This window comes from Micromonospora tarapacensis (assembly GCF_019697375.1).
Lineage (GTDB): Bacteria > Actinomycetota > Actinomycetes > Mycobacteriales > Micromonosporaceae > Micromonospora > Micromonospora tarapacensis.
The window spans coordinates 1,576,481-1,633,235 of sequence record NZ_JAHCDI010000004.1; the positions used below are offsets into that span (position 1 = coordinate 1,576,481).

53 protein-coding genes and 6 pseudogenes (2 of these 59 cut by a window edge) are annotated in these 56,755 nt (G+C 73.2%); 32 read left to right on the forward strand and 27 right to left on the reverse strand.

Annotated elements, in window-relative coordinates; genetic code table 11:
* Positions 1-216: the start of an SAM-dependent methyltransferase gene (locus KIF24_RS13040; protein WP_221084266.1), read on the reverse strand. Its footprint begins 618 nt before the window's first position; the window shows 216 of its 834 coding nt (coding positions 1-216); its start codon is at positions 214-216; its stop codon lies beyond the left edge, outside the window.
* A 184-nt stretch (positions 217-400) separates the two neighbouring features.
* Here KIF24_RS13040 and KIF24_RS13045 point away from each other — a divergent pair, with 184 nt between their 5' ends.
* Complete coding sequence (locus tag KIF24_RS13045) at positions 401-1,405, forward strand: acyl-CoA dehydrogenase family protein (protein WP_221084267.1); 1,005 nt, start codon at positions 401-403, stop codon at positions 1,403-1,405.
* Between the two features lie 55 nt (positions 1,406-1,460).
* Here the strand turns inward: KIF24_RS13045 and KIF24_RS32745 are convergent, their stop codons facing one another.
* The 6 genes and pseudogenes from KIF24_RS32745 to KIF24_RS34470 form a co-directional block, all read right to left on the reverse strand.
* Positions 1,461-2,201 carry a thioesterase domain-containing protein gene (locus KIF24_RS32745; RefSeq protein ID WP_331461364.1) on the reverse strand — a complete coding sequence of 247 codons (741 nt, stop codon included), beginning with the start codon at positions 2,199-2,201 and terminating at the stop codon, positions 1,461-1,463.
* Positions 2,096-5,422, reverse strand: a complete 3,327-nt coding sequence (locus KIF24_RS13050; RefSeq protein WP_230415544.1) for a non-ribosomal peptide synthetase — start codon at positions 5,420-5,422, stop codon at positions 2,096-2,098. The genes KIF24_RS32745 and KIF24_RS13050 overlap by 106 nt, the downstream gene beginning before the upstream one ends.
* A 27-nt stretch (positions 5,423-5,449) precedes the next feature.
* Positions 5,450-5,680 (reverse strand): acyl carrier protein, encoded by a 231-nt coding sequence (locus tag KIF24_RS13055; protein ID WP_221084268.1) that lies wholly within the window; start codon positions 5,678-5,680, stop codon positions 5,450-5,452.
* 27 nt (positions 5,681-5,707) lie between these two features.
* Positions 5,708-7,099, reverse strand: a complete 1,392-nt coding sequence (locus KIF24_RS13060) for an NAD(P)/FAD-dependent oxidoreductase (protein WP_221084269.1) — start codon at positions 7,097-7,099, stop codon at positions 5,708-5,710.
* Between the two features lie 76 nt (positions 7,100-7,175).
* Positions 7,176-7,568, reverse strand: coding sequence for an AMP-binding enzyme (locus tag KIF24_RS34460; protein WP_331461108.1), 393 nt, complete (start codon positions 7,566-7,568; stop codon positions 7,176-7,178).
* A gap of 196 nt (positions 7,569-7,764) precedes the next feature.
* A pseudogene (locus tag KIF24_RS34470) lies at positions 7,765-8,766 on the reverse strand (AMP-binding protein); the annotation flags it as partial.
* Positions 8,767-8,942: 176 nt separating this feature from the next.
* On the opposite strand from KIF24_RS34470, the gene KIF24_RS13070 reads away from it, so the two are divergent.
* The 17 genes and pseudogenes from KIF24_RS13070 to KIF24_RS13155 all read left to right on the forward strand — a co-directional run bounded on the left by KIF24_RS13070 (position 8,943) and on the right by KIF24_RS13155 (position 24,894).
* Positions 8,943-9,137: a ferredoxin gene (locus tag KIF24_RS13070; RefSeq protein ID WP_221084270.1), complete on the forward strand. Its 195-nt coding sequence runs from the start codon at positions 8,943-8,945 to the stop codon at positions 9,135-9,137.
* A 5-nt stretch (positions 9,138-9,142) separates the two neighbouring features.
* Positions 9,143-10,294, forward strand: coding sequence for a steroid 3-ketoacyl-CoA thiolase (locus KIF24_RS13075; RefSeq protein WP_221084271.1), 1,152 nt, complete (start codon positions 9,143-9,145; stop codon positions 10,292-10,294).
* Between the two features lie 5 nt (positions 10,295-10,299).
* Positions 10,300-11,541 carry a CaiB/BaiF CoA transferase family protein gene (locus KIF24_RS13080; protein ID WP_221084272.1) on the forward strand — a complete coding sequence of 414 codons (1,242 nt, stop codon included), beginning with the start codon at positions 10,300-10,302 and terminating at the stop codon, positions 11,539-11,541.
* Between the two features lie 107 nt (positions 11,542-11,648).
* Positions 11,649-12,389, forward strand: a complete 741-nt coding sequence (fabG, locus tag KIF24_RS13085; protein WP_221084273.1) for a 3-oxoacyl-[acyl-carrier-protein] reductase — start codon at positions 11,649-11,651, stop codon at positions 12,387-12,389.
* A complete protein-coding gene (locus KIF24_RS32750; protein ID WP_331461109.1) occupies positions 12,386-13,456 on the forward strand; it encodes a 3-hydroxyacyl-ACP dehydratase FabZ family protein in 1,071 nt (356 codons plus the stop codon). Before fabG ends, KIF24_RS32750 begins: the two co-directional genes overlap by 4 nt.
* Before the next feature lie 6 nt (positions 13,457-13,462).
* Positions 13,463-13,717: an acyl carrier protein gene (locus tag KIF24_RS13100; protein ID WP_221084274.1), complete on the forward strand. Its 255-nt coding sequence runs from the start codon at positions 13,463-13,465 to the stop codon at positions 13,715-13,717.
* A gap of 3 nt (positions 13,718-13,720) precedes the next feature.
* Positions 13,721-14,926, forward strand: coding sequence for a beta-ketoacyl-[acyl-carrier-protein] synthase family protein (locus tag KIF24_RS13105; protein ID WP_221084275.1), 1,206 nt, complete (start codon positions 13,721-13,723; stop codon positions 14,924-14,926).
* A pseudogene (locus tag KIF24_RS32755) lies at positions 14,923-15,495 on the forward strand (beta-ketoacyl synthase N-terminal-like domain-containing protein); the annotation flags it as partial. The gene KIF24_RS13105 and the pseudogene KIF24_RS32755, both read left to right, overlap by 4 nt.
* Positions 15,496-16,044: 549 nt before the next feature.
* Positions 16,045-17,159 (forward strand): annotated as a pseudogene (locus KIF24_RS13115) (beta-ketoacyl synthase N-terminal-like domain-containing protein).
* Positions 17,156-18,220, forward strand: coding sequence for a beta-ketoacyl synthase N-terminal-like domain-containing protein (locus KIF24_RS13120; RefSeq protein WP_331461110.1), 1,065 nt, complete (start codon positions 17,156-17,158; stop codon positions 18,218-18,220). The pseudogene KIF24_RS13115 and the gene KIF24_RS13120 overlap by 4 nt, the downstream one beginning before the upstream one ends.
* Positions 18,217-19,002, forward strand: coding sequence for an alpha/beta fold hydrolase (locus KIF24_RS13125; protein ID WP_331461111.1), 786 nt, complete (start codon positions 18,217-18,219; stop codon positions 19,000-19,002). Before KIF24_RS13120 ends, KIF24_RS13125 begins: the two co-directional genes overlap by 4 nt.
* Before the next feature lie 16 nt (positions 19,003-19,018).
* Complete coding sequence (locus tag KIF24_RS13130) at positions 19,019-19,957, forward strand: thioesterase family protein (RefSeq protein ID WP_221084276.1); 939 nt, start codon at positions 19,019-19,021, stop codon at positions 19,955-19,957.
* Positions 19,954-20,654 (forward strand): annotated as a pseudogene (locus tag KIF24_RS13135) (DsbA family protein). The gene KIF24_RS13130 and the pseudogene KIF24_RS13135 overlap by 4 nt, the downstream one beginning before the upstream one ends.
* Positions 20,651-21,385, forward strand: a complete 735-nt coding sequence (locus KIF24_RS13140; RefSeq protein ID WP_221084277.1) for a class II aldolase/adducin family protein — start codon at positions 20,651-20,653, stop codon at positions 21,383-21,385. The pseudogene KIF24_RS13135 and the gene KIF24_RS13140 overlap by 4 nt, the downstream one beginning before the upstream one ends.
* A 16-nt stretch (positions 21,386-21,401) precedes the next feature.
* On the forward strand, positions 21,402-22,955 hold the full coding sequence (locus KIF24_RS13145; protein WP_221084278.1) for an AMP-binding protein: 1,554 nt from the start codon (positions 21,402-21,404) through the stop codon (positions 22,953-22,955).
* Positions 22,952-24,214 (forward strand): cytochrome P450, encoded by a 1,263-nt coding sequence (locus KIF24_RS34475; RefSeq protein ID WP_221084279.1) that lies wholly within the window; start codon positions 22,952-22,954, stop codon positions 24,212-24,214. The genes KIF24_RS13145 and KIF24_RS34475 overlap by 4 nt, the downstream gene beginning before the upstream one ends.
* A gap of 164 nt (positions 24,215-24,378) precedes the next feature.
* Positions 24,379-24,894, forward strand: a complete 516-nt coding sequence (locus KIF24_RS13155) for a hypothetical protein (protein WP_221084280.1) — start codon at positions 24,379-24,381, stop codon at positions 24,892-24,894.
* Positions 24,895-25,140: 246 nt separating this feature from the next.
* Here KIF24_RS13155 and KIF24_RS35055 read toward each other — a convergent pair.
* The 3 genes and pseudogenes from KIF24_RS35055 to KIF24_RS13170 all read right to left on the reverse strand — a co-directional run.
* Positions 25,141-25,648: pseudogene (locus KIF24_RS35055) on the reverse strand (STAS domain-containing protein); the annotation flags it as partial.
* Between the two features lie 86 nt (positions 25,649-25,734).
* On the reverse strand, positions 25,735-26,004 hold the full coding sequence (locus tag KIF24_RS13165) for a GlsB/YeaQ/YmgE family stress response membrane protein (RefSeq protein WP_221084281.1): 270 nt from the start codon (positions 26,002-26,004) through the stop codon (positions 25,735-25,737).
* Positions 26,001-26,492 (reverse strand): STAS domain-containing protein, encoded by a 492-nt coding sequence (locus KIF24_RS13170; protein ID WP_221084282.1) that lies wholly within the window; start codon positions 26,490-26,492, stop codon positions 26,001-26,003. The genes KIF24_RS13165 and KIF24_RS13170 overlap by 4 nt, the downstream gene beginning before the upstream one ends.
* 154 nt (positions 26,493-26,646) lie before the next feature.
* Here KIF24_RS13170 and KIF24_RS13175 point away from each other — a divergent pair, with 154 nt between their 5' ends.
* The 4 genes from KIF24_RS13175 to htpG all read left to right on the forward strand — a co-directional run bounded on the left by KIF24_RS13175 (position 26,647) and on the right by htpG (position 31,277).
* Positions 26,647-27,336, forward strand: a complete 690-nt coding sequence (locus KIF24_RS13175) for a response regulator transcription factor (protein WP_221084283.1) — start codon at positions 26,647-26,649, stop codon at positions 27,334-27,336.
* Positions 27,333-28,688 carry a sensor histidine kinase gene (locus tag KIF24_RS13180; protein WP_221084284.1) on the forward strand — a complete coding sequence of 452 codons (1,356 nt, stop codon included), beginning with the start codon at positions 27,333-27,335 and terminating at the stop codon, positions 28,686-28,688. The genes KIF24_RS13175 and KIF24_RS13180 overlap by 4 nt, the downstream gene beginning before the upstream one ends.
* On the forward strand, positions 28,685-29,257 hold the full coding sequence (locus tag KIF24_RS13185; RefSeq protein ID WP_407939918.1) for a GerMN domain-containing protein: 573 nt from the start codon (positions 28,685-28,687) through the stop codon (positions 29,255-29,257). The genes KIF24_RS13180 and KIF24_RS13185 overlap by 4 nt, the downstream gene beginning before the upstream one ends.
* A 103-nt stretch (positions 29,258-29,360) precedes the next feature.
* Entirely contained in the window at positions 29,361-31,277 is a 1,917-nt protein-coding gene (htpG, locus tag KIF24_RS13190) for a molecular chaperone HtpG (RefSeq protein WP_221084285.1), read from the forward strand.
* A gap of 38 nt (positions 31,278-31,315) precedes the next feature.
* Here the strand turns inward: htpG and KIF24_RS13195 are convergent, their stop codons facing one another.
* A complete protein-coding gene (locus KIF24_RS13195) occupies positions 31,316-31,849 on the reverse strand; it encodes a hypothetical protein (RefSeq protein WP_221084286.1) in 534 nt (177 codons plus the stop codon).
* 281 nt (positions 31,850-32,130) lie between these two features.
* On the opposite strand from KIF24_RS13195, the gene KIF24_RS13200 reads away from it, so the two are divergent.
* Entirely contained in the window at positions 32,131-33,081 is a 951-nt protein-coding gene (locus KIF24_RS13200) for a diacylglycerol/lipid kinase family protein (RefSeq protein WP_221084287.1), read from the forward strand.
* Here KIF24_RS13200 and KIF24_RS13205 read toward each other — a convergent pair.
* From KIF24_RS13205 to KIF24_RS13245, 9 genes and pseudogenes are all read right to left on the reverse strand, one after another.
* Positions 33,038-33,838 (reverse strand): hypothetical protein, encoded by an 801-nt coding sequence (locus KIF24_RS13205; RefSeq protein ID WP_221084288.1) that lies wholly within the window; start codon positions 33,836-33,838, stop codon positions 33,038-33,040. The genes KIF24_RS13200 and KIF24_RS13205 overlap by 44 nt on opposite strands.
* Complete coding sequence (locus tag KIF24_RS13210) at positions 33,835-35,037, reverse strand: amidohydrolase family protein (protein WP_221084289.1); 1,203 nt, start codon at positions 35,035-35,037, stop codon at positions 33,835-33,837. The genes KIF24_RS13205 and KIF24_RS13210 overlap by 4 nt, the downstream gene beginning before the upstream one ends.
* A complete protein-coding gene (locus KIF24_RS13215) occupies positions 35,031-35,405 on the reverse strand; it encodes a PLP-dependent aminotransferase family protein (protein ID WP_230415549.1) in 375 nt (124 codons plus the stop codon). Before KIF24_RS13215 ends, KIF24_RS13210 begins: the two co-directional genes overlap by 7 nt.
* A gap of 134 nt (positions 35,406-35,539) precedes the next feature.
* Positions 35,540-35,725, reverse strand: a pseudogene (locus KIF24_RS35060) (aminotransferase class III-fold pyridoxal phosphate-dependent enzyme); the annotation flags it as partial.
* Positions 35,713-36,309, reverse strand: coding sequence for an aminotransferase class III-fold pyridoxal phosphate-dependent enzyme (locus tag KIF24_RS13225; RefSeq protein WP_221084292.1), 597 nt, complete (start codon positions 36,307-36,309; stop codon positions 35,713-35,715). The pseudogene KIF24_RS35060 and the gene KIF24_RS13225, both read right to left, overlap by 13 nt.
* Positions 36,306-37,652, reverse strand: coding sequence for an RtcB family protein (locus KIF24_RS13230; protein WP_221084293.1), 1,347 nt, complete (start codon positions 37,650-37,652; stop codon positions 36,306-36,308). The genes KIF24_RS13225 and KIF24_RS13230 overlap by 4 nt, the downstream gene beginning before the upstream one ends.
* The gene (locus KIF24_RS13235; protein WP_221084294.1) at positions 37,652-39,277 is read right to left on the reverse strand and encodes a PEP/pyruvate-binding domain-containing protein; all 1,626 of its coding nucleotides are present in this window, start codon (positions 39,275-39,277) and stop codon (positions 37,652-37,654) included. Before KIF24_RS13235 ends, KIF24_RS13230 begins: the two co-directional genes overlap by 1 nt.
* Positions 39,262-40,275: a hypothetical protein gene (locus KIF24_RS13240; RefSeq protein WP_221084295.1), complete on the reverse strand. Its 1,014-nt coding sequence runs from the start codon at positions 40,273-40,275 to the stop codon at positions 39,262-39,264. The genes KIF24_RS13235 and KIF24_RS13240 overlap by 16 nt, the downstream gene beginning before the upstream one ends.
* 7 nt (positions 40,276-40,282) lie before the next feature.
* On the reverse strand, positions 40,283-40,447 hold the full coding sequence (locus KIF24_RS13245; protein WP_221084296.1) for a hypothetical protein: 165 nt from the start codon (positions 40,445-40,447) through the stop codon (positions 40,283-40,285).
* 197 nt (positions 40,448-40,644) lie between these two features.
* Between KIF24_RS13245 and KIF24_RS13250 the strand changes: the two genes are divergently transcribed.
* Positions 40,645-41,202 (forward strand): RipA family octameric membrane protein, encoded by a 558-nt coding sequence (locus KIF24_RS13250; RefSeq protein WP_221084297.1) that lies wholly within the window; start codon positions 40,645-40,647, stop codon positions 41,200-41,202.
* Positions 41,203-41,224: 22 nt separating this feature from the next.
* Here the strand turns inward: KIF24_RS13250 and KIF24_RS13255 are convergent, their stop codons facing one another.
* The 5 genes from KIF24_RS13255 to KIF24_RS13275 all read right to left on the reverse strand — a co-directional run bounded on the left by KIF24_RS13255 (position 41,225) and on the right by KIF24_RS13275 (position 46,108).
* Complete coding sequence (locus KIF24_RS13255) at positions 41,225-41,857, reverse strand: HAD family hydrolase (protein ID WP_221084298.1); 633 nt, start codon at positions 41,855-41,857, stop codon at positions 41,225-41,227.
* 78 nt (positions 41,858-41,935) lie between these two features.
* Complete coding sequence (locus tag KIF24_RS13260; RefSeq protein ID WP_221084299.1) at positions 41,936-43,918, reverse strand: HD domain-containing protein; 1,983 nt, start codon at positions 43,916-43,918, stop codon at positions 41,936-41,938.
* A 67-nt stretch (positions 43,919-43,985) separates the two neighbouring features.
* Positions 43,986-45,182: an MFS transporter gene (locus KIF24_RS13265; RefSeq protein WP_221084300.1), complete on the reverse strand. Its 1,197-nt coding sequence runs from the start codon at positions 45,180-45,182 to the stop codon at positions 43,986-43,988.
* 77 nt (positions 45,183-45,259) lie between these two features.
* Positions 45,260-45,739, reverse strand: coding sequence for a hypothetical protein (locus KIF24_RS13270; protein WP_221084301.1), 480 nt, complete (start codon positions 45,737-45,739; stop codon positions 45,260-45,262).
* 42 nt (positions 45,740-45,781) lie between these two features.
* A complete protein-coding gene (locus tag KIF24_RS13275; RefSeq protein WP_221084302.1) occupies positions 45,782-46,108 on the reverse strand; it encodes a hypothetical protein in 327 nt (108 codons plus the stop codon).
* 328 nt (positions 46,109-46,436) lie between these two features.
* Here KIF24_RS13275 and KIF24_RS13280 point away from each other — a divergent pair, with 328 nt between their 5' ends.
* From KIF24_RS13280 to KIF24_RS13290, 3 genes are all read left to right on the forward strand, one after another.
* Positions 46,437-48,884, forward strand: a complete 2,448-nt coding sequence (locus KIF24_RS13280; protein WP_221084303.1) for a M14 family metallopeptidase — start codon at positions 46,437-46,439, stop codon at positions 48,882-48,884.
* Between the two features lie 257 nt (positions 48,885-49,141).
* Entirely contained in the window at positions 49,142-49,810 is a 669-nt protein-coding gene (locus KIF24_RS13285; RefSeq protein ID WP_230415551.1) for a HEAT repeat domain-containing protein, read from the forward strand.
* Between the two features lie 6 nt (positions 49,811-49,816).
* Positions 49,817-50,821, forward strand: coding sequence for a MerR family transcriptional regulator (locus KIF24_RS13290; protein ID WP_221084304.1), 1,005 nt, complete (start codon positions 49,817-49,819; stop codon positions 50,819-50,821).
* Between the two features lie 136 nt (positions 50,822-50,957).
* Here the strand turns inward: KIF24_RS13290 and KIF24_RS13295 are convergent, their stop codons facing one another.
* The gene (locus KIF24_RS13295) at positions 50,958-51,806 is read right to left on the reverse strand and encodes an IclR family transcriptional regulator domain-containing protein (RefSeq protein WP_221084305.1); all 849 of its coding nucleotides are present in this window, start codon (positions 51,804-51,806) and stop codon (positions 50,958-50,960) included.
* Positions 51,807-51,837: 31 nt separating this feature from the next.
* Positions 51,838-53,295: an amidohydrolase family protein gene (locus KIF24_RS13300; protein WP_221084306.1), complete on the reverse strand. Its 1,458-nt coding sequence runs from the start codon at positions 53,293-53,295 to the stop codon at positions 51,838-51,840.
* A gap of 188 nt (positions 53,296-53,483) precedes the next feature.
* On the opposite strand from KIF24_RS13300, the gene KIF24_RS13305 reads away from it, so the two are divergent.
* The 5 genes in view from KIF24_RS13305 to KIF24_RS13325 are tightly spaced (at most 12 nt apart) and all read left to right on the forward strand, a layout consistent with a single transcriptional unit that may run on beyond the window.
* Complete coding sequence (locus KIF24_RS13305; protein WP_230415553.1) at positions 53,484-54,680, forward strand: CaiB/BaiF CoA transferase family protein; 1,197 nt, start codon at positions 53,484-53,486, stop codon at positions 54,678-54,680.
* Complete coding sequence (locus tag KIF24_RS13310) at positions 54,677-55,465, forward strand: citryl-CoA lyase (RefSeq protein WP_221084307.1); 789 nt, start codon at positions 54,677-54,679, stop codon at positions 55,463-55,465. The genes KIF24_RS13305 and KIF24_RS13310 overlap by 4 nt, the downstream gene beginning before the upstream one ends.
* Positions 55,466-55,477: 12 nt before the next feature.
* Positions 55,478-56,341: a DODA-type extradiol aromatic ring-opening family dioxygenase gene (locus KIF24_RS13315; RefSeq protein WP_221084308.1), complete on the forward strand. Its 864-nt coding sequence runs from the start codon at positions 55,478-55,480 to the stop codon at positions 56,339-56,341.
* Complete coding sequence (locus KIF24_RS13320) at positions 56,338-56,697, forward strand: hypothetical protein (RefSeq protein WP_221084309.1); 360 nt, start codon at positions 56,338-56,340, stop codon at positions 56,695-56,697. Before KIF24_RS13315 ends, KIF24_RS13320 begins: the two co-directional genes overlap by 4 nt.
* A protein-coding gene (locus KIF24_RS13325) for a quinone oxidoreductase family protein (protein ID WP_230415554.1) crosses the window boundary here: on the forward strand, positions 56,697-56,755 show its start. Its footprint extends 907 nt past the window's final position; 59 of the gene's 966 nt are visible here — the first part of the coding sequence; the start codon lies at positions 56,697-56,699; its stop codon lies beyond the right edge, outside the window. Before KIF24_RS13320 ends, KIF24_RS13325 begins: the two co-directional genes overlap by 1 nt.

Here is a 56,755-nt window from a genome sequence, read left to right on the forward strand (position 1 = left end):
GCCGATGTCGAGCACGTGGTCGCCGGCACCGATGGCCAGCCGGCCGGCGAGTTCGTCGTTGAGGCGTTCCTGCGCCTGCGGCATGGTGGCGTGGTCGTCGTCGTCGGTCCAGAACCCGTAGTGCAGGTTGTCGCCGTAGACGGCGTCGAGGAAGGCGCCCATCAGGTCGTAGAACGTGCCGACCCGTTGGGAGCGCGTTGCTGGGTCTTCGGTCACCGTGCCGACCTCCCGCGAGCGTCGTGACAGGCCCCAGCTTAGTGCCGGATCGACCAATACAACACTCGGCTATGTAGCTTTCAGGCTAGCCTATGTGGCTTCTAGGCTGCCAATGGCCTGTTCACTAGGCTGTCCGCAGAATCCACACACCGACTGACGACGGAAACGGACGGTGGACCGACTGATGAGCAACTCTGCCAAGGTGTTGGACCGCGCGGAGCGCATCGCCGACGAGGTGCTGTTCCCGGCGGCGGAGACGGTCGACGCGGGGGAGACGGTGCCGACCAGCCACCTCGACCTGCTCGCCGCCGAGGGCTTCTACGGCGTCGCCGGCCCGCCCCATTTCAGCGAGGCGTCGGCCGAGGACACCGCGACCGCGGCCCGGGTGATGGAGATCATCGCCAGCGGCTGCCTCACCACCGCGTTCGTCTGGGCGCAGCACCACAGCGCGGTGATGGCGGCCACGCACAGCCAGCGTCCGGGGATCGCACAGGAGTGGCTGGAGCCGCTGTGCCGGGGTGAGCGGCGGGCCGGGCTGGCCATCATCGCGGCAACCCGGCCCGGACCGCCGGCGGTACGCGCCGAGCCGGTCGACGGCGGCTGGCTGCTGCACGGCGACGCGCCCTGGGTGACGGGCTGGGGGCTGGTCGACACCCTTTTCACCGCCGCGCGGGACGCCTCGGACACGCTGGTCTGGTCGCTGATCGACGCCCGGGAGAGCGACACCCTGAGCGTGACGCCGGTCGACATGGTCGCGGTCGCGGCCAGCCGCACCGTGCAGGTCACCTTCACCGGGCACTTCGTGCCGGAGCGCCGGGTCACCGGCACCGTCCCGCACGAGGTCTACCTGCAACGCGACCCGGCGACCCTGCGGTTCAACGGTTCCCTGCCGCTGGGCGTGGCCACCCGGTGCGCGCGGCTGATCGGGCCCGGTCCGCTGGACGCGGCGATCGACCGGTGCCGGGCCGACCTGGACGCCGCCGGCCCCGCGGAGCTGCCCGCGGCGAGGGCCGCCGCGGCCGCCCTCGCGCTGCGTGCCGCCGGGCTGCTCGCCACCACCACCGGCAGCGCCGCGGTGCTGCGGCACCGTCCGGCCGAGCGGCTGATGCGCGAGGCGCTGTTCCTGCTCGTCTTCGGCACCCGGCCGGCCATCCGCGCCGACCTGCTCGACCGCCTGCACCGAGGCTGACGCGCCGACAACTTCCCTGATGTTGCCGGGCCGACCCGCAGCGGAGACGGCAGTGTCAGGGAAGTTGCGGACAGAGCGCGGCGGTGATCGCGGCAGCGACCGCGTCGACCTTGTCGGGGTCGGTCACGGCGAAGTGATCGCCCGGCACCTGCTGGCGGGGCGCCGGGCCAGGCAGCCGGTCACCCAGCGGTACCAGGTAACCTCCGGCCGCGCCGCCGAGCGGGGTCCGGGCCACCAGCAGGTGCGCGTCCAGGCCCGGTGCGGCCGGTACGTCGTAGCGGACCAGGGCACGGGTGTGCGCGGCGAAGACGCCGAACAGCCGCAGCGCGGCGGGCAGGCCGAGCGAGACCAGGTCCGGCCGGGAGCCCGCCACCTGCGGCCAGAGCGCCCGCAGCGTCTCCTCGGCGGTGAGTTCGGTATCCGTCGCGGGCAGTTCGCCAGTCACCTCGCCCCGGGTCACATCGGTCAGGAACGCCCGGACCAACTCCCCGGCGCTCGGGGCGGCGGGGGCACCGGCCGGGCCGACCCACGGGTCGATCAATACCGCGGTGCAGTCCCGGCCGTCCGCGCAGAGCTGCCGGCCCAGTTCGTACGCCAGCACCGCCCCCAGCGACCAGCCGACCAGGCGCACCGGTGTGCCCGCCGGCAGGACGGCGCGGATCTCGTCGAGGTAGCCGCCGGCCAACTCGGTCAGCGTCGGCGGCACCGGGACGGTGGTGTCCAGCGCGGGCGACGCGACACCGAGCACCGACCAGTCGCCGCGCAGCCGTTCGACCAGCTCGCGATAGCAGAGCAGGTCGCCACCGACCGGGTGGACCAGCACGACGGTGGGCCCGTCGCCGGGGCCAGCGGCTGCACCGCCGACGTCGCGGCGGCCCGGTCGTGGGCGTCGAGCAGCCGGGCCAGCTCGGCCACCGTCCGGTGCTGGTACAGGGCGGCCAGCGGTAGCCGGCTGCCGAACTCCCGCTCGACCCGGTTCATCAGCTGTGCCGCCTGGAGCGAGCTGCCGCCGAGGCCGAAGAACGGGTCGTCGATGCCCACCGACGCCACGTCGAGCAGTTCCGCCCAGAGCTCGGCCAGCCGCCGCTGGGTGGCGGTCCGCGGGGCGCGGAACTCGCCGGCGTCCGGGGCCAGCCCGGCGGCCGTGGCGGCCAGCGCGGAGCGGTCCACCTTGCCGTTGCCGGTCAACGGCAACGCGTCCCGGATGTCGATCACCGGCGGCACCAGGTACGCGGGCAGCGCCGCGCCCAGCGCCGCGCGCAGCTCGTCGGCCAGGTCCGGCCGTGCCGTCTCGGCGGCGACGAAGGCGACCAGCGACGCGCCCCGCTCGCCCCGTCGGGCGACCACCACGGCGTCGGCGACGCCGGGCTGCTCGACCAGGGCGGCCTCGATCTCCCCGAGTTCCACCCGGAAGCCGTTGATCTTCACCTGCGGGTCGTCGCGGCCGAGGAACTCGATCACCCCGTCCGGCCGGTACCGTCCCAGGTCACCGGTGCGGTAGAGCCGCTCGCCGGTGCCCGGATGGGTGACGAACGCGGCGGCGGTCAGCTCCGGCGCGTGCAGGTAGCCGTCGGCGAGCCCTCGCCCGGCGATGTACAGGTCCCCGGGCACCCAGTCGGGCCGGTGCGCGAGTTGGGCGTCGAGGACGTGGAAGCGCTGGTTGCGCAGTGGCCAGCCGTACGGGACGCTGGTCCACTCGGCCGGCACGCTGGCCGGCACGTCGAACCAGTTCGACCAGATCGACGCCTCGGTGGCGCCACCGAGCGCGACGCAGCGGGCGGCCGGTGCGATCTCGGCCAGCTCGCGGCCCAGCGGCAGCGGCACCCAGTCGCCGCTGACCATGGCCACCCGCAGCGCCTTCGGCCGTTCCCGTTCGGGCGCAGCGCGGACGTAGTCGACGAACATCGCCAGGTAGGCGGGGACCGAGTTCCACACCGTCACCCCCGCCCGGCAGGCCAGCTCGTGCAGGTGCACCACCTCGCGGGCCTGATCCGGGTCGGGCACGACCACCGTGCCGCCGACGGCCAGCAGCCCGAACACGTCGTACACGGACAGGTCGAAGGTGAACTCGGAGACCGCCAGCACCCGGTCGGCGGCGGTGACGCCGAAGCGATCGTTGATGTCCACCACGGTGTTCGCCGCGCTCTGGTGGCGGATCATCACGCCCTTGGGTGTGCCGGTGGTGCCGGAGGTGAAGATCACGTACGCCAGCGCCTCCGGTACGTCGGCCGCCTCGCGGTCGGGCAGGTCGTCGCCCGCCGGCAGGTCGCCCAGGCGCCACCGTACGGCGTCGGCGGGCGCGCCGTCGAGGTCGTCGTCGGACTGACCGAGCACGGCCCGAACGCCGGCACCGGCGAGGATCTGCGCCCGCCGCCGCAGCGGCCAGGCGGGCGAGACCGGCACGTAGGCGGCGCCACTCAGCAACACCCCGAGCAGCGCCGCGATCTGCTCGACGCCCCGGTCGACGACGACCGCGACCAGGTCACCCGGGCCACGCCCGGCCGCCCGCAGGGCGGCGGCGACCGCACCGGCCCGCGCCCGCAGCTGCCGGTAGGTGACCGCGCCGGTCGGGGTGAGCACCGCCTCGGCGTCCGGGGTGCGGCGCGCCTGCGCCAGGAAACCGCCGTGCAGCGTCTGCGGGGCCACCTCGACGGCGGTGTCGTTGACCTGCGCCCGCACCGCCAGCTGCCGGTCCGGGGTCAACCGGTCACCGCCGGCCGAGGCCCAGGCCGCGTCGTCGGTGGCCAGGTCGACCAGCAGCCGCCGGTACGCGGCGAACATGTCGTCGACCAGGCCGTCCGGATAGAGGCCGTCGGCGGTGTCCCAGCTGAACACCATCTCGCCGGACCGCATGAACACCTGGTGGTCGAAGGCGACCTGCGGGGTGCGGACCAGCGACTCGCGACGCTGCCAGCCGAGCAGTTCCAGGAAGACCGGGTCGCCGTCGGAGCCCAACCCGAGCATGCTGGTGAACACCACAGGCATCCGGGCGCCGGAGACGGTGCCGGATCGGCGGTTCAGCTCCCGGATCACCGACACGCCGCTGAACGCGCCGTGGGCCATGTCGCGCAGCATCCGGGAGCGCAGCGCGGTCGCGTCGGCGGCGAAGTCGCTCCCGCCGCCCGCCGGCGAACACTCCAGCAGCAGGGTGCTGGCGAAGCTGCCGATCAGCCGTGACACGTCCGGGTGCAGGTTGAGCCGCTCGCCGTACATGACGTTCACGGTGAACCGGGGCTGGCGGCTCCAGTGCCGCAGCACCCGGGCGAACGCGGCGGCGACGGCCATCGTCGGGGTGAGCCGGCGGCGGCGCAGCGCCGCGGTGAACGCGTCGGTCAGCTCCGCCGGCAACGCGAAGGTGCGCCGCACCAGCGGGCCGTCGTGCCGCCCGCCCCGGCGCAGCGGCAGCTCCGGGGCACCGGGCAGGTCGTCGAGCCGGGCGGTCCAGTAGCTGCGGGCCGCCGCGTACTCCGGGCCGTCGCGGCGCTGCTCCAGTTCCCGGCGGTACCGCTCGTAGGTGAAGTCCAGCGGCGCGAGGACGCCGCCGCCGAGCACGGTGCGCAACTCCTGGGCGAACACCTCGCCGGACTGGCCGTCGAAGACCATCAACCGGCCCGCCATCTGCACCAGGAACTCGGCCTCGTCGCACCAGACGACCATCCGGAAGGCGGCCGGGCCGGCCAGCGGAGGCCCGTCGCCGGCCAGCTCCCGGCGGCTGGCGGCCAGCAACTCGGCGCGGCGCCGTGGCGACTCGCCCCGCAGCGACCGCACCGCCAGCGGCGACGGCGGATCGTCCAGGATCCGCACCTGGCCGTCGTCGTCGATGGCGCAGCGCAGCATCGGATGCCGGCGGACGAGGGTGTCCACGGCCGCGCCGAACGCGTCGATGTCGAAGGGCGGGCAGGCGTACTCCTCGTAGAACAGCGCGGGGCCGCCGAGCTGGAAGTCGCCCAGCTCACCGATCAGGTAGGCCTGTTGCAGGTCGCTGAGTCCGAACCCGGTTGCCGTGAGCTGGTCCATCGTGCTCCTCGCTGGCGTTGACGGCGGTCAGCCGACCGCGAGCTGTTCCCGGACGGCCACGAGCAGTTCCGCGGGCGTCGGGCGGTCGAACACCTCGAACAACGGCAGCGAGACGCCGAACTCCTCGGCGACGTGGTGTACGAGGGCGGCGGCGGCCATCGAGTCGCCGTCGAGGTCGGTGAAGAAGTCGGAGTCGTCGGCGACCGACTGCTGAAAGATGAGCTCCCAGACCTTGCGCATCCGTTGCGGATCGTCCACGCCAGCCTCCTCGTCGCTGGTCAGGGCTTACACGATGGCGCGCAGGGCGAGCCGGGCCAGTGGCGCCGTCCGGTCGGTGCGGTGCTCGTAGCGGTCGGCCCCGGTGGCGGCCGCGCTGACCCCCCGTACGCCGAGGTAGCGCAGCGGTTCCGGCTCCCAGCGGCGCGAGGCGTTGTCCACCCAGCACAACCGGGTCTCCGGCCGGCTGACCCCGGCGACCAGGGCGGCCAGCGACCGGGCGGCCAGGTTGCTCAGCGCGATGCCCTCGCCGCCGTAGCCGCCCGCGTGACCGAGCCCGGTCTCGCGGTCGTAGACCACCTCGGGCTCGGTGTGTCGGTGCAATCCGTACACGCCGCTCCACTGGTGTGACACGGGCACGTCGGCCAGGTCGGGGAGCAACTCGGCCAGGGTGCGCCGCAGCCGGTCGTGCGCCCGCCGCCCGGCGGCCGTCCCACGGTCGGTGGCGGAGCCGAACCGGTAGTAGGCGCCACGGCCGCCGAGCACCAGCCGGTCGTCGAGGGTGCGTTGCAGGTAGCCGAACTGGTATCGGGACTCGGCGACGGTCCGGTGGTCGCTCAGACCCAGTCGCTGCCAGGCGGCGGCGTCCAGCGGCTCGGTCGCCAGCACGTACGAGTGCAGCGGCAGTACCCGGCGGGCGTGCCCGGGCAGGCGCCCGGTGTAGCCCTCGGTGGCGCACAGCACCGAGCGGGCCCGGACGGTGCCGCGGTCGGTGACCAGCAGACCCGGTGCGATCCGGGTCGCCCGGGTGCCCTCGGCGACGCGTACCCCGGCGTTCGACCGCGGCGAGCAGGCCGCGGGCGATGCGGGCCGGCTGCACGGCGGCGCAGTGCGGGTGTACGCGGTGGCCCGCACGCCGGTCAGCCCGATCTGCTCGGCGGCCGGCGCGCCGACGGTCAGGGTGAGTCCGCCGATGCCGAGCCGGCTTCGCACCTCGTGCCAGCCCCGCAGCCGGTCGACCTGCGGCGCGCTGCGCGCCACGTAGAGCGAGCCGTCGTGCCGCCAGTGCGCGTCGATTCCCTCGGCGTCGAGCACCCGGCGCAGCTCGTCGAGGGTGCGCTGACCGGCCCGGTACAGCCGCATCGCGGCCATCGGTCCGTGCCGGCGGACCAGACCCGGCAGCAGCGCGGGCATCTCGGCCGTGCACCAGCCGCCGTTGCGGCCGGAGGCGCCGAACCCGGCCTGTCCGGCGTCGATCACCACCACCGACAGGTCGGGATGCAACGCGCTCAGGTAGTAGGCGGTCCACAGGCCGGTGTAGCCGGCGCCGACGATGGCCACGTCGGCGGTGGTGTCGCCGTCCAGCGGCGGCCGGGGTGCGAGCTGGTCGGCGGGCAGCCCGTCGAGCCAGAGCACCCGGTCGGTGTCCGTGCCGGCGGTGGCCGGCGGGCGGCTACTCATGCCGGCACTCCGCTGCGCTCCGTGCCGGCATGAGGCACCACCCCACTGAGCTGATGATTCACTCGCTGACGCTCGCTCATGCTGTCAGCTCGCGGGCCAGCGCGCGCCGGTCGATCTTCCCGACCGGGGTGTACGGCAACTCGGGCGCGACGTGCAGCCGGTCGGGCAGCTTGAACTCGGCCAGCCCGCGGGCACGCAGGAAGTCGTGGACCTCGGCGAGGCTGGGCGGGGCGTCCCGCGCGACGATGACGGCGCAGGCCTTCTCGCCCAGCCGGGGGTCGGGCACCGGCACCAGGGCGGCGGTACGCACCGCCGGGTGGGCCACCAGATGGGCCTCGACCTCGTCGACGGAGATCTTCTCACCGCCCCGGTTGACCACGTCCTTGATCCGGCCGACCACGACCAGCCGACCGGCGTCGTCGCGGCGCACCAGGTCGCCGGTGCGCAGGAACCCGTCGGTGGTGAACACGCTGCGGTTGTGCTCGGGCACGGCGTAGTAGCCGCGCAGCGTGCACGGGCCCCGGGCCAGCAGTTCGCCGACCTCGCCGGCGGGGACGTCCCGGTCGGCCTCGTCCACCACGCGCAGCTCGTCGGCCGGGCTGAGCGGGGTGCCCTGGTGGTGGCGGCGGCCTCGTCGCCGTCGCCGGGGCGGGTGAAGCAGAGCACTCCTCGGCCATCCCGAACCAGTGGGTCAGGGTGGCGCCGGTGGCGGGGCGGACCCGGCGGGCCACCTCCGGGCTGAGCGTGGCGCCGCCCACCTCGATGACCAGCTTCGAGAGGTCGGCGCCGAAGATGCCCGCGGTCTCCGTCCACACCGGCAGCAGGGCCGGCATCAGGGTGGTCAGGGTGACCCGCTCGGCGGCGATCAGCGCGAACACCTCGTCGGGGGCCGGGCTGGCGGCCAGTACGGCCCGCCCGCCGGCCCGCAGCGCACCCAGCACGCCGGGGCAGCCGAGCGCGGCGTTGTGCGCCACCGGCAGCGCGGCGAGGTAGGCGCCGTGCTCGTCGAAGCCCATCGCCTCGGCCGTGGCCCGCAGCTGGAAGGCGTAGTCGTCGTGGGTGCGCGGGATCAGCTTGGGCAGGCCGGTGGTGCCGCCGGAGAGCAGGAAGAACGCCACCTCCGACGGGTCGGGTGCGGGCAGGTCCACCGGCGCGGCGTCGACATCGCGCAGCGCGGTCAGCTCCTGCGCGTCGCCGGCCACCAGGACGTGCTTGACCCCGGGCACCGCCTGGCGGACCGCCCGGGCCAGGTCCCGGTGGTCGGTGCCGGCGACCACGTCGGGCACCACCAGCGCCACCGCGCCGGAGTATTCAGCCAGGTAGCTCAGCTCGGCCCGGCGGTGGGCCGGCAGGGCGAGCACCGGCAGCGCGCCGACGCGGAAAAGCGCCACACACGTCACCACGAAGTCGGGGGTGTTCGGCAGCTGCACGACGACCCGGTCGCCGGCGCCGACGCCGAGCGCGACCAGACCGGCCGCCAGCCGGTCGGCCCGGGTGTCCAGCTCGGCGTAGCTGTGCCGGCCGTGGCGGGTCACCAGGGCGGTGCGGGCCGGGTCGCGAGCTGCCCAGCCGCGCAGCAGGTCACCCAGCACCTCGCCACGCCAGAGGCCGTCCCGGCGGTAGCGCCGGGCGAACTCGTCGGGCCAGGGGACGCATCCGGTCAGCATGGTCGGCCTCCTGGACGTGCCGGACGGGAAGCTTCCGCCGGAGCGGACCGCCCGACGCTATGCGAAGTGTCTTCTTCGGCGCAAGTGTCTGTTGCTTCTACCTGTCGGCAAATCCTACATGCGTCATCTATCGTTGGCGTGCCCCGGCCAATCCGACAGGAGCGTGGGAGAAGACGATGTGGATAGTCGTGGACTACGACCGGTGTGACAGCCACGGGATCTGCGCCGACAGCGCCCCCGAGGTGTTCGAGATCCGGGACGACGACCTGATGTACGTGCTGGTCGAGCGGCCGACGGCGGAGCAGTTGCCCCAGGTGGAGACGGCTGTGCGCGGTTGTCCGAAGCTTGCCCTGTCGCTGCGGGAGGAGTGAGTGCCGTGGCGGAGGCGGTGATCGTGGCGGCGGCGCGTACCCCGATCGGTCGGCGGGACGGCTGGCTCAGCGGGCTGAAGGCGGTCGAGCTGCTGCGCACGGTGCAGCGGGAGGTGCTCGACCGGGCCGGACTGCCGCCGTCGCAGGTGGACCAGATCATCGGCGGTTGCGTCACCCAGGTCGGCGAGCAGAGCCTCAACGTCACCCGCAACGCCTGGTTGAGCACCGGGCTCGACCCGGAGGTGGCCTGCACCACCGTGGACGCGTCCTGCGGGTCGGCGCAGCAGGCCAATCACCTGGTCGCCGCGTTGATCACCGCCGGGGTGATCGACGTGGGCATCGCCTGCGGGGTCGAGTCGATGTCCCGGGTGCCGGTGGGCACCAACCTCTACCAGGGTCCGGGGCACTACAAGACCGCCGACTACCCCTGGGACGACCCGCCGAAGGCGCAGTTCGGCGGCGCGGAGCGGATCGCCGCCCGGTACGGCGTCGACCGGGCCGCCGCCGACGCGTACGGCCTGCGCTCCCAGTCGCGCGCGGCGCGGGCCTGGTCGCAGGGGCGCTTCGACGCCGAGGTGGTCGCGGTGCGTGCCCCCACCGCCGACGGCGGCACCGTCGAGGTGACCCGGGACCAGGGGCTGCGCGACACCAGCCCGGAAGGGCTGGCCGCGCTGCGGCCGACCATCGAGGGCGGGACGCACACCGCCGGCACCACCTCGCAGATCTCCGACGGCGCGGCGGCCCTCCTGTGGATGTCGGCCGAGCGGGCCGCCGCGCTGGGGCTGCGCCCCCGGGCCCGGATGCTGCACCAGGTGGTCACCGGCTCCGACCCGTACCTGCTGTTGCAGGGGCCGGTGGTGGCGACCCGCAAGATTCTCGACCGGGCGAAGATGCGGCTGTCCGACATCGACCTCGCCGAGGTCAACGAGGCCTTCGCGGCGGTCGTGCTCGGCTGGGCGGTGGCTCACGACGCCGACCTGGACCGGGTCAACGTCAACGGCGGGGCGATCGCGCTGGGCCATCCGTTGGGTGCCTCCGGCACCCGGCTGCTGGTCACCGCGCTGCACGAGCTGGAGCGCGCCGACCGGGAGTTGGCCCTGGTGACGATGTGCTGTGGTGGCGCGCTGGGCACCGCCTCGATCCTGCAACGGATGTGATCCCGATGGATGGCGCAGCGTCGTACCGCGACGCCGGGGACTTCTTCCGCGAGGCCCGCGACGATCTGGCGGGGCCGCTGGACGGTGTCCGGGTGTTGGATGTGACGAAGGTCTGGTCCGGCCCGCTGACCAGCGCGATCCTCGCGGATCTGGGTGCGGACGTGATCCGGGTGGAGCTTCCGCACGGCCGCGACGGCGAGGTGCCGCCACGGATCCCGGGCACCGGCCTGTCCTGGTTCCGGCAGACCGTCAACCGGAACAAGCGCAGCGTGGGGCTCGACCTGCGCGAGCCGTCCGGCCGGGAGACGTTTCTGCGGCTGGTCGCCACCGCCGACGTGGTGGTGGAGAACTACCGGCCCGGCACCCTGGACGGTTGGGGGGTGGGCTGGGCGCAGTGCCGGGCCGTCCGCCCCGACCTGGTCCTCGTCTCGATCTCCGGCTGGGGCCAGTACGGCGACCGGCGGACCGCGGGGGCGTACGACCCGATCGTGCAGGCGGCCAGCGGCTGGATGTCGCTCAACGGCGACCCCGACGGCGGCCCGGTGCGGGCGCCGACGTTCCTCGCCGACGAACTGGCCGGGTTGCACGGCGCGATCGGCGCGCTGGCCGCCCTCTGGCACCGTCGGCGTTCCGGCGAGGGCCAGCACGTCGACGTGGCGATGTTCGACGCCATGCTCGCCGGCAGTGCCGGGCTGCACACCCTCGCCGCCGCGGGCCGGCCGCCCGGACGGTGGGGAAACCAGACCGACTTCGTGGTGCCCGCCAACGTCTACGCCTGCGTCGACGGGCAGGTCTACCTCGCCGTCGCGCTGGACCGGCACTGGCGGGCGCTGGCCGAGGCGATGGGCCGCCCGGAACTGGCCCGCGCGCCGGGGTTCGCCCGCGCGGCGGACCGGTTGGCCAACCGGGTCGAGGTGGACGCGGTGGTGGCGGGCTGGTGCGCCGCCCGGGCCGCCGACGGCACGGTCGCCGAGCTGGTCGGGCGGGGCCTGACGGCCTCCCGGGTGCGCACCGTCGCCGAGGTGGTCGCCGATCCGCACCTGGCGCAGCGGGCCATGCTGCAGCCCACCGTGCTGAGTGACGGCAGCAGCGCCCCGATCGTCGGGCCGCCGGCGAAGTTCTCGCGTACGCCCACCCGGGTCCGGCACGGCGCGCCGGCACCCGGCCAGCACACTGCGCATGTGCTCGCCGAACTCGACGCGGCGCCCGTCGGTATGCCAAAGAAAACATACGACACTACTTGCTGATCGCGTCGCCGATGGGCCAGTATGTTGGCGCGGAGAAGATACGACACACCCGTCAGTGTTGTGTTGTGTTACATCCAGTCGGCAGGCGTCCGACAGGGGAGGTTGGCTTGACCACTCAGCTCCGAGCTCTGGTGACCGGCGTCTCGCGGGGTATCGGCCGCGCGACGGCGCTTCGCCTCGCCGAACAGGGATACGCGGTGGCCGGGTGCTACAGCAACGCCACCGAGGCGGCGGCCAAGACCCGGGCGGAGGTGGCGGCCTTCGGGGTGCCGGTGTACCTCGCGCCCTGCGACGTGACCGACCTGGCCGCGGTGGAGCGGTTCGTCGGTGCCGCCGAGGAGGCGCTGGGCCCGATCGACTGCCTGGTCAACAACGCCGGCATCACCCGCGACAGCCCGCTGGTGCTCGCCAGCGAGGCGGACTGGCAGGCGGTGTTGTCCACCAACCTCACCGGCACCTGGAACTTCTGCCGCGCGCTGACCTTCCGGTTCATGAAACGCCGGACCGGAGTGGTGGTCAACATGTCCTCGGTGGCCGGCGTCTACGGCAACACCGGCCAGACCGCGTACGCGGCCAGCAAGGCCGGGATCATCGGGTTGAGCCGGTCGCTGGCCAAGGAGGTCGCCCGGTACGACATCCGGGTCAACGTGGTCGCACCGGGCTTCATCGAGACCGACATGACCGACGCCCTCTCCGGCAAGCTGCGTGAACAGGCCCTCGGGCAGATCCCGCTGGGCCGCTTCGGCCGCCCCGAGGACGTCGCGGACCTGGTGGCCTTCCTCTGCTCGGCGCGCGCCGGCTACGTCACCGGTCAGGTCTTCCAGGTCGACGGGGGGATCACGCTGTGAACGCCCCAGCCCCGGTCGCGGTCACCGGCCAGCCCTGCCCGCCCGGCGCCGCACCGCTGGCCGCCGTGGACGACCTGCAGGTCGGTGTGGTGGGTGACCACATCGAGGTGGTCGCCGGGGTGCCGATCCGCCTCGACGATCCGAACCTGTGCGGCCACTTTCCCGGTTTCCCGGTCTTTCCCGGTGTCTTCATCGTCGAGGCGCTGGTCCAGGCGGTCGACATCGCGCTGCGCAACCCCGGCCGGCCGAGACTGCGGCTCCGCTCGGTGGACGCGGTGCGCTTCCTCGCCCCGCTGCTGCCGCCGGACCGGTTGACCCTCGACATCCTGGTGACCCGCGACGGACCCGACCGGTGGGCGGTGAAGGCCTCGGGCCGCCGCGCCGACGACACGGTGACCGTGACGCTGCGCGCCAGCTTCGACGGTGGCGACGCGGCCGGCCTCCCGGCGGCCGGCGGTCGCGCGCCCGCCGGTACCGGCACCGGTGGGGGAGGGCTGGAACACCACCAGGTCCGCGCTCTCCTGCCGCAGCGCTATCCGCTGCTGCTGGTCGACCGCGTGCTGGCGATGACGCCCGGCGAACGTATCGAGGCGGTCAAGACGGTCACCGCGACCGAACCCTGCTACCGGGACCTGACCGACGACGCGCCGCCCGGCGACTACGCCTATCCGGCGTCGCTGATGGTGGAGTCGCTCGGGCAGACCGCCGCGCTGCTCTGGCTCGCCGACGCCGATGGTCCGGTCGGCGACGACCACGTGCTGATGTTCGTCGGGGCCCGGGAGTTCGCCTTCGACATCGCCGCCTACCCGGGTGACGTGCTGCGTCACGTCGTGCACCTGGAACGGGTGATCGCCGACACCGCCTTCGCCACCGGTGAGACGTACGTCGGTGACCGCCGCATCGCCCGGGTCGGCACGCTGATGGCCGCCCGGCGCCGGCGTACGGCGCTCACGGCCCCGACCGGCACCGTGACCGCCACCTCGAGTACGGCCGGCGCACCCACCGTCCGGGGCCCGTCCCGGCGCGGAACGGCACCGGCTTCGTCAATCCTCCCTCGGAAAGGCTGACCCGTCATGACGCAGACCGACCCCCGCATGGCCGAACTCCGCGAGATCGTGGCGGAGGTGCTGGAGCTGGAGCCGGAGGAGATCACCGAGACCGGCGACTTCGCCGAGGACTACGAGGCCGACTCGCTGCGGGCCATCGAGATCCTCGCCCGCATCGACAAGAAGTTCAAGATCGAGATTCCGCAGTCGGAGCTGCCCATGCTCAACAACCTCAAGGCGGTCTACGACGCGGTGGTGCGTCACTCTGCCGGCCAGGCCTGAGCCGTGAACCGGGTCGTGGTGACCGGGCTCGGCCCGGTGTCCAGCATCGGGATCGGCGTGTCCGCGTTCACCGACGGCCTGCGGGAGGGCCGGTCCGGCATTTCACCGATCCGCAGCTTCGACGCCAGCGGATTTCCCCGCCGCAACGCCGGTGAGGTGCCCGGATTCCGCCCCGAGGCGCTGCTGCGCCGGATCGAGCCGGCGCGGTGGGGCCGGTCCAGCCAGTTCGCGGCGGCCGCGGCGCGGTTGGCCCTGGCCGACTCCGGGCTCGACCCGGCGACGGTCGCGGCCGAGCGGGCCGGGGCGGTCGTCGGGACCACCAGCGGTGAGTCGGTGGTGGTCGAGGCGGTGACCGCCCAGCAGGTCGAGGGTGGTTTCGGCGCAATGGATCCGGACCTGCTCCGGCAGGTCCCGGCCGGCCGGCTGGCGCACGCGGTGAGCACCGAGCTGGAACTGGCCGGGGAGTCGCTGACCCTGGCCACCGCCTGCTCGGCCAGCAACTACGCCATCGGCTACGCGTACGACACGCTGGTCACCGGTGAGGCGGACGTGATGTTCGCCGGCGGTGCCGACTCGGTCTGCCGGTGGGCCCACGCGGGTTTCTTCCGGCTGGGGGCGCTCACCGCCGACGCCTGCTCACCGTTCGACCGGGACCGTTCCGGCATCCTCACCGGCGAGGGCGGGGCGATGCTGATGCTGGAGACGCTGGACCACGCACTCGGCCGTGGCGCCCGCATCTACGGCGAGGTGCTCGGGTACGGCGTCAACTGCGACGCCAACCACCCGGTCGCGCCGGATCGCGCCAGCATCGCCGCGTGCATGCGCGCGGCGCACCGCAACGCCGCGGTCAAACCGGAGGACATCGACTACATCTGCGCCCACGGCACGGGGACTCCCGCCAACGACTCGGTCGAGGCCCAGGCCATCTTCGACGTGTTCGGCGACCGGGTGCCACCGGTCAGCTCGATCAAATCCATGATCGGCCACACCATGGGCGCGGCCAGTGGCTTCGGCGCGATCGCCGGGACCCTCGCCATCGCGCACGGCTTCCTGCCGCCGACCATCAACTGGGCGAATCCGGACCCGGCGCTGGCGGGGCTGGACCCGGTGCCGAACACCGCCCGGGAGGCCGGCGTGCGGGTGGTGCAGAACAACGGGTTCGCCTTCGGCGGGAACAACGCCATCGTCCTGATCGGAGCGGTCGAATGAGCGGGGTCGTGATCACCGGATGGAGCACGGTCAGCGCGGCCGGGGTGGGCCGCGCCGCCCTGGCCGAGCGGCTGGCCGCCGACGCGGTCACGGTCGCCGCCGGGACCGGCGGCACCGGGCCGGTCGAGCCGGTGCCGACCGCCCCGGTCGACGTGACGAGCCTGTCCGACGAGCCGCTGCCCACCCCGACCGGGCACGCGCTGGTCGACTTCGACGTCCGCGCCCATCTGGGCCGCAAGGGCACCAGCTTCTACGACCGGGCGACCGCCCTGGCCGTGGTGGCCTGCGGGGACGCACTGCGCGACGCGGGTGTCGCGGTGGACGACACCAACCGGTCGCGGCTCGGTGTGGTGCTGGGTACCTCGCTGGGCAGCTTCCGCTCCACCAGCGACTACACCCGGGACACCCTGGTCCAGGAGAAGCCGTACCTGGTCAACCCGGTGCTGTTTCCCAACACCGTGATGAACTGCGCCGCCGGGCAGGCGGCGATCCGGCACGGCCTGCGCGGCGTCAACGCCACGGTGGCGACCGGCCCGCTGGCCTTCCTCGACGCGCTGCGCTACGGCACGAACGCCATCGCCCGCGGCTACGTCGACGCGATGCTGGTCGGTGCGGTCGAGGAGTTCAGCCCGCACCGGGCCTGGACCACCTGGCTGACCGGGCAGCCCGTCCCGACCGGTGAGGCCGCCGCGGTGTTCCTGCTCACCCGCGCCGACCAGCCCCCGTGGGCCGGCGCGCGCCGCGAGGCCGAGGTGCTCGCCCTGGCCACCGGGTACGGGCCCGGTGGCGGCCCGGCGGCCGACCGGGCGCTGACGGGCTGTGTGACCCGGGCCGTCCGCCGTGCCGGCATCGACCCGGCGGACATCGCCCACGTGTTCACCGGCGAGACGGGACCGGACGACACCGACGAGTTCACCCCGACCTGCGCGGCGCTCGGCCACGTCCCGGCCCGGATGCGGGTCGGCCGGTTGTTCGGCCGCTGTGACGCGGCCGCCGGCGGGCTGGCACTCGCCACCTTCCTGGCCGCCGAGCCCGCCGGGACGGCCTCGCGGCTGGCGCTGCTGACCGCGCGCAGCCCGGACGGCGGCACCGCCGCCGCGATCGTCAGGGGTGGTCAGGTGCCGGCGCGGCTGACCGCTAGCGAACTGCGGACCTGCCTCGGCGACGGGCCGCAGACCTTCGCGGCGTTGCTGGCCGGGCGCAGCGGGATCGGGCCGCTGCGGCACGGCGAACCGTCCGCCCTCAACGTCGCCCACGGCTACCACATCGACGACGGTGCGGCGCGGGGCTTCGCGGCCAGCCGCTGGGTCGCCGACTGCGCCCGGCGGGCGATCGCCGCCGCCGGCCTCGACCCCGGCGGCGCCGGATGGTCGCCCTGGTCGGCACCGGCCTGCGGGAACTGGCCGCGGTGGAGGCGTACGCCACCGGCGGCCCGGCGGTCCCGGCGCACCGCCTGCACTTCGGCGACGCGGTACGCGGTGCGGTGCCCGGTCTGCGGGAAGTGATCACGGTCAGCAACGCGTGCAGCGCGGGCGGTCACGTGCTGGCCCTCGCCGAGGACCTGCTCATGCTCGCCGACGCCGACGCGGTGCTGGTCTGCGGTGTCGACGCGACCACGGAGTCGATGCTGGCGATGATCGGCCGGGTCGTCGACCGTCCGACCGACGCGGTGCGCCCGTTCGACGCGGACCGGCAGGGCGTGCTGCTGGGTGACGGCGCCGCCGCGGTGGTGCTGGTGCCCGACGACGACGCCCGGCCGGCGCTGGCCCGGATCGTGGCCACCGGTCTGTCCTGCGACGCCCACCACGAGACCGCCCCGTCCGTGGCGGGTATCGGCCGCGCGATGCGCGACGCGCTGGCCCGGGGTGGTCGCGACGCGGCCGAGGTGGACCTGGTCGTGGCGCACGGCACCGGCACCGCGCTCAACGACCCCGCCGAGTGCGAGGCGATCCGGCAGGTGCTCCTGGCCGGCGGCGCCGACCCGCTGGTGACCGCCGTGAAGGGCGCGACCGGGCACACCTCCGGCGCGGCTGCGCTGGTCAACCTGGACGTGGGTTGGCGGTGCCTGGCCGACGGCCGGGTGCCGCCGGTGGTGGGGCTGCGCGACCCGCTGCCCGAGGGCACCGGACTGCGCTTCGCGGGCGCGGCCACCGGGTACGCCCCCCGGCTGGTGCAGTGCGATGCGTTCGGATTCGGCGGCGTCAACGCCGTCACCCTGGTGGAGGCCCCGTGACCAGCCCCCTGACCGCCGCCGGTCCGGGGCGGCCCGTGCCCGGCGCCGGCCCGGCCCGGGCCACGCCACCGGCCGGCGGTGCCGGCACCGCCGGTCCGCGGCGTCCGGCGCCCGGTGCCACGGTGCCGGTGCGGGTGGCCGGCTGGAGTCTGCACCTGCCCGACGCGGGTGCCCTCGCCGTCGACCTGGCCGACTGGTCCGGGGTGTCACCACAGCGGCTGTCCGAGGCCCTGGCCGGCGCGGTGCCGGCCGACCGTGCCCACGAGACGCTCGGCCGCAAGGGCCTGCTGTACAAGGAGCCGGCCACCCGGCTGGCGCTGTGCGCGGTGCACCGCGCCCTCGGCCTGCCGCCCGGCCGCACCCGCCCGGCGGAGGTGGACCCGGCGACCGCGGTGGTCGTCGCCGGCAACCTCGGCAACGTGGCCACCGTCGCCGGCCTGGTGCGGACCGTCCGCGCCGAGGGCGGTCGCGCGGTCAGCCCGCTCGCCGCGCCGAATGCCTCCAGCAACGTGCTCTCCAGCACGATCGGCCTCTGGTTCGGGTTCGGCGCGGCGAACCTGATGCTCTGCTCGGGCGCCACCGCCGGCCTCGACGCCGTCCGCGCGGCGACCCTGCTGCTGCGCGCCGGCCGGGCCGAGCGCGTGCTGGTGGTGGGCGCCGAACCGGCCGACGAGGTGGCCACCGGACTGCACCAGGCGGGCCGCGCTTCCATGCTGCGCGCCGGCGCTGCCTGCCTGGTGCTCACCTGCGCCGCCGGGACCGGGGTGGGGCCGGCCCTGTCGCCCGCCGACGCGCACCGGGCGACGTGCCTGCTGGGCCCCGGCGGCTTCGATCCGGCGACGCGCTGGGGCGACTGCTACGGCGCCGCCGGGGTGGTCAACCTGGCGCTGGCCGCGGCGCTGCTGGACGCCGGCGCGGCCGGCCCGATCGCCGTCGCCTGCGGCGACGACACCGACGGCCGGCGCGAGACGCTGCTCGGCACCGGCGCCGTGCCCGAGACAACCACCCCCGACGGCCGGTGTGCGGCCATCCTCGACGGCGGGCCAGGAGCGGACCGGTGATCGCGCCACCCACGGTGCACGAGCTGGCCGCCGGATCGGCCGGGGGAGACCTGGTGGTGCTCGCCCACGGCCTGGAGGACTCCTGGGAGTCGTGGCGGCCGCTCGTGCGGGCGTTCGATCCGCGCTGGCGGGTGCTGGCGTTGGACCTGCCGTGGCGGGCCGGGAACGACTACCGGTGGCGCCGTCAGGGCAGCGTGGCCCAGTGGCTGGACGCCGGGCTGGAGCAGCTGCCCCGGCCGGCGGACACGATCGTGGCGCACTCCTTCGGGGCCAACGCGACGCTGGAGCTGATGTCCGGCGGCCGGCGACCGGCCCGCGCCACGGTGCTGCTGTGCCCGCTGTACTGCCCGCCGGAGCAGCCGATCACCTGGCAGGTCTTCGACCGGGCCCGGCGCACCTTCGACCGGCACATCCACGACGGGCTGCGGCTGCGCATCGGCGAGCGGCTGCGCACGCTGGACGACGCCGTCCTCGACTCGATGATCGCCAAGGCCATCGACCGGATCGGCCCGGCCGGCTTCCTCACCGTCTTCGACCAGTTCGTCAGCAGCGGCGGGCTCGCGCTGAGCACGGTGGACACCCCGACGCTGATCCTGGCCGGCGGGGCCGACCCGACGCTCTCCCCGGCCGCCGCCGCGACCCTGGGCCGAGACATGCCCCGGGCGACCCTGCTCGTGCACGAGCACTACGACCACTTCTGCCACGTCCGCCACGCCGCCGAGGTGGCGGAGCAGGCCGCCCGGTTCGTCGGTGCGGCGAGCCGGGTGACGGTACGTCCCTGACGACAGGAGCAGACAGTTGACCAGTGTGTCCACCGCCCCGTTGACGGTCCTCGTCGGGCGGCCCCGCTACGAGGGGGCCAACATCCGTACCTGGATCGGCTTCAAGCACTTCGTCTACCTCGTGGAGGAGGCGGTGCTGCAATGGTTTCGCGATCGGGGCCCCGGCGCCCGGGACCTCTTCCACGAGCACGGCCTGGGCGTCGAGGTCGTCGACTGCTCGGTGCAGTTGCCGGCCGTGCTGGAGGTCGACGACGAGGCGCGGGTGGAGGTGACCGGGGAGTCCGGCGGCCGGCTGGCGGTGCGGATGACGGTGCACCGCGACGGCCGGGACCAGGTGGTGCTGCGGGGCCGGGTACGTGTCGTGCTGGTCACCGAGCCCGCGGCCACGACCTCGGCACCCGCCCCCGCACACCTGGCCGACCTGGTGGTGCCGACGGTGGGGGCCGCCGCGGCGGTCGCGCACCCCGACCACCGCCCGCTCGGCGCCGGTGAGACGGTCGCCGACGTGCTGACCCCACCCGGGTCGAACGCGTTCCTGTGGAGCTGGCGGGCACCCTACTTCTACTGCCACTTCTCCGACCGGGTGCAGCACTCCGGCTACGTGCGGGCGCTGGAGGAGGTGGTGGACCGCTTCCTGGCCGCCCGGGGCATCTCGGTGGGCCGGCTGGTCCGCGAGCGGTCCTGGATCCCGGTGGTCTCCCGGGCCCGGATCCGGCTGGTCGAGGCGGCCCGGATGGAGGAGGAGGTGCACACCGTGCTGAACGTGACCGGGGTGCTGCGGGGTGTCATGTTCGACGCCCGGATGGACTGCTACGTGCGCCGCGGTGACCGGCTGGTGCACACCGCGACCGCGACCATCCTGCACGGGTACGCGATCAGCGCCGGCCCGCGCGCCGGTGAGCTGGCCGAGTTCGACGACGAGGTGCTGCGCGCCCTGTCCGGCGGTGTGGCATGAAGCGACCGCCCCGGCTGTACTTCTCGTTCCGCAGCCCGTACAGCTGGCTGACCCTGCACCGGCTGCGGCGCGAGGTGCCCGACATCTTCGACCGGGTCGACTGCTTTCCGTACTGGGACCCGGACGCGAAGACCTCCGCGGGGCTGGCGGAACGGGGCGCGGAGCTGCACTACGTGCAGATGAGCCGGGCCAAGCACTTCTACATCCTGCAGGACACCAAGCGCCTGGCCGGGCAGGCGGGGCTGACGATGGCCTGGCCGATCGACGTGGACCCGTGGTGGGAACTGCCGCACCTGGCCTGGCTGTCGGCCCGCCGCGCGGGTCGGGCGGTGCCGTTCTACGACGCGCTGGTCGCGGCCCGGTGGGAGCGTGGGGAGGACATCTGCACCGCGGACGTGATCGCCCGCGCCGCGGTGGCGGCCGGATTCGACCCGGCTGCCGCCCAGGCCGCCCCGGACGACGCGGAGATCCGGGCCGAGGGGATCGACTGCCTGGCCGCCGCGTACGACGACGACGTGTTCGGCATCCCGTACCTGCGCTGGGGCCGTCACAGGTTCTGGGGGCTGGACCGGGTCGATCACTTCCTGGCCGCCTGGCGGCCCGACGCCGATCCGCCGGTGAGCCCGACGGCAGGCGCCCCGCGGCGGTCGTGGCGGGCGCGCCGTTCGACACCGACACCGCGGGAGGTTGCGGATGACCGGGCTCACCCCGGCGCAGGAGCGCCTGCGTCGGCAGCGGCAACTCGCCGCGACCTGCCGGCTCTTCGCCCGCTACGGTTTCGACGAGGGAGCCGGCGGCCACGTGACCGCCCGCGACCCGGAGGAGCCGGACCGGTTCTGGATCAACCCGTTCGGCATGCACTTCGGGCACGTGCGGGTCAGCGATCTGCTGCTGGTGGACGCGGCCGGTGCGGTGCTGGCGGGTTCGGGCCGGATCAACCCCGCCGGGTACGTCATCCACTCGCACGTGCACGCCGCCCGCCCCGAGGTGGTCGCCGCCGCGCACACCCACTCCACCCACGGGCGGGCGTGGTCGGCCCTGGGCCGTCCACTGGATCCGATCACCCAGGACGCCTGTGCCTTCTACGACGACCACACCGTCTTCGACGACTACACCGGGGTGGTGCTGGCCGACGAGGAGGGTAAACGCATCGCCGACGCCCTCGGCGAGGCCAAGGCGGTGGTGCTGCGCAATCACGGGCTGCTCACCGTCGGCGCGTCGGTGGCGGAGGCGGCCTGGTGGTTCATCGCCATGGACCGCAGCTGCCAGGTGCAACTGCTCGCCGAGGCGGCCGGGCGGCCCGTCCTGATCGGTGCGGCGGAGGCCGCCGAGACCCGGCGCACGATCGGCACCCCGGCGATCGCCCGGCTGAACTTCCGCCCGCTGTACACCGACATCGTCCGGGCCCAGCCGGATCTGCTGGACTGAGTCGAAGGGGGCGGCAATGGCCGTACTGCTACGGGACCTGGTCGGGGACGCCGGCGAGCCGGCACTGCGTGACGCCGCCGGGGCGTCGGACTGGCCAGGACTGGACGCGCGGGTCAACCGGTGGATCCGCTTGCTGCGCGCGCAGGGGCTGCGGGTCGGCGACACGATGGCGGTGGTCTGCGGCAACCGGCGGGAGACCATCGAGGCGTTGCTGGCCGCCATCCACACCGGAGTGACGGTGGTGCCGGTCAACTGGCACCTGACCGCGCCCGAGATCGCGTACCTGCTGACGGACTCGGAGAGCCGGCTGGTACTCACCGAGCCGGCGTACGCGGCCGTGGTCGGCGAGGCGGTGCGGTCCGCCGCCGTCCCGGCACGGCAACTGGTCACGGGGGAGCGGGACGTCGCCGACGCCGGCGCGGTCGAACCGCTGCTCGCCGTCCTGGCCGACGACGAGCCGGAGGGACAGGTCTGCGGCTCCACCATGCTCTACACCTCCGGCACCACCGGGGTGCCGAAGGGGGTACGCAACGGGCTGTTCCGCACCGGCGCGCCGTTCGGTCGGGTGGAGCGGCTGCTGGCGTACGCCGGGCACGCGTTGGCGGTGCCGGCGCGCGGCGCGGTGCTGCTGGTCGGCCCCTGGTACCACTCGGCGCAGCTGTTCTTCGCGTTGCTGCCGCTGCTGCGCGGCAGCCGGCTGGTGCTGCACGAGCGGTTCGAACCGCAGGCGTTCCTGGCCGCCGTGGCCGAGCATCGGATCACCGCCTGTCACCTGGTGCCCACCCAGTTCGTCCGGCTGCTGCGGCTGGACGCCGCCGACCGGGCCCGGGGCGAGTTGGGCAGCCTGCGGGTGGTGTGGCACGGCGGCGGTCCCTGCCCGGTCGAGGTGAAGCGGCAAATGATCGAGTGGTGGGGACCGGTGGTGATCGAGTACTACGCGGCCACCGAGGCGGGGGTGGTCACCCTGATCGGAGCCGAGGAGTGGCTGCGCCGGCCGGGCAGCGTCGGCCGCGCCGTACCGCCGAACGAGATCGCCATCCTGGGTCCGGACGGCGCCGCGCTGCCGCCCGGTCAGACCGGGCGGGTCTTCGTCCGCCGGGCCGGGCAGACGTTCGAATACCACAACGCCCCCGCGGAGACCCGCGACGCGCACCTGCGACCCGGCGTGTTCACCTACGGCGAGACCGGCTTCCTGGACGACGCCGGCTACCTCTACCTGACCGGCCGGACCCGCGACCTGATCGTCTCCGGCGGGGTGAACATCTACCCGGCCGAGGTGCAGGCGGTGCTGCTAACCCATCCGGCGGTGCGCGATGTCGCGGTGACCGGCGAGCCGGACGACGAGTACGGCGAGCGGGTGGTCGCCGTCGTCGAACTGGATCCGCGGCGGCTCGACCCGGCCGACGCCACGCAGGTGCTGGACGGGTTCTGCCGGCGCTCCCTGGCCGGCTTCAAGGTGCCGCGGCGCTGGCGGTTCGTCGCCGAACTGCCCCGCGACGGCACCGGCAAGCTCCGCCACGACGTGCTGCGTGAGCTGCTGCGTCCGCAGGCCGCCGGGGAACGGTCGTGAGCCGGGTGGTGCCGCGTCCGGACGTGGCGCATCCGGCCACCTACGGCGCGGCGGTGCCGTACGCCGAGTTCGCCCGGATGCGACGGGAGGAGCCGGTGTGCTGGGTGCCGGAGCCGGCGCTCTGGCGGCGCGGCGGCGCCGGCCGGATGCTCAGCCAGGGTTCCGGTTTCTGGGCGGTCACCAGCCATGAAGGTGTGGTCGCCGCGTCCCGGCAGCCGGAGGTGTTCTCCTCCGGCCGCAGGGGCGCGTTCCTGCCCGACCCGCGCACCGCGGCCGACCTGGAACAGGCCCGGCAGCTGCTGGTCAACATGGACGCGCCGCAGCACTCGCGGATCCGTCGGCTGGTCACCGCCGTGTTCACCCCGCGGGCGATCCGGGCGCTACAGGACAGCGTCACCGTGCACGCCCGTCACCTGGTGCAACGGGCGGTACACCGGGTGGAGTGCGACGTGGTCGCCGACCTCGCCGCGGAGCTGCCGCTGCTGGTCCTCGCGGACCTGCTCGGCCTGCCCCGCGAGGATCGGCACCTGCTGCACCGCTGGAGCAACAACCTGGTCGGCTTCGACGACCCCGAGTACGGCGGCGGGGACGTGGAGGCGTACCGGCGCACGTTCTTCGAGGCGTTCCAGTACGCGCTCGCCGTGGCGGCCGAGCGGCGCCGGTCGCCGCGCGACGACCTGATGACGTTGCTGGCGACGAGCGAGGTGGACGGCCGCCGGCTGTCCGACCGCGAGTTCTGCAGTTTCTGGTTGTTGCTGGTGGTGGCCGGCAACGAGACGACCCGACACCTCATCTCCGGCGGGGTTCTGGCGCTGCTGTCGGACCCGGCCCAGCGGGAGAAGCTCTCGCGCGACTGGACGCTGCTGCCCTCGGCGACGGAGGAGCTGCTGCGCTGGGTCACTCCGATCATGCAGTTCCGGCGTACCGCCACCCAGGACACCGAACTGTGCGGCCAGCCCATCGCCGAGGGTGCGAAGGTGGTGCTGTGGTACGTGTCGGCGAATCGGGACGACGCCGCCTTCGCCGACGCGCAGGCGTTACGGTTGGACCGGAATCCGAATCCGCACCTGTCCTTCGGTATGGGGCCGCACTTCTGTCTCGGTGCCCACCTGGCCCGGCTCGAGGCGCAGACCATGCTGCGGGAGCTGGTGCCGCATCTGGCCCGCTTCGAGGTGACCGGCCCGGTGGTTCGGCTGGAGAGCAATTTCGTCAATGGCTTGAAATCCCTCCCCGGGCGGTTCGCGCCGTCCCGCTCGTGAGACAACGCCGGGATGTGATGTGTGTGTTGGCTACGTTCGGTGACGACGACACGCTTCAGTTCCGGTCTGTAGGGAAACACCTCAATCCGCTAATCTGGTTAGGATGTTTAACCACCACACTGCCGGGGTGTGTGCTGTGATCTGATGGACAGCGGAGGGTAGCGATGGGTGACTACACAATCACCATCAGAGCCGAGAGTGCCGATACCGAAACCGTGATCTGCGTCGACATGGACGATTCGACGCCTCGGGTCGTGGAGCTCGTGATGCGCGCCGGCAGTGGCATGTCGGCACCGGCCCTCCCTTCCTTCGACCTGAATCTCCTGCTGCGCGCCTTGTTCCCCGATCGCACGGTGCCGGTGGCGCCGACGGCGGCCGAGCACGCCGTCGGATCGTCCGCCGAGGAGCCGTCCGCCGAGCAGCCCCGCGCCACGGCTGCCGGCAAGCGGTCCGTGCGTTCCGGAGCCAACCGCGCCGCCGCCGGTGCCGCGCGTCGCCGCACCGAGGCGTCCGTGCCGAAGGGTCGGGTCTACCGGCGCATGCCGGACGACGTCGTCGAGGTCTTCAACCGCACCGGCACCGTCACCGCCGTCGCCGAACACTACGGCGTGCCCCGGCACACCGCGCAGGGCTGGATCGGCCGGCTGCGCCGCCGTGGCGGTTTTTCCGCCGCCTCCTGACAGTCCCTCCCCCGCGGGGAGTGTCCGCCACCGGGTCCGCATCGGCGACACCCGGCGACACCCGGTGCCGGCCGAGGGTCAGACCGTGAGGCTGCCGGCGGTCCGCCGGGCGCCGGCCGGATCGCGGAGATCGCGTTGGGTGCCGACGGGCTGCGCCGCCGGCACCGGCGACAGTGACGGGGTTTCGTCCGGGGCCGGCCGAGTCGCGGCCAGCACCTGCCCGACGGCGTCGTCGAGGCTGTCGAAGATGGGAAACAGCCCGTCGAGCTTCATGGTGTGCAGGACCGTACGGATGAACCTCGACGGCGCGGCCAGGCACAGCCTCCCGCCGTGCTCGCGGACCTCCCGGTGGGCCCGGACGAGCAGGCCCAGCCCGGCCGAGTCGATGACGTCGACGTGGGCCAGGTTCACCACGACCGTCCCCTCCACGTCGACCGCGTCGCGGAGCGCGGTGCGCAACGCGTCCTCGGTGCGCGCCGCGTCGACGGTGTCGTTCGTGGCGACCACCGGCACCTCGGGGGCCGCCGACGGCTTCGGGGCGGTCGCGCCGGGGCGGTGCCGCGCCCGTCGGCAGGGCGCTGCACCGCGGGCAGCGGTGCGGGCCGGTGGCGAACGGCGAGCCGCTCCAGCCGTGGTCGGAGACCAGCGTCCAGACGACCTCGGCGTCGGGCAGCACACAGGCGGCGCCGGTGGTCGTCTCGCCACAGACATCGCAGATCAGGGTCATCAGGTTGTCGTCCGGTACGACGGTCATCCTGCTTCCTCTCCGGTGCCGCGGCCGGTGCGGCCGGGATACGGACTCGGGGCGTCGGCGGCGGGCACCGTCGCCGTGCGGGCTGCTCAGCGGGGCTCGGAGCGTTCCCTTCCGGCGGTGGCGACCACGATCACCACCCCGACCGCGGCGAGGCCAGCCTGCACGACCAGCGCCAGCAGGCTGAAGCCCTGCACGCCGGCGAGCCAGGCGGTGATGGCGCCGAGCAGCGCGGCGACCGCGCCGATGGTCATGGTGAGCCACAGCGGCACGGCCGCCCGGCCGGGGACGACGAGCCGGCCGAGCGCGCCGACGGCGAGGCCGACGGCGAGGGCCGCGACGATCCCGGCGATGGTCATGCTGCTCCTCGATCTCGCGGTTCGGTGTGTCGGGCGGTTACGTCAGGTACGTACGGTGACGGCCGCGCGGCCGTACACGGCGGCGCGTGGCGCGGCGGCCGGGGACCACCGGCCGGTGCCGTCGCCGGGCCGGCGACGGACGACGCGGCGTCGCCAATCGCGGTCGGCGACGCCGGAGCGTCGATGTGCACCGGCAGGATCTGGTCCAGCCGGGCGGTCTGCAGGATGCGGGTGATGCGCGGGTTGGGGTTGCGCAGCGAGAGCACGCCGCCGGAGCGGACCATCCGGCGGTGCACGTCGAGGAGCAGTCCGATGGCCGCGGCGTCGATGTGCCGGCAGCCGGCCAGGTCGACCACGACCTGCTGAGGTCGCAGGGCCAGCAACTGGTCGAAGACCGCGCCGGTCTCCGGCAGGCAGGCCAGGTCGAACTCGGTGATGGAAACCTCGACCAGCGGCACCGAGCACTCGGGGCGTCGTGGCGTGGTCACGTCGAAGGCCCCCTCTCCTGGTGTCCCGAGGTCGGCTCTCACCCTGCCCAGCAGGGTTGGCGGCCACCGCGCGGACGTATGACAGTTGCGTGACAAAACCCCCTGAACTCGACCGCGGTTGTCCGGCCGGTCCGGGCTTGGGGATGATTCCGGTATGACAGCGGTGCTGGTGATCGAGGACGACGACCGGATCCGGTTGGCGTTGCTGCTCGCCCTGGAGGACGAGGGCTACGAGGCCCGGGGTGCGGCAACGGCCGAGGAGGGGCTGCGCTGGCAGCGCCAGGACCCGGCGGACTACGTCCTGGTCGACCTGATGCTGCCCGGAATCGACGGGTTCGAGGGAATCCGCCAGCTGCGCCGCGACGACGACGTGCCGATCGTGGTGGTCAGCGCCCGCGACGACACCCACGACATCGTCGCCGCGCTGGAGGCCGGTGCCGACGACTACGTGGTCAAACCGGTGGCGATCAAGGAGCTGAGCGCCCGGCTGCGTGCCCTGCGCCGGCGCGGTCGTGCGGTGACGGCGGCGGAGGCCCGGGAGCCGGTGCCGGTGCTGTCCTTCGGGGAGTTGGAGGTCAGCCCCGAGGCGGGGGAGGTGCGCCGCGCCGGCCAGCAGGTCGCGGTCACCCGTACCGAGTTCCGGCTGCTGTGCGAGCTGGCCGAGCACGCCGGCCGGGTGCTCTCGCGCCAGCAGCTGCTCAGCCGGGTCTGGGGATACGACACCGGCGACGAGCGGCTGGTCGACGTGCACGTCGGCCGGCTGCGCCAGAAGATCGAGGTCGACCCGGCCAATCCCCGGCATCTGGTGACGTTGCGCGGCCTGGGTTACAAGCTCCAGCGATGAGGCGCCTCGGACTCTGGGCCCGGGTCACCGCCGCGTTCGCGGTGGGTGCGCTGCTGCTGTCCGCCTCGATGGCCCTGGTGTCGTACGAGCTGACCCGCCGCAGCCTGCTCAACGAGCGGGAGCGCACCGTGCTGCGGGCGGCGTACTACGACGCGGCGGTGGTGCGGGCGGGGCTGAACACCGAGAACCCGGACGTCGTGGAGGCGCTGCGAGCGCTGGACACCGGCACCGGCCGGCGGCCCCTGCTGCACCTCAACGGCGACTGGTACGCCCGCAGCGCCGACACCGGGCTCACCACCGCGATTCCGATCCGGCTGCAGGACCTGGTCTCGGCGGGGCGGCCGGCGGTGCAGCGGGTGCGGGTCAACGACCATCCGGTCATGCTGGTCGGCGTGCCGCTGTCGGAGTCGGCCGCCTTCTACGAGATCGTCTCGCTGCGGGAGCTGGAGCAGACCTTCCAGATCCTCGCGCTGGCGCTGACCGCGGTTGCGATCATGGTGGCCGGGTCGGGGGCGGCCCTCGGCTGGTACGCGACCCGGCACGGGCTGCGCCCGCTGACCGCCGTCGCCGACGCCGCCGAGCGGATCGCCGCCGGCGACTTCACCACCCGCCTCAGGCCGGACACCGACCCGGACCTGACCCGCCTCTCCACCTCCTTCAACCGGATGGTCGACGAGCTGGCGCAGCGCATCGACCGGGATCGGCGTTTCGCCGCCGACGTGAGCCACGAGCTGCGTTCGCCGCTGCAGACGCTCGCGGCGGCGGCGAGCGTCCTGGCCCGGCGGCGGGAGAACCAGGACGAGCGGACCGCCACCGCGGCCCGGCTGGTGGCCGACGAGATCGACCGTTTCCAGCAACTGGTCAACGACCTGCTGGATCTGGCCCGCAGCGATCAACCGGTGCATCGGGAGCCGGTCGACCTCGTCGGGCTCGCCCGGCAGGCGTGTCGCGACCGGGGTCTGCCGGAGTCGATGGTGCGGCTGGCACCGGCGACGCCGGCGACGTGGCAGGTGGACCGGCGCCGGATCGCGCAGGTGTTGACCAACCTGCTCGACAACGCCGAGCGCTACGGCGCCGGCCCGGTGGCCGTGCGGCTCTCCCGGGACGGCGACACCGGTGTGCTGGAGGTGGACGACGAGGGTCCGGGAGTGCCGATGGAGGACCGGCAGGTGATCTTCGACCGATTCGTACGCGGCCGGGCGGCCAACTACCGCGGCGGCGGCGACGGCACCGGTCTCGGGCTCGCGCTGGTGGCCCAGCACGCCGCCGCGCACGGTGGCGAGGTCTCGGTCACCGACCGCCCCGAGGGCGGCGCCCGGTTCCTGGTCACCCTGCCCAGGAGCGTGTCGTGATCCGCGCCGCCCGCGCCGTGGCGGTCACCGCCCTGCTCACCCTGGTCGCGGCGTGCGGGGTTCCCGCCGAGGACCGGCCCCGCGCGGTCACCCCACCGCCCGGCCCCTTTCCGTACCCGGCGACCGCCGCGCCGACGGCGGCCGAGACCGGCGCGGTGACCGAGGTGCTCTACTTCTCGCGCGACGACCGCCTGGTGCCGGTGACCCGCCGGATCGACGAGGTGCCCGCCCCGGACGTCCAGCTGCGGGACCTGCTGGCCGGGCCGACGCCCGGCGAGCGCGACGACGGCCTCACCAGCGCCCTGCCGGGGGCGTTCAGCAGCGCCGTGGTCGAACTCACGGACGGGCTGGCCCGGGTCAGCGTCACGCTGACCGGGGTGGACACCGGCCGCAGTGACGGGCTGCTGGCGCACGGGCAGATCGTGTGCACGCTCACCGCCCGCACCGACGTCACGGGGGTGCTGTTCCTGGAGGGTGGTGCGCCGCTGAGCGTTCCCCGGGCGGACGGTTCGCTGTCGTCGGAGCCGCTCACCGCGGCCGACTACGCGGTGCTGATCAGCCCTCGCTGACCGCGTCCGCCGGTTGGGGGCGGACCTCGGGAACACGCGGACCGCGACAACTCGTATCCTTTCCGCGAACCGTCGTGGTGGACAACCGAGAAGGGGACATGGTGTGAACGACCGGGCCGAGACGTTGGAGTTCCAGGCTGAGGCGCGTCAGCTGCTTCAGCTGGTGGTCCACTCGATCTACTCGAACAAGGACGTCTTCCTCCGCGAACTGATCTCGAACGCCTCCGACGCGCTGGACAAGCTTCGCCTGGCGTCGCTTGTCGACAAGGACCTCGACGTCGACACCGGCGACCTGCACGTCGCGATCGAGGTCGACCGGGACACGCGCACCCTCACGGTGCGGGACAACGGCATCGGCATGACCCGCGACGAGGTCGTCTCCGTCATCGGCACCATCGCCAAGTCCGGCACCGCCGAGCTGCTGCGCCAGCTGCGTGAGGCGACGGACGCCGGCGCGTCGCAGCAGATGATCGGCCAGTTCGGCGTCGGCTTCTACGCCTCGTTCATGGTCGCCGAGCGGGTCGAGCTGGTGACCCGGCGGGCCGGCGAGCGCGTCGGCACCCGGTGGGAGTCGACCGGCGAGGGCACGTACACCGTGGCCGCAGTCGACGACGCCCCCCAGGGCACGGCGGTGACCCTGCACCTCAAGCCCGCCGACGCCGAGGACAACCTGCACGACTACACCGCCGAGTGGACGATCCGGGAGATCGTCAAGCGTTACTCCGACTTCATCGCCCACCCGATCCGGATGACCGTCGAGCGGCCCGGCGCGGACGACGCCCCCGCCACCACCGAGACGGTCACGCTCAACTCGATGAAGGCGCTGTGGGCCCGTTCCCGCGACGAGGTCGAGCCGGCCGAGTACCACGAGTTCTACAAGCACGTCAGCCACGACTGGGCGGATCCGCTCGAAACCATCCACATGCGGGGCGAGGGAACCTTCGAGTACGAGGCGCTGCTGTTCATCCCCACCCACGCGCCGCTGGACCTGTTCTCCCCGCAGGGGCGCCGGGGGGTCCAGCTCTACGTCAAGCGCGTGTTCATCATGGACGACTGCGACGCGCTCATGCCCAACTACCTGCGGTTCGTCAAGGGTGTGGTGGACGCCCACGACCTGTCGCTGAACATCTCCCGGGAGATCCTCCAGCAGGACCGGCAGATCCGCGCCGTACGCCGCCGCCTGGTCAAGAAGATCCTGGCCACGGTCAAGGAACTCAAGACCGACCAGCCGGAGCGGTACCGCACCTTCTGGGCCGAGTTCGGGCCGGTGGTCAAGGAAGGTCTGATCGAGGACACCGAGAACCAGGACACCCTGCTGGAGGTCCTGTCGGTGGCCTCCACCCACGACCCGGCCGAGCTGACCGACCTGGCCGGCTACGTCGCCCGGATGCGCGAGGGCCAGACCGACATCTACTTCGCCACCGGGGAGAACCGCGCCACCATCGAGAACTCGCCGCACATGGAGGCGTTCCGCGCCAAGGGCTACGAGGTGCTGCTCCTCACCGACCCGGTCGACGAGGTCTGGGTCGAGCGGGTCGGCAGCTACGGCGGCAAGACGCTGCGTTCGGTCGCCAAGGGACAGGTCGACCTGGACACCGAGCAGGAGCGTACCGAGGCCGAGGCGGAGCGGGAGCGGCAGCGCACCGAGTACGCCGACCTGCTCGGTTGGATGGGCGGGGTGCTCGGCGACAGCGTCAAGGAGGTGCGCCTCTCGTCGCGGTTGACCACCTCCCCGGCCTGTGTGGTCGGCGACGCGCACGACCTCACCCCGACCCTGGAGAAGATGTACCGGGCGATGGGCCAGGAGGTGCCGAAGGTGAAGCGGATCCTGGAGATCAACCCGAGCCACCCGCTCGTCACCGGCCTGCGCAAGGCGCACGAGCAGGGCGGTGCCGGCGACGCCCTGGCGGAGACCGCCGAGCTGCTCTACGGCACCGCGCTGCTCGCCGAGGGCGGTGACCTGGCCGACCCGGCGAGGTTCGCCCGGATCCTCGCCGACCGCCTCGCCCGCACCCTGTAGCCCCGCGGGTGCCGGGTCGGGTGGCGGCCGGCGCCGGCTCAGCCGTTCACCAGCTGGCGTGCCGCCGCCGAGACGTGAGCCGGAAAGGGCGGGTCCGCGTCGAGGACGGCGTGCGCGAGAGCTGTCCGCAGCGAGGACACCATGACGGTGTCGGTCCGGTCGGCGACGAGCCGCCCGGGATCGGCCTCGGCGAGGGCGAACAGGGCCGTCGAGTAGACCTCCCGGACGACCTGTTCGGGTGGGAGTTGCAGTTGCAATAACAGTTCGCCGGAGACGATCCGGCCGCGCAGGCGCGCATCCCAGACGAATACGAAGTACGTGATCTCGGCGACCAGGTGCAGGTCGCCGAGTCGCTGTGCCTCGGCGTTGACTGCTGCCAGCCACTGCCACGGCCGGTCGATGCCGAGATCTCCGGTCTGGCGGATGTTCCGCAGCAGAGTCTCCATGTCGGGCGTTCCGTCGCCGGCCTGGCAGACCGCCACAGCGGCATGCCGCATGGCACCGTCGTCCCCGAGGGTCATCAGAAAGTCCCGGACCACCCGCCGCGCGACGTCCTGGTCGCCGGGTTTCACGGCGGGGGTGGTGGCGGGGTCGGCGGTGGTGTGGGGTGTGACCTCTTCTTCCTGCCGAAGATGCCCACGTGGCGGTCTCCGTTCGTGTCGCGTCGGATGGTCGGGTCCGGACAACAGCACTCGGGTCGGGGACGCGGTCCTGCGGTCCGTAGCATCCTGCCAGCTCGCACCGCCCCCGGCACCCGCCGATCCGGTGATCACCGGGCGGTGGCGGCGCTCCGGTTCCGGCACCTGGCCCCCGCCAGGCGTGGAGTTCCGGGCGGCCGGGTATTTCGGCGGCCATGAGCGCGAGTGTGGTGGTGGATCCGGACAGCCCGCCGGCCCCCGCCGTGACGGTCGGCACCGTCGCGGTGGTGGCCCATCGGAAGAAGAACCTGGGCGGCGGCCTGGACGACCTGCGGGCGACTCTGGTCGGCGCGGGCGTGCGGGACATGCTCTGGTACGAGGTGCCCAAGAGCCGCAAGGCGCCGAAGAAGATCCGCAAGGCGCTCGACAGGGGCGCCGATCTGGTCTTCGTCTGGGGCGGCGACGGCATGGTGCAGCGCTGCGCCGACACCCTCGCCGGATCGCGGACGCCGATGGCGATCCTGCCCGCCGGCACCGCCAACCTGTTCGCCGGCAATCTCGGCATCCCGGAGGACCTGCCGGAGGCCGTCCGGATCGGCCTGCACGGCCGGCGGCGCCGTCTCGACCTCGGCAGGCTCAACGGTGAGCACTTCGCGGTGATGGCCGGTGCCGGGTTCGACGGCGACCTCATCCGGGAGGCCGACCGGGAGCTGAAGGGACGCCTCGGCCGGCTCGCCTACGTGTGGACCGGGCTGCGCCACGTGCGCGGCGAGTTGACCCGTACCCGGATCACCGTGGACGGCGGGACCTGGTTCGACGGCGAGGCCAGTTGCGTGCTGGTCGGCAACGTCGGCACCATCACCGGCGGGATTCCCGCCTTCGACGACGCCCGCCCCGACAGCGGCTCGCTGGAGATCGGGGTCTCCACGGCCGGCGGCGCCGTCGACTGGGCACGCACCCTCGGCAAGATGGCCACCGGCCGTTCCGAGAACTCCAAGTTCGTCCGGATCACCCGGGGGCGCAGGGCCAAGGTCCGCTTCGGCGAGCCGAAGACCTACGAGCTCGACGGCGGCGCCCGCGGCACCGCCCGGAAGCTGAAGGTACGCGCGGTGCCCGCCGCGCTCACCGTCTGCCTTCCGGCGTCGGAGCCGGAAGGCTCCAGGTGAGACTCTGGTCGTCCCAGCCGGCCGGCGGCGGGTAGCGGACGTACTCCTTGACGTCGCGCAGCGCGCAGCGCAGCGCCTCGGCGACACGTCGCTTGGCCCGGACCCGAGCGTCGTTGACCAGGTACACGCGGCGGCAGGCGGCGACCGGGGCGTGCGGCAGCGTCGTTTCCAGCTCCTCCTTCGCCGACCAGAGTCGGTCGTTGGTGTGACACAACCGCCGGAAGAGATCGCCGTCGAAGAGGTCCGGCAGCCCGCGGGACAGCCAGCTGTCCCGCAGGATCAGGTGTCCCACCTGGTTCGTGTCCGGCCGGCGGTGCCGGCGCACCTCGGCGATGGCGATCCGGTCGGCGTACGCGTCGAGGCACTGGGGCACCTCGACGAGATCCACGCCGGTTCCGGCCGTATCCGCGTCGGCGGCGCGGCGATGCGCCGCGCGGACGGCGTTGAGCCGGTGGATGCGGGCGGTGACGGCGACGAACCCGGGCCCGAGGTCGCCCTGCCGCTCGGCGGCGCGGACCACGTTCTCCAGGTTCCACAGCATCCGGTGGACGACCGACATGCTCGCGTACGCGGGCAGTTCCCGCGGTGCCGGCAGTCCCGACCCGGTCCAGGCCCGCAACACCAGGGCGTGCTCGGCGGCGGCGATCCGCCGGTGCGGCGGATGCGTCAGCAGGTCCTGTTTGACCCGCAGCAGGGCGAGCCGGTCGAGGACGGCGCCGGCCGGCAGCGGGTACGCCAGCGTCCCGGGTGGCCTCACGTCGCGCCGATCCGATCGGTCAGGCCGTAGAACCGCAGGCAGTTGCCGGCGAGGATGCGGGCCCGCTCGTCCTCCGGGACCCCGGCCAGGGTGATCTCGGCAACCTCCCGGGAGCGGGGCCAGAAGGTGCCGAAGTGGGGGTAGTCGGTGGACCACATCATGCTGTCCACGCCGATCGCGTGCCGGGTGTGGACGCCGGCCCGGTCGTCCAGGAACGAGGCGGCCATGTTGGTGTGCCAGTAGGCGGAGGGCGGCTGACGCAGCGGAATCCGGCGCAGGTAGCGGTTGCGCCGCCAGATGTCGTCGACGGCCTCCAGCGCCCGGGGGAGCCAGCCGATCCAGGTCTCGATGAGTCCGATCCGCAGCCGGGGGTACGTGTCGAACAGCCCGGACAACAGCAGGTCGCTGAGGACCGCGGCGGCGCGGCCGAGACTCACGCCGAAGTTCGGGGCCCGATGGTGGTATTCGAGCGGCCGGGGCACCTGCCGCGGATCGGCCGGCTGTAGGCGGATGCTGGTCAGGTCGTCGTCGAGCCGGCGCTCGTGCAACTCGCGCAGCAACAGTCGCTCCTGCCGGGAGCGGAACCCGACGTGCATGCAGATCGGCAGCCCGATCTCCTGTGCCTGCGCCCAGAAGGGGGCGCTGGCGGCGTCGAGATGGTCGCCGCCGGTGGGCCACGAGGGGAGCACCGCGGCGACGAATCCCCGGTCGGCGCAGGCCGACAGGGTCCGCCGGCAGTCCTCGACGCCGGTGGTGGGCAGCTGGGCGACCGGGAACAGGCGGGTGGGGGCGGCGGCGCAGAACTCCTCCACGACGAACCGGTTGTACGCCGCGACGCCGGCCCGGACGAAATCCGGGTCCGGATCGTCGAGGAAGTGTCCCAGCGGGCGGGCACTGGGGAAGATGACCTCGGCCGCGACACCGTCGGCGTCCTGGTCGGCGAGCCGGGCGGCGCCGTCGTAGGTGCCGGGGCGGATCTCGTCGTACCGCACACCGCTGGGGCGCAGCCGGTCGGCGGGCCGGCCCGGCAGCCCGGCCAGTCCGATGGGTTCCGGCTCCCGGGTGCCGGCGTAGCGCCAGGCGTGACCACCGTGGACGTCCTCGACGAGCTGCGGGGCCCGATCCCGGTACCGGGCGGGCAGCCACCGCTGCCACAGGTGCGGTGGGTCGAGGAGGTGCGAGTCTGCCGAGATCAACATGCGGGTGCCTCCTCCTGGCCGCACAGGGCCGCCCGGGCGTGGTCGACGGCTGCCGCGATCCGCCGGCCGGCGACGTCGGCGGTCTCGTCGGCGATGGTCAGGGCCGGCAGCAGCACGATCGTGGTGTCGATGGGCATCGGCACCAGCACCCGGCGGTGGAGCAGGTCCGCGGCGACGAACAGCGCGGTGTCCGGGTCGGCGAAGGTCAGCGCGAACGCCGCGCCGGCACGGCCGATCCGGGGCGACGGATGGTGGCCGGGTCGAAGGTGGTGGTGCAGCCGCTGCGCCACCGTCTCGGCGGTGTGCCGGTACCGCTGCCGCTGCACCGGGTCGGTGAGCAGCGCCAGCACGGCCCGCGCCACCGCCATGGCGAGCAGACTGCCGCCGTACGAGGAGCGCAGCGGGGACGGCCGCCCCGCAGCGGGCCGTCGTCGCTGCGCAGGCCGCAGGCGGCCACCGGGTACAGCCCGGCGGTCAGCGCCTTTCCGGTCACCAGGACGTCCGGCGTGACCCCGGCGGACTCGTGTGCCCAGAGCGGTCCGCAGCGGTTCAACCCGCACTTGACCTCGTCGAAGATCAGGACGCTGCCGGTGTCGGCGCAGCGGCGGCGCAGGGCCCGCAGCCAGTCGGCCGGCAGCGGGTGCACCCGCCGGCTCAGCTGGACGGGCTCGACGATCACCGCGGCCACCTGGTGGTCGACGGCCGCCAGCGCGGCGGCGGTGGCGGGGATCCGCAGCGGCGGCAGGGCCAGGCGGGGAAGGGGTCGGGCAGGTGGCGCGGGTCGGTCACCGCGGCGGCGAGGCCGACCTGGCCGTGGTAGCCGTCGTCGATCGCGACGAGCCGGTCCCGTCCGGTGGCCGCCAGCGCGGTGCGCAGGGCGAACTCGACGGCTTCGCTGCCGCTGCCGCAGAACTGCCAGCGCCAACGGCCGTGCGGCAGGGTGGCGCTCAGCTCCCCGGCGAGCTGCTCCCGGGCCTCGCCGGGGAGCCGATGGTCGCCCATGTCGACGCGGGACAGCGCGTCGCGCAGTGCGGCGACGACGGGCGCCGGGCGGTGGCCGAGGACGGCCGTGTCGCCGCCGCGCAGGTCGAGGTAGGCGGTGCCGTCGACGTCGTACACCCGGTCCTGGTCGGTCGCGGCGACGCTGACGGGTGCGCCCAGGGCGGCCAGCGCGGTCACGGTGTCGTCGGCGACCCGCGTGGCGTACCGGTGCAGGCGCCGTCGCGCGACCGGGTCCGCGCGGGACGGATCCCGTGCCCACCACCGCGTCACAGCGCGGTCTCCCGGTAGTTCGCCAGTTGCCGGAGCCGCGCGGCCGGCCGGGCCAGGTCGATGGTGGCCAGCTGCCCGATCACCGCCTCGAGATTCGTCACGTCGGTCCAGAAGCGGTGGTCGTCGTAGCGGGTGTTGCTGTGCATGGTGGTGGCCCAGTGGCGCAGTTGGGCCGGCCCGACGTCCAGGTCGGGACGGTCCCACAGGGCCGGCGGGACGCCGGGTGTCTCCCGTACGGCCGCACCGTGGCAGACCAGGTCGTCGGCGAGGGCGCCGGAGCGGCCGGTGTGGCAGAGGTAGGCGTGGGTGTGCTCGCCGCCGGTGACGAAGACGGGTCGGTCCGGGTGCAACGGTTGCAGGCCACGCCGCGCCCGGATACCGGCGTCGACGCGTTCGAACGCGGTGTGGTCGACGTGCCGCAGCTGCACCGCCGCGGCGGTGGCGCGCAGCGTGCCGGACAGGGCGGCCAGCACCCGCTCCGCGACGATCTGCCGGTTGGCGTAGCCGAAGTTCCGGGCGGCCATGGCGGTGCCCAGCAGGGCTTGTCCGGATGCGGTGTCCAGGTCGACGGCGAACAGTCCGGCGGCGGCGTCGGCGGGGGTGGAGATGCCCCGGCGTACCGCCTCCTGGGCGAGGTCGAGGAAGAGGCCGCGCCGGTTCAGCTGGTCGCGGATCGGTGCCGCACCGACGTGGACCACGACGATGATCCGGCCGGGCGGTGGCGCGCCCGGCAGCAACGCCCGCTCGACGAGGTAGCAGGCCACGAAGTGCCCGGCGGCGCTGCCGAGGCTGCGCCGGAGCACCGTGTCGACGGCCGCCCCGGCGAGCAGGTCGAGACGGGCGGGCCAGCTGTTGTTCTCCTCCGCCGGAGCGTCGGCTGTGTGGAAGCCGGCCGGTGCACCGAGCGCGGCCACCCCGGCGGTGAGCACGTCCCGTACGTCCACCCCGACGTCGGCCCGCGACGGTGAGTCGACAGCGATCAGCCGCACCATCTCCTCGTAGGCGGCGGCCAACGCCGGGTGGTCGGTGTCGGGGTCGACGGTGATGCCGGAGTCCAGGACCAGGTAGCCACAGCCCATGTCGGGTGCCGAGAGGGGGTACAGCCAGCCGGGTGCGGTGGTCAGGGCGATCCCGGCGGGGAAGCCGAAGGGTTTGGCGCTGACGTCGGGATGGGCCACGATCTCACCGACGACGTGGGGCAGTCGGGCGACCCGGGCCACCTGGTGTCCCAGGGGTGACGCCAGCAGCGGACCGAGGTGTTCCGCGGTGAGCAGGAACCGGGCGCCCCGGTCCGGGTCGTCGCCGAAGCGGGCGTGGAAGACGCTCAGCGGCCGGGTGGTCATCAGGCGTCCCCCGCCTCGGGCAGGGCCCGCAGCACCGCCCTGATCAGGTGTTCACCGAGCGTGGGGCGGGCCAGCACCGACCAACGGCCGACCCGGTGCCGGATCCGCCAGCCGGCCCGCTCCGCGGCCACGCCGGCCGTGGTGCAGAGCACCAGGTGCCCCGGCGCGTCGGTCAGCATGGCCGGGGTGACCGGGCCGTGTGTGGTGAGCACCAGCACGACGACCTCGGCGTCGGCGAGCAGCGGGTCGGCCGGATCGATCGGCCGGTCGGGTGGGAGGAAACCGACGGTCACGTCGCCCGAAGGCGGGCCGGGCCCGCCGTCCACCGCGGCGGCGGCGGCGCTGGACGCGGTCGTGGGGCCCTCGCCGGTGAGGCTGACCGTTCCGGCGGTGCCGTCCACGGTCACCGTGGCGCCCTCGGTCAGCAGGCGTTCGGCGTCGGGGACACCGACCACGCAGGGTTTGCCGAGTTCCCGGGCGAGGATGGCGACGTGGCAGAGCACGCCACCGTCGGAGCTGACGATCGCCGCCGCGCGGGCGATGGCCGGCAGCAGTTCCGGGCGCGCGGCGCCGCAGACCAGCACCCGCCCGTCGGCCGGCGGGTACCCGCTGATGGCGTCGGCGTGGGACACCGGCCCGCGCCACCTGCCCGGGGCGCCCGGCTCGCCACGCAGCGTCCGTCCGTCGGCCGGCCCGACCGGCTCTCGGGCGGGCGGTGGCGGGACGGCGGTCATCGGGCGCAACTGCACCAGCCACAGGGTGCCGTGCTGATCCTCGACCCACTCGACGTCCAGACCGGTGCGGTAGCCCGGTGGCGGCTCGGCCAGCACGGCGGCGAGCCCGGCGAGCAGCCGCGGGTGCAGGCAGCCGCGGCTCGCGTGGCCGGGTGCGAGCCGGACGTAGGCCAGGCCGGCCGGTCCGTCGACGTAGACCACCTTGCCGTCGGGCGGTACGCCGGGGTCGACGGCGACGAGGTCGCCGGGACGGTGCCGGTCGTCCAGGATCGGGTAGATGGCCAGGGGTTTGGGCCCTATCCGGTCGGCGGGCACCGCGTCGCTGCGATGGGAGTCCCCGGTGCCGATGCCACCGAGCAGCTGGGTGGCCAGCCCCCAGGTGCCGTCGACGCGCAGTTGGCGACCGCCGGAACCCGGCCAGCCGAACGCGACGCCGCTGCTGCGGGCGGGCACGGTCGCCTGCACCAGGATCGCCAGCCGTCCCGCCCGGCCGGCCAGCCCGGCGGCGGTCTCGTAGGCATGGCGGACCGGGCCGGTGGCCCCGGCGAGCACGGTGCTCAGCGCGGCGGCCACGTCCTCGGGCCGGGCCCGGCTGAACGCCGACCGGAAGACGCCGGCGTAGCTGTGCCGGCCCCGGTCCTCCACGTCGGCCGAGGAACGCACCACCAGGTGTGCCACCTCCCGCTCCCGGGCCCACGCGAGCACCTGGGTGGTCGCCGTTCGGATCCACCCGGAGCCGGCGTCGGCGGGCACCACATCGGTGGCGAGCACCGCGGCCGGCGGCACGCGGTGCCCGAGGGCACGGGCGGCGCACAGGCCGGCAGCCTTGCCGCCGACGCGGGCCGGCGCCGGGTCGGCGAACTCGGCGAGGTCGATCAGCAGCTCAGCCATGCCCAGCCCGCCGCGGTGGGGTCGACGATGGGACGCGGTGCCTCCGGTGGCGTCGGAGGCAGGTGGCAGGCGCGGGGCAGCAGCCGGTCCGGGGCCACGCGTTGGTGCGCGGCGGCCGTGCCGATCGCGCGGAGGCTGCGCCCCTGCCACCGCCGGCGCTGCTCCTCCTCCTCGGCGGCGAGCCGGCAGACCGTGGTCAGCGCCCAGGTGCGGGCCACCGCGGCGGCGTCCCCGGCGGTGAGCAGGAGGAGTGCGGTGTCCCGGGCGAGCCGCCGGCGCGCGTCGTCGCGGGCGGATCGCATCGCGTCGAGGTACGCCGCGTCGTCGGGGCCGAGGGAGCGCAGGTACGTCTCCAGGACGGCCGGGTCGTCGAACGGGCGGGCGAGACCGGGGGACTGCAGGTGGCCGACGTCGGTGGCCAGCTGGGCGGCGCGCCGCGGCGACCAGTCGCCGGCGCGCAGGTCGTGGTGTGCGCTCGCGGCGAGCGCCGCGAAGTCGGCCAGGTGCGCCGGGTTGGTGGGGACCAGGAGGCGCATCAGCAGCCCGCGCGCCGCGTGCGGTGAACCGGTCAGCCGGGCCAACCACCGCCGGATGTCATCCAGCGGCAGTGCCCAGTTGAGCACGTGGAAGGCCATCAGCTCGGCCAGTGCCTCGACGGCCTTGACGATCCGGCCGCGCCGGGGCGGCGCGGGCGGCTCCAGCCGGCGGGTGGCCCGGGCCAGCCGGTCGAGGCAGGCGTGCAGCCGCGCGCCGAGGCGCCGCACGAAGCTCGGGTCGGCGCACCGCGCGCCGAAGTCGTCCAGCAGCCGGTCGTACCGCACAGCCGGGATCTCCAGCACGCCCGGGCGGCGGTGCCGCCCCCACGGGGCCGGCTCACCCAGCAGGACCCGGGGGAACAACGCCGCGCCGGCGCTGTAGAGCGCGAGCTCCAGCCGGGACGCGGCGGGGAAGTCGACCTCGTAGTCGAGGATCACCAGGTCCCGCCACCGGCTCTCCAAGACCTGCTCAGGCCCGATCCGGCGGGTCGGGTGCGGGCGGCGGCGGATCGGCGTCCGGCTGGTCGTCCGGCGGTCGCCCGGTGGCGTCCTCGATGGCGCTGCGTCGGGTGCTGCCGCCGAGCTTCTGGATCAGTCGAGCGATCGCCAGGTCGCTCGCCACGCTCTCGGCCACCTCGCCCCCTCCCTGCGGATGGGGTGCACCCGCGTCCAGGTCGCGAACCGTAGTGAAGGATGTCACCGTCCGTGGTGCAGACGATAGAGTCTCGCGTCCGGCCGGCACAAGGGGCCACCGGGTCGGACCGTCCTTCCCGACCGGGTCGGCACCGGCGGTGCCTGGCGGCCGGCAGCGGCGGCGCCGATAATCGGTGGATGCTGACGGGCGCGGCGCGGCGGTACCTGGGGCGTGGACAGCTCGACGTCGACGACGTGCGGGCGGCACTGTGGACGGCCGGCGTGGACGCCGACACGTACGCGGGCCCGGGCGACCGGTACCAGGCGGCCGTGCTGGAGCAGTACAAGCTCTACGTGGAGATGGCCGACCGGGTCAGCGCCCGGCGGGCCACCGCCAACACGTTCTTCCTCGCCGCGAACACGGCGGTGTTCACCGCCGTGAACGTCGGCTGGGCGCATCTCCAGGCCCCCCGGTGGACGTTCGTGCTGCCGCTGGTCATGCTGGTCGTGCAATGCCTGGCCTGGTATTGGATCCTGCGCTCGTACCGGCAGCTGTCGTCGGCCAAGTTCCGGGTGGTGGGCCTGCTGGAGGAGCGGTTGCCGGCGTCGCCGTACTGGCGGGCGGAGTGGAAGGGGCTCGGCTCCGGCCGGGACCGGTCGCTGTACTGGCCGCTGGCGCATCTGGAGCAGGCGGTGCCCGGCGTCTTCGCCCTCGCCTATCTGCTGCTGCTCGGTACGCTGCTGGCCACGGCCTGACGGCGGGCGCCACCCTCGGGTGTTACGTCCCCGCCAGCTGCCGGCGCATCTCGTCGAATCCGGCGTAGAAGTGGGCGCGCCAGCCGGCCTCCCCGGCCACCGCGACGTTGGCCTGGTCGTCGTCGAAGAACCACATCCGCCGGGGGTCGTCGCAGCCGACCGTGGCCTGCGCGGCGAGGTAGAAGTCGAGGTTGCTCTTGGTCAGACCCAGCTCGCCGGACCAGACGACGTGGTCGAACAGCTCACCGAGCCCGACCTGCTCGGTGAGGTAGGCGATCCGGTACTTCTCCTGGTTCGTCACCGCGATGCACGGCCCGTTCGTCCGCTCCCGCCAGGCGCGGATCTCGGCGGCGACCGCCGCGTCGAGTCGGGCGTCGTTGGTGAACCAGTACCCCAGGAACTCGTCCACCGTCACGTCGGGGTTGAGTTCGGGCAGGACGAGGTCCAGGGTCTCCCGCAGGTCGCGCTTGCCGACGATGATCTCCGGCCAGTACGGCTTGAAGAGGTGCTGGCCCAACGCCCGCGGGTCGATGCCCAGGTCCCGTTGGATGTCGGTGTCCCACGGCCCGCCGCGGAAGCGTTCGTGCGGATGGACCACCACGCCGTCCACGTCGAGGGCCAGCACGGGCAGGTCGCGGTCGGTCCCGATGCTCATCGCAGTCATGCACCTTCGTGATAGGAACGTTGGGTGGTTGCGTGCAGCGTAGGTGATGGCGTCGCGACCGGTGTCGACTCACCGACGTGTCGTGTCGGCACGTCGCTCCCAGGCTTCGTCCAGCACCCGTAGGGCGGTGTCCAGGGCGCGGGCGATCTGACTGGTCGTCGCGTTGCGGATGGGCGCACCCAGGAACGGCGCCTCCTCGTAGCCGAGCAGCGCCCAGGGAAAGCGGTCCAGCTTGTCGCGGTAGTCGGCCTTGGCGTCCAGAGACACCGGGACGATCCGCTGTGCCGGAAGTTGGCGGCCGAGCGCGATCAACTCCGGGTAGATGTTGCCCTTCGGATCCGCGGCCCGTTCGGTGTAGGCCGGTGACAGCAGGATGAGTGCGGCATCGGCCTGTGCCGCGTACCGGGAGCCGTTCTGCCGGGTGTTCCCGCCGAGGCCGTGGTAGTCCTCGACGAAGGCGTAGTAGCGGCGCCGCCGTTCGTAGAGCAGTCGCAGCACCGCGCGCATCGAGTCGATGTCCTCCCAGCAGAACGAGACGAAGATGGCCGGGCCGGTGTGGGTGCTCTCGTCGCGGGTGTCGTCCACCACCGACAGCCGCACCTCGGCGTCGCGGGTGATCGCCGCCTGGTACAGACCCCGCCGTTCGGCCGGGCCGCGGGCCAGCGTGGCGCGGAACCAGTCGATGCGGTGCGGGGGCACGAAGAACAGCACGTTGTTCTGCACCGGTGGGGCGTCCCACATCATCTGGAGGAACTCGCTGACGTGCCCCGCGGTGCGTTCCAGTGCGACGGTCTCGGTCGGCGCGGCGTGGGGCGCGCCGCACACCCGTACCGAACCGGGCCGGTACAGCCGATGGGTCTCGTAGTCCCAGTACCCGTCGACGAAGATGTCCGGCCGCAGGGTCACCGGTGCCGGGGACTCCGCGGTCGCCGGGCGGTCGAGCCAGTGATACTCGTACGGCGTCTCGCCGCTGAGCAGGACGTCCGCCGCGCGTGTCACGTGCAGGTCCAGGACCTCCGCCTCCCGGTCGGCCCGCAACCGGCGCAGGTTCGCGAACAGCGAGGTGTCGTCCAGCCGGTGGAACGCGTCACCGCTGAGCGCGCCGTAGCGCGCGTCGAAGTACGTGGCCATCCAGTCGGGATGCCGCCGGAGCAACTCCGACATGACGACGGCCAGCAGCGTGACCCGGAACCGCACCGCCGGCGCGGAGTAGACCTGCGACCTCAGCACCGCACGCAACATGAGGAAGTTCGCCACCGGCCCGGTGGAGTCGAAGATCGGCCCGTGCTCGTCGTAGGTGATCAGCGTGTCCACCACGTGCGAGGCGCTGGACATCCCGCTGGCGATGGAGTGGTGCGAGTCGCGGTGGACGTAGTCGAGCCGGTCGGCGTCGACCACCCCGTCGACGATCTGCCGGACCGCGCTCAACGCCGGGTTGACCTGGATTTCGGGGGCGGCCTTGCCGGCGATCAGGTAGGCCAGCACGCCGATGTCGAGCCCGGCGCGCAGCGGTTCGTGCGCCTGGAACAGCTCGATGACCCCGTGCAGGGTGAACAGCTCCTTGTCGGACATGCCGTGCGTCGAGACGTCCAGGTCGGCCGCGACCCGCGCGGCCAGGGTGGCGTGCGGGTAGAGGAACAGGCCCAGCGCGGGTTTGTGTGGCAGTTCGCCGACGTCCTGGAGCAGGCCGGCGAGGACGACGTGCTCGCCGACGCTGCGGACGAAGGCGGCGTCGTCGTCGACGGCCAGGCGCGGTAGCGCCTCGCGCAGCGCGGTGAGGGTGGTCGGGTCGAAGAAGTCGTTGCGCCGCAGCCGTTGCAGCAGCCGCAGTGCGATGTGCGCGGTGCCGACCGCGTGGCCGAACCGGTTGTGGGTGGAGGAAAGGAAGGCGTGCTCGCCGAAGGGCAGTTGGTGCAGCCGGCGAAGGCGCTGCAACTGCGGCGACTCGAGGAGCAGTTGGAGCAGGTCCCGGCGGCCGAACAGCGCGGGGTCGTGGAAGTCCATGACCCCGTGGACCGCGTCGTGGATGGGCCAGTCCTGGCCGTGCGTCACTGGTGCCGCCCCCCTCCGGCAGATCTCCGGCGCCCTTGGCGGCCCGGCCCGACCTCCATAGAAGCACCTACCGTGTCCTTGCCGGCTCGTTGTCGGATATCTGATATGCCGCTGCCGGGTCGCGGGCGACCCGGTACGTCAGCGCGCAGGCGGTGAGGCAGACGGCGGCAGCGAGCACGAGCGGTGGCCGGGCGCCGAGCAGCACGGCGGCGGAGCCGAGCGGCGTCGTCACCGCGATCGGCCCGAACATGACCGTGTTGGCGGTGGCGGCGACCCGGCCGAGCAGCGCGTCGGGGCTGTGCGTCTGGACGGCGGTGACCGCCGCGACGAGCGCCCACGGTAGCCCGAGGCCGGCCAGCACCGACGCGGCGACCACCCCCGGCCACCAGGGCAGGCACCGGACCAGGCAGCTGACCGCGAAGAGTCCGCCCCCGGCCAGGGCCACCGCTGTCGGGTCGAACCGGGCGATGACCCGGCCGACCACCAGTCCACCGGCGACCGAGCCGGCGCCCTGGGCGCTGAGCAGGACGCCCAGGAACGTCGCCGGCAGGCCGAGCGTGTCGGTGACGACGGCGTAGCCGGCGGCGGTGGCGAAACCGGACATGCCGATGGCGACCGCGGCGAGCACCACCGGTCGCCGGATCGACACCGAGCCGAACAGGACGGACAGTCCGACTCGGACTCCCCGGCCCTGGGGCGCGACCGGCGGCGGCGTGCGGGTCAGGCGCAGCGCCGCGTAGCCGGCTGCGGCGAGGGCCGGCAGCGCGGCGGCGAGCAGGGCGACGAGATGGCCACCCTGCCAGGTATAGAGGCCGGCGCCGGCCAGCGGGGCGACGAGCTTGACGCCTTCCTGGGCGCTGGAACGCCACCCGTTGACCCGTCCGAGGTGGACCGCTGACAGGGCCGCCGGCAGCAGGGTGCTCTCGCCGGCGTCGACGAGGACGTAGGCGACGCCGTAGACCGTGGCCACGCAGAACAGCAACCACACCTGACCGGGGCCACGGACCGCCAGCAGGCTGGGCAGGACGGCGGCGACGGTCAGGTTGGCCGCGATGACCAGCGGGCGGCGGGGCAGCCGGTCGACCACGGCGCCGAGCCACGGGCCGGCGAGAGTGGGGGCGTAGCCGCAGAAGCCGGCGAGCGCGGCCAGGCCGGGCGAACCGGTGAGGTCGAGGATCCAGATCCCGGCGACCAGGGCCATCGCGCTGCCGCCGAGACCGGACAGCAGGGACACCACCACGAACAGGATCGCGTTGCGTCGCACGAGCCCTCCGGAGTTGAGTCAGAGTGGCTCACAGCGTCGCGTCTTGAGTCGCGTAGAGGCAACATGTACAAGTCCTGTCAACGTCTGGTTGACAGGGCGATGGTGAGGTCGCGGGCGACGTCGCGTACGGGGCCCGGCAGGCCGGGGTCGGTGACCGGTAGGTCGGCCCGGATCCGGACAGCCAGGTCGAACAGGGCGCCCGGCTCGGCCTCCAGGGCGAGGGCGATGGTACGACGGGTCAGCGCGGCCCGGGGAAAGCGAGTGTCCCAGCGGCGGTCGGCGTCGGTCCAGCGGCGCAGCTCGGTGAGCAGGCCGCGCAGCGCCCCGACCTCGGCCGGCCAGCGTCGGTCGGAGTCGGCCCGGCGAGCCGTACGCGCGACGGCCAGGCGCTGGCGGCGCTGTTCGGCGGCCTGCCGACTGCCCAGCCCGAGGGCGGCGGCGACCCGGTTCCAGGTCGCACCGGCCTGCCGGGCCCGGTCGATGAGATCGAGTTCGGTGTCGTCGAGCCGGTCCCGGGTGGCCGGGATGTCGGCGAGTTGATCGAGCGGGTCAGGCACCCGTCAACGCTACATTGACAACCCTCGGTCGGGTCGGGTCGCTCAGGCGGCGGCGGACTCGCGACGGGAGCGCTCCGTCGGCCAGGTGGGCCGGGCCGTCGGGGCAGCCCAGGCGCCTTCCTGCGGGGAGGCGGGTGCCGACGCCTCGTCGGCCGCGCCGCCCTGGGCGAGGTTCAACGCCCGCTGGGCCTGCTGCCACGGCTCACACGGCCAGTTCTGACCGGCGCACAGCAGGTGGGTGCAGCCACCGTCCTCGCCCGGTGCGTGCGCGTCGGCGACGTCCAGGGCGAGCCGCCACAGCAGCGGGTCGGTGACCCCGGCCGGACGGTCGGCGGTGTGGTGGTGCCGGTCGGTGGCGTTCTCGGACACGCGTGATCCCCCTCGTAGTCGAGCCTCACGCTCTTGATCTCCAGTCTGCACGCAGGTCAAACACGAGATCCGGGACGGTCGGGCGAGGTGGGCGCGGTCACCGTTGGCGGGGCTGACGATGATTGACAGATCCTTATCTGCAGGCGAAGGATGTCGGCATCTCGATCACTCCTACGACCCGGATGCGCGACGCTGCGTAATCGGCGATGCGGGCAGCGTCGACCGCCGAGTGCGCCGCCGTGGCCGTCCCGCAGGCTGGGTCGCCCGGCGGATCCGCGCTGAACCCGCTGCCTCCGTGCCGCGCGCCGAGAAGAGGGGCGACCGCCTCATGTCCAAGGTACGTACGGGCTTCCGCTGGCGACCCCAGCTGCCCGCCGCCACCGTCCTGGCCGCTTTCGCGGCCGTGTTGTTGCTTGTCAATCCCGCTGCGGCGATCGTGCCGCGGGCCGCCGCGCCGATAGCCGCCCCCGCCGACCTCGGCCGGCTCGCCGACGAGCGGGCCAGCGTGGTCGAGGTCGTGCTGGCCGACAGCGCCGAGCTGGACGCCCTGGTCGCCACCGGCGTAGACCTCGATCACCACGTCACCCAAGGCGAGGCCGGCATCGTCGTGCACGCCGTGGTGACCGGCAACGAGGTAGCCACGCTGACCCGGGCCGGCTTCACCTTCGGCAAGGTCCTGCACACCGCGGCCGACGCGGCGGACCGGGTGGCCGAGCGGGAGGCCACCATCGCCGCCCACCTGGCCGAGAACCGGGAGTTCGCCGCGGCGGCGACGCTCTCGGCCCGCACCGCCGTCTCCGACGTCAGGATCATCCGAGCGGACTACTACACGTCGGGCGAGAGTCAGGTGCTGTCGGTCGAGGCCAAGTGGGCACAGGGCCAGACGGTCAGCACCCCGTTGACCGTCGAGCGGGACAGCGGGCCGGGCACCGAGATCGGTTCCGGCGGCACGCAGACCATCTCCCGCTTCGTCGACGCCGGCGTCTACCTCTACCACCGGGGCGCGGCGCAGGTGACCACCCGGCCGAACTACGTGCGGATCACCAGCCCGACCGGTGACGTGGCGGTGGCCAAGGTCAACCAGTGGCTGCCCATCCCCCCGAAGGATCCCGAGGGGCCGGGCTACATGAAGGACTTCGTGGCCAGCTACCTCACCCCCACCGAGCTGTACGACCGGATCGAGGCCCTGGCCGCGCAGTACCCGAAGCTCGCCGAGATCGTCGAGCTGCCGTACCGGACCAACGGCTACCGGCGGCAGGCCCAGGCCGTGCTGGGCACCGTCAACGCCAGCCGGGTCGCTGTCGACTCGTTGGCCTGGGGCCACCAGGGCGGCAACGACATCTCCGTCGAACTCGCCGACCCCGGCGTCGCCGACGCGCCCCTGGCGGTGACCGTCGCCGGCACCCAGGTCCGCGTCGACCTCGCCACCGACGCCGGTGGCGGCGTCACCAGCACCGCCGAGCAGGTGGTCGCGGCGCTCAACGCGCAGGCGGGGACGCTGTTGCGGGCGTACACCTACCGGGGCAGTCCCGGCGCCGGTGTGGTCGCGCCGGCCGCGCGGACCGCGCTGTCCGACGGCCTCTCGGCGCCGGCGTCGGTCTCCCGCGACCCGCATCCGGTGTACGCCATCCGCATCGGCAAGCACCGCGACGGCTCCCGGCTCGGCGTGTTGGCGTATGCGCAGGAGCATGCGCGGGAGTGGGTGCCGCCGCTGGTCACCATCGAGACGGCCGAGCGGCTGCTGCGCAACTACGCGCACGACCGCAAGACCCGCGAGCTGGTGGACAACCTCGACATCTGGATCGCTCCGTCGATCAACCCGGACGGCGGGCACTACTCGTTCTACGACTTCAACTACCAGCGCAAGAACATGACCAACCACTGCGCCCCGGCAGCGCCAGCAGATTTCCTCGGCCGCAACTCGTGGGGCGTGGACAACAACCGCAACTACACCGAGTACAGCCTCTTCGACGGCTACGCGGGTGCGTCCACCAGTTGCACCAGCGGCACGTACGCCGGTCCGAGCGAGTTGTCGGAGCCGGAGAACCGCAACGTCGACTGGCTGGCCGCCCGGCCGAACGTCAAGTTCTCGATGAACCTGCACTCGTCGGGCAACTACTTCATGTGGTCGCCCGGCTCGTACGCCATGCCCGGCCGGGTCTCCGCACCGCGGCCGACGCTGGCCGAGGAGTCGCTGTTCTGGGGTGCCTCGTCGCGGATCCTGACCGCCATCAAGCGGCACCGCAACCTGGCGGTCACCCCGGCCCGGACCGGCCCGATCGCCGACGTGCTCTACTCGGCGGCCGGCAACTCCGGTGACATGCTCTGGTACAAGTACGGCATCTACGCCTGGAACTTCGAGGTCGGCACGTCGTTCCAGCCCGCCTGGGACGAGGCGCACGCCGAGACGATGGAGTTCGCCAACGGCCTGACCGAGATGCTGCGGGTGGCCCGGGACTTCGACACGGACCGGAAGCGGCCGAGAAGCTCACTGTCGGTGAGTGCGAGCGCCACCCCGGGCATGGTGGACGTGACCTTCTCCACAAGCGAGCCGGCGGCGGTCTTCTACACCCTCGACAAGTCCCGGCCGACCTACGAGTCAACCCTCTACGGGTCGGCCGGCGTCCGCGAGGGCGGGGAGACGCTGACCGTTCCGGCCGGCACCACCGTCCACTGGTTCTCGGTGGACGCGGCGGGCAACGTGGAGAAGAACTACAAGCCCGACGGCAGGGGCAACAACCACAACAAGAAGAAGGTCAAGGCACCGAAGCGCTGATCGGGTCCGGAGGGCCGCGACCGCCGTCGAGCGGTCGCGGTCCCCGGCTCGCGAACGCCTTGGTCAAGCGCACGTGTGCCGGCCTCCGGGTCCGGCCCTCGGCAAGACCTGCTCGGGACGCTGTCGAGCTGAGCCGTCGATGCCGTCAGACGGCCGCCACCCGGCCCGGCCACCACCTTCTCCCCATGTTGGCGGCGAGGACGGCTTGACCTTGACAGAGTGACAAGGTCTTCACTGTGCCGAGGGAGGTGGTTGGCATGAGCAAGCCACAGGAGGCCGCGGACGCGGTGCGGATTCTGCGGGGGCTGGAGAGCGGCAACCCGTCGGTGCGGCTGCGGACGGCGCTGGCCGTCGGCACGACCCCCGACCCGGCGTTGATCGACACGATCGTCGCGCGGTGCGCCGTCGAGCCCGAGTTCTCCGTGCGCGAGATGCTCACCTGGGCTCTCACCCGCCACCCGGCCGCACTGACCGTCCCCAGACTCGTTGACGAACTGCGCTCCGCGTCGGCCCAAGCCCGAAGCCAGGCACTGCACACCCTGTCCAAGATCGGGGACCGGCGGGCGTGGCCGGCGATCAGCCGGGCGTTGCTCACCGACGCCGACGACGAAGTGGCCCGCAGCGCCTGGCGGGCGGCGGTCGTCCTCGTACCCGACGGTGACGAGTCGGCCCTCGCCGACGTGCTGGCGACCCAGCTCGGGCGCGGCGGGCGGGAGACGCAGTTGAGCCTCAGCCGGGCGCTGATCGCGCTCGGTGAGGTGATCACGCCGATCCTGCGGGCCGGGGCCCGGGACGGCGACCCCGGGGTGCGTCAGCACGCGATTGCCACGGAGCGGCTGCTGCGCGACCCGGACGCCGGCTTCGAGCTGGCGATCGAGGAGGCGACGCGCGTGGTGGCCCTCGGCGGCAACGATCGGAGGCGGTGACCGGCGGTGTTGATCGGTGAGGTGGCCCGACGCTCCGGCGTCAGTGCCCGCATGCTCCGGCACTACGAGTCGCTCGGCCTGGTGGAGCCGACGGGACGCAGCGGCGTCGGGTACCGGGAGTACTCCAGCGACGACATCCAGCGGATCTTCCACATCGAGAGCCTGCGGTCGTTGGGGCTGTCGTTGCGGGAGGTCCGGCGGGCGCTCGACGATCCCGGCTTCGCCCCCGTGCAGCTCGTGGCGGACCTGATCCAGCAGACCCGGGAGCGGATCGCGGCGCAGACGGAGTTGCTCACCCGCCTGCGTCGGATCGGTGCCGCGCAACCCGCCGACTGGGCGGACGTGCTCCAGACCGTCGCCCTGCTCCACGCCCTCGGTTCGGAGCACGCCGGGAGACGCCAACGCGCCGCCCTGTCATCGGCCGGCGAGGCAGCGGTACCGGTGGAGGCCCTGGTCGAGGCGGTACTGAGCGAGTCGGACCCGAATGTCGCCGGCGCCCTTCGCTGGGCGCTGGCGCAATCGGCCGACGGCGCAGCCGCGCTGCTGGCACCGGGCCTCGACGCACCCGACGCCGAGGTACGCAGACGCGCCGTGCAGTCCCTCGCCGAGATCCCGGACGGTGCCGCGACCGCGCTGCTGCGGGACGCCCTCGCCCACCCCGACCTCGTCGTCCGCAGGTACGCGGCGCTCGCGCTCGGGGCACGTGGCGTGGCCGAGGCGATCCCGACCCTGATCGAGATGGTCGTCGAGGAGACGAGCGAGGCCGACGCGGCCGACGCACTGACCGCGCTGGCCGGTGAGCCCGCGCTGGCGGAACAGATCGCCGGCCGGCTGGTCGCGCGCCTCGGCACCGACGGCGTCGCCTCACCCGTACGCAGTCGGCTGACCCAGGCGCTCGCCGACATCCCCGGTGCCACGGCCGCGCGTGCCCTCGCCGAGCTGTCCCAGGACGCGGACCGCACGGTCGCGCTCACCGCCGCGTACGTGCTCACGCTGCGCGACGGGAGGTAGCGGCGGGAGTGGCGCCCGGCGCGATCCATCCGTGCGGTCAGCTCGACAAGGCCGACACCACACACACGCCCCCACCGGCCGGCCAAGCAGCCGAGGCGCCTCGGCCCGGCGAACGGCAGAAGCCGACCACGGCGGGTCAGATGCCGGCGTCGACCCGAGCGGCGGGGACGGTGGCGGGTTCGACGGTGGCGTGCTGGAGCGCGCTGGGCACGGCGTCGAGCAGGGCCCAGTCCCGGCTGATGTCGGCGGCGGTGCAGAGCAGGCGCGGCAGGTGCTCCTCGGTGAGGGTGCGTACCGACGTCTCGGCCGCGTGAACGGTGACGTTGATGGCGGCCACCACCCGACCCCGGCCGTCGCGGACACCGGTGGCCACCGACCGGACGCCCGGGGCGAGATCCTCGTCCGCTAGGGCCCAGCCCCGGGCCCGCACCTCACGCAGCGACGCGTCGAGAGCGGCCCGGTCGGGCTGCCAGCGGGGGACGATTCCGGACCGGCCGGGCACGGTGAGGACCCGGTCGAGTTCCTCGTCGTTCAGGGCGGCGAGCAGCACCTTGCCCATCGAGGTGGCGGGGGCGGGAAAGCGGGTGCCGATGGTCACCGAGAGTGTGATGATCTTCGGGACGGCCACCCGGGTGACGTAGACGATGTCGCTGCCGTCGAGCTGGGCCATCGACGTGGACTCGTTGGTCTGCGCGACGAGCCGCTGCATGTGCGGCCGGGCGACGTCCCACATGCTCAGCGAGTTGATGTACGCCATGCCGAGTTCGAGCACCCGGGGGGTGAGGGCGAAGCCGCGTTCGGCGGAGCGTACGTAGCCGAGGTCGTCGAGGGTGAGCAGGATCCGGCGGACGGTCGGCCGGGCCAGCCCGGTCGCACCGGCGATCTCGCTGAGCGTCATCACCGGTCGACCGGGCTGGAAGCAGCGCAGGACGTCGAGGCCGCGGGCCAGGGCTTCGATGAAGTCGGGTCGGGCGTCGCGTGCCATTGCTGCCTGCCTTCCGAGGGTCACGTGCCGGTCAATGCTTCCACTGCGCCGAACCGGCGTCCCACGCGGTGTAGGTGTAGGGATTGTCCTGGATCTTCGTTTCGGGGACGTCCGGGTTCATGCCCTTGGCCCAGGCGTCGGCGCCCATCGCGTCGACCAGGTGGTCGACGGTCTGCTCGACGTGGCGGCGGGCCTTGGCCAGGTCCACCCCGACGAGTTGGTGCTCGTGCTTGACCAGCCGGCCGTTGACCACGACGCTGTGCACGTCGCCGCGCTGGGCCTGGAACGCGACGTGGCCGTACGGGTTGAGGATCGGGAACATCACCGGCGACCGGTCGTTCTTGATCAGCACCAGGTCGGCCTTCTTGCCCGTCTCCAGGCTCCCCACGACGTCGTCGAGGCCGAGCGCCCGGCTGCCGCCCCGGGTGGCCCAGTCGACGACCTGTTCGGCGCGCAGCCGGCAGTGGGTGACGGTGTCCTGACGGTGGTGCGCCTCCAGGTGCTCGCGCGACCGGTCGGCGCCGAGCGTGGTCCGCATCGCCGAGAACAGGTCGCCGCTCCACCAGACGCTGGTGTCCATCGACAGCGACACCGGGATGTCGTGGTGGCACAGCGCCCAGGTGGGCGGGTAGCCCTGGCCGGCGCTCTGCTCGCTCTCGGTGGACACCGAGACCGAGCCGCCGGTGGCGGCGATGCGGTGGTACGAGTCGTTGGTGAGGGTGGCGGCGTGCACGTACACGCTCGACGGGGTCATGAAGCCGTTCTCGTGCATCAGCCGGATGCCGTCGTCGTTGGTGGCGCCCCACACCCCGGCGTGGGTGGTGACCGGGAGGTCGAACTCCCGGGCCACCTCGAACGCGGCCCGCTCGGGGAAGGCCGGGTCGCCGGTGACGTCGAAGGCCAGTTGCAGGCCGAGCATGTCGTCGCGGCTGTGGAAGCGGCGGGCGACGAAGTCGCGGAACTGCGGGCTGGTGGACCACTCCCACGGCCCCTGCTGGATGTTGCCGTAGGCGAGGACGAACCGGCCGGGCACCTCCCGCAGGGCGTCCACGGCGGCGTCGGCGTGCTCGGTGCTCTGTAGCCCGTGCGACCAGTCGACGGTGGTGGTGACACCGGCGTCGATGGCCTCGATGGCGGCGAGCAGGTTGCCGGCATAGATGTCCTCGGGACGGAACAGTTTGCCGGATTCCAGGTAGTACCAGACGAAATACTGGGTCAGGGTCCAGTCGGCACCGTAGCCGCGCATCGCGGTCTGCCACATGTGCCGGTGGGTGTCGATCATGCCGGGCATCAGGACGCCGCCGGACGCGTCGATCTCGATCGCGCCGTCGGGGGCGGCCAGACCGACGCCGATCTCGGCGATGCGCTCGCCGGCGACCAGCACGTCGGCGCCGGGCAGGACGCGGTGGTTGTCGTCCATGGTGAGGACGAGGCCGTTGCGGAACAGGAGGGGACGGTCGGGACTCGGGCCTGATACGGGTGCGCTCATGGCGGTCAACTCCCAGTGGTGGTCGGGGCCGGGCCCACTTGGCGGACAGATGTCCGTTCTGCGGGCGGGCCTGCGATGGGCGCAAGTGTGGGCGTCGTTTCGGCGAGGTGTCAACGGTTGACAGCCCGCATTTCCGCTCCGATACTCGGCTGTCACGGACACATGTCCGCCTAGCGGTCGGGAGTGGAATGGCGATGGCACCGGAGCACGGACGCGAGCAGGACCCGACGCCGGCCGGTGGCCCCCTGCGGGGCCTGCTGGTCGCGGACTTCTCCCGGATCCTGGCCGGGCCGTACGCCACCATGCTGCTGGCCGACATGGGCGCCGAGGTGGTGAAGGTGGAGAGCCCCGGTGGCGACGACACCCGCACCTGGATGCCCCCGGTGCGGGACGGCATCTCCACCTACTACCTGGGCATCAACCGCAACAAGCGCTCCATCGCCCTGGACCTGCGTGACCCCGACGACCTGGCGGTGGCCCGCGCCCTCGCCGGCCGCGCCGACGTGCTGATCGAGAACTTCAAGCCCGGCGGACTGCGCAGGTTCGGGCTCGACTACGGCACCGTCGCGGGCGTCAACCCAAAGATCATCTACGCCTCGATCAGCGGCTTCGGCGCCGGCCCCGGTGCCGCCCTGCCCGGCTACGATCTGATGGTGCAGGCCATCTCCGGCCTGATGAGCCTCACCGGCGACCCGGACGGCTCGCCGTACCGGGCCGGGATCTCCGTCTTCGACGTGATGACCGGCATGCACGCCACCATCGGCATCCTCGCCGCGCTGCACCACCGGGTCGGCTCCGGCAGCGGCCAGCACGTCGAGGTCAACCTGCTCTCCTCGGCGCTGTCCGGCCTGGTGAACCACTCCAGCGCCTACGTGGCCGGGGGCACCGTGCCGTACCGGATGGGCAACGCCCACCCGAGCCTGTTCCCGTACGAGCCGCTGCCCACCGCCGACGGTGAGCTGGTCGTCATCGCCGGCAACGACGGCCAGTTCGCGAAGCTCTGCGAGGTGCTCGGCGTACCGGAGTTGGTGGACGACCCCCGCTTCGGGCGCAACCAGGACCGCACCGCCAACCGCGAACAGCTGCGACCCCTGCTGCTGGAGCGGCTACGCACCCGGGGCAAGGACGAATGGTTCCGCGACCTGATCGCCGCGGGCGTGCCGTGCGCACCGATCAACACCATCGACGGCGGTGTGGCCCTCGCCGACGAACTCGGCCTCGACCCGGTCGTCGAGATCGGCGCCGGCGACCAGGCGGTGCCCGGCGTCCGCCACCCGATCGGCTTCTCGGCCACTCCGGCCCGCTACGACCTGCCACCGCCCGGCCTCGACGAGCACGGCACCGAGATCCGCAAGTGGCTCACCGAAAGGCAGGACAAGCCGTGACCAGCTTCCCGACGTCGATCGGCACCTCCGACGCCAGCAGCATCCGGCTGCTCGGCCAGGACCTCGCCGCCGACCTGATGGGCCGGGTCGGCTTCGGTGAGTTGGCCTTCTGGCTGGTCGCGCAACGTCGCCCCACCCCGTCCGAGGTGCGCGTCTTCGAGACTGTCCTGGTCGCGCTGGCCGATCACGGCTTCACCCCGACGGCCATCGCCGCCCGGCTGACCTACCTCAGCGCCCCGGAGTCGCTGCAGGGCGCCCTCGCCGCCGGGCTGCTCGGCGGCGGCTCCCGCTTCCTCGGCGTCACCGAGGACTGCGGCCGGTTCCTCGCCGACACGCTCGCCGCCGTCGACGGGCCGCCACCGGACGACGACGCCGGCTTCGACGACCTCGCCCGCGACGCGGTCACCGCCGCCCGGGCCGCCCGCCGGCTGGTGCCCGGACTCGGTCATCCGGTGCACAAGACCGAGGACCCGCGGACGCCGGTGCTCATCCGCATCGCCGAGGAGGAACAGCTGCGCGGGCCGCACCTGCGGCTGTTCGAGGCGATCGGCCGGGTCCACCCGGAGGTGCTCGGCCGCAGCCTGCCGCTCAACGGCGCCGGTGTCTGCGGCGCCGCCCTGGCCGACCTCGGGCTGCCGGTCGACCTGCTGCGCGGCTTCGCGCTGCTGGCCCGCGCCGCCGGACTGCTCGGCCACCTCGCCGAGGAACGCCGCACCCCCGTCGGCATGGACGTCTACCTGACCGTCGACCGCAACGCCACCTACACCACCCCCGACCCGTCCTGAGAGGAGCCGTCCATGGCCAAACTGGTCGCGGTCATCGCCTCCACCCACCACCCCTTCTACTACCGGGCCAGCACCGCTCTGGGCGAGGACCGGCCGCCGTTCGCCGACGAGTGGGTACGCAAGATAACCGCGTTCCGGCAGACGCTGACCCGGGCCAGGCCGGACGTGCTGGTGATGGTCGGTTCCGACCACTTCCACCAGTTGTGGCTGGACAACATGCCGCAGTTCCTGATCGGCAAGGCGCCGTTCTACGACGCCAACTGGTACAACGAGGAGCGCGAGTTCGGCCTGCCGAGGATGCTGCTGCGGGGCCAGGAGGACCTGTCGGCGTACCTGCTGCGGGAGGGCCTCGACGCCGGGTTCGACCTCGCGTACAGCAACGAACTGCGCATCGACCACAGCATCACCTGCCCGATCATCACCCTGCGGCCCGAGGCCGACCTGCCGATCGTGCCGGTCTACACCAACATCTTCGCCCCGCCACTGCCACAGCCGAAACGCTTCGTGCAGCTGGGGAGGACCATCCGCGAACTGGTCGAGTCCTGGCCAGGCGACCAGCGGGTCGCCGTCATCGGCACCGGACACCTGTCACTGGAGCTGGGCGGGCCGCGGCAGTTCGGCGAGCACGGCCCCGACCCGGAGTTCGACCGCCGGGCGGTGGGCTGGATCGCCGACGGTGACCTGGAGGGCTGCCTGTCCGAGGTGACGCTGGACAGCCTGCACGCCCCCGGCAACGCCACCCACGGCTTCATGGACTTCATGCTGATGATGGGCGTCGCGGGGGAGGGCGTTAAGGCCGATTACGTCGACACGCTCGACCTTTTCCATACCATGGAGGCGTACTTCACCTGGTACCCGAACGGAGCGCCGGCGTGAGCAGATACCTGTTGAACAAGTTCCTCTACACCGTCGACCGTGATCCCGCGCTGGTGCAGCGTTACCGCGACGACCCGCGCGGCACGGTGACCTGGTGGGAGGCCGAACGGGCCAACCAGATCCTCAACTGCCACCTCCCCGAGGCCAGCACCTGGCTGCGGTTCGCCGACGCCGAGCGGGAGGCCCTGGCCGACCACGACTACGTCCGACTGTTCGAGTTGGGCGCCCACCCGTTCCTCACCCTGACGCTGTTCATCGCCATGTTCGAACGCGACCACGAACCGCTGGGCTTCCAGAAGGAGTACGCCCGCCGGCTGGCGCACTTCTCGCTGCCCTATCCGGACATCGCGACGTGATGGACGCCGCCCTCATCGCCGCCTGCGGCGAACCGCCCGTCGTCGCCCGCCGCGAACT

Bases quoted from the DNA above. Each gene is read 5' to 3' on its own strand.
- KIF24_RS13295 (WP_221084305.1), bottom strand. From the start codon at position 51,806: ATGGCACGCGACGCCCGACCCGACTTCATCGAAGCCCTGGCCCGCGGC.
- KIF24_RS13165 (WP_221084281.1), bottom strand. From the start codon at position 26,004: ATGACCATCGCCGGGATCGTCGCGGCCCTCGCCGTCGGCCTCGCCGTC.
- KIF24_RS13140 (WP_221084277.1), top strand. From the start codon at position 20,651: ATGACCGGGCTCACCCCGGCGCAGGAGCGCCTGCGTCGGCAGCGGCAA.
- KIF24_RS13315 (WP_221084308.1), top strand. From the start codon at position 55,478: ATGGCCAAACTGGTCGCGGTCATCGCCTCCACCCACCACCCCTTCTAC.
- KIF24_RS13180 (WP_221084284.1), top strand. From the start codon at position 27,333: ATGAGGCGCCTCGGACTCTGGGCCCGGGTCACCGCCGCGTTCGCGGTG.
- KIF24_RS13300 (WP_221084306.1), bottom strand. From the start codon at position 53,295: ATGAGCGCACCCGTATCAGGCCCGAGTCCCGACCGTCCCCTCCTGTTC.
- KIF24_RS13280 (WP_221084303.1), top strand. From the start codon at position 46,437: ATGTCCAAGGTACGTACGGGCTTCCGCTGGCGACCCCAGCTGCCCGCC.
- KIF24_RS13210 (WP_221084289.1), bottom strand. From the start codon at position 35,037: ATGTTGATCTCGGCAGACTCGCACCTCCTCGACCCACCGCACCTGTGG.
- KIF24_RS13215 (WP_230415549.1), bottom strand. From the start codon at position 35,405: ATGGCGGTGGCGCGGGCCGTGCTGGCGCTGCTCACCGACCCGGTGCAG.
- KIF24_RS13050 (WP_230415544.1), bottom strand. From the start codon at position 5,422: ATGGACCAGCTCACGGCAACCGGGTTCGGACTCAGCGACCTGCAACAG.
- KIF24_RS13235 (WP_221084294.1), bottom strand. From the start codon at position 39,277: ATGGCTGAGCTGCTGATCGACCTCGCCGAGTTCGCCGACCCGGCGCCG.
- KIF24_RS13285 (WP_230415551.1), top strand. From the start codon at position 49,142: ATGAGCAAGCCACAGGAGGCCGCGGACGCGGTGCGGATTCTGCGGGGG.
- KIF24_RS13100 (WP_221084274.1), top strand. From the start codon at position 13,463: ATGACGCAGACCGACCCCCGCATGGCCGAACTCCGCGAGATCGTGGCG.
- KIF24_RS13200 (WP_221084287.1), top strand. From the start codon at position 32,131: ATGAGCGCGAGTGTGGTGGTGGATCCGGACAGCCCGCCGGCCCCCGCC.
- KIF24_RS13080 (WP_221084272.1), top strand. From the start codon at position 10,300: ATGGATGGCGCAGCGTCGTACCGCGACGCCGGGGACTTCTTCCGCGAG.
- KIF24_RS13305 (WP_230415553.1), top strand. From the start codon at position 53,484: ATGGCGATGGCACCGGAGCACGGACGCGAGCAGGACCCGACGCCGGCC.
- KIF24_RS13230 (WP_221084293.1), bottom strand. From the start codon at position 37,652: ATGACCACCCGGCCGCTGAGCGTCTTCCACGCCCGCTTCGGCGACGAC.
- KIF24_RS13145 (WP_221084278.1), top strand. From the start codon at position 21,402: ATGGCCGTACTGCTACGGGACCTGGTCGGGGACGCCGGCGAGCCGGCA.
- KIF24_RS13255 (WP_221084298.1), bottom strand. From the start codon at position 41,857: ATGAGCATCGGGACCGACCGCGACCTGCCCGTGCTGGCCCTCGACGTG.
- KIF24_RS13175 (WP_221084283.1), top strand. From the start codon at position 26,647: ATGACAGCGGTGCTGGTGATCGAGGACGACGACCGGATCCGGTTGGCG.
- KIF24_RS13155 (WP_221084280.1), top strand. From the start codon at position 24,379: ATGGGTGACTACACAATCACCATCAGAGCCGAGAGTGCCGATACCGAA.
- KIF24_RS13045 (WP_221084267.1), top strand. From the start codon at position 401: ATGAGCAACTCTGCCAAGGTGTTGGACCGCGCGGAGCGCATCGCCGAC.
- KIF24_RS13060 (WP_221084269.1), bottom strand. From the start codon at position 7,099: ATGAGTAGCCGCCCGCCGGCCACCGCCGGCACGGACACCGACCGGGTG.
- KIF24_RS13250 (WP_221084297.1), top strand. From the start codon at position 40,645: ATGCTGACGGGCGCGGCGCGGCGGTACCTGGGGCGTGGACAGCTCGAC.
- KIF24_RS13070 (WP_221084270.1), top strand. From the start codon at position 8,943: ATGTGGATAGTCGTGGACTACGACCGGTGTGACAGCCACGGGATCTGC.